This is a genomic window from Paenibacillus dokdonensis, from assembly GCF_004916975.1.
GTDB lineage: Bacteria > Bacillota > Bacilli > Paenibacillales > Paenibacillaceae > Paenibacillus_AQ > Paenibacillus_AQ dokdonensis.
This window is the reverse complement of sequence record NZ_STGQ01000002.1, coordinates 1-57,671: the sequence shown is the minus strand read 5'-3', so window position 1 is coordinate 57,671 and position 57,671 is coordinate 1. Positions and strand designations below refer to the sequence as shown.

At 49.1% G+C, this 57,671-nt stretch carries 42 protein-coding genes, 1 rRNA gene and 1 riboswitch (1 of these 44 running past the window's edge); of the genes, 37 read left to right on the top strand and 6 right to left on the bottom strand.

What is annotated here, in order from left to right; translation table 11 throughout:
- The 12 genes from E6W40_RS18425 to E6W40_RS18375 all read left to right on the top strand — a co-directional run.
- Positions 1-99 carry the final stretch of a class I mannose-6-phosphate isomerase gene (locus tag E6W40_RS18425; RefSeq protein ID WP_136607107.1) on the top strand. 1,701 nt of this gene lie to the left of the window's left edge, so 99 of the gene's 1,800 nt are visible here — the last part of the coding sequence; the start codon falls outside the window, past its left edge; its stop codon occupies positions 97-99.
- Entirely contained in the window at positions 92-1,012 is a 921-nt protein-coding gene (locus E6W40_RS18420) for an ROK family protein (RefSeq protein WP_136607106.1), read from the top strand. The genes E6W40_RS18425 and E6W40_RS18420 overlap by 8 nt, the downstream gene beginning before the upstream one ends.
- A gap of 45 nt (positions 1,013-1,057) precedes the next feature.
- A complete protein-coding gene (locus E6W40_RS18415) occupies positions 1,058-3,502 on the top strand; it encodes a glycoside hydrolase family 38 N-terminal domain-containing protein (protein WP_136607105.1) in 2,445 nt (814 codons plus the stop codon).
- 209 nt (positions 3,503-3,711) lie between these two features.
- On the top strand, positions 3,712-4,350 hold the full coding sequence (locus E6W40_RS18410) for a YhbD family protein (RefSeq protein WP_136607104.1): 639 nt from the start codon (positions 3,712-3,714) through the stop codon (positions 4,348-4,350).
- A gap of 3 nt (positions 4,351-4,353) precedes the next feature.
- Positions 4,354-5,073: a bactofilin gene (locus tag E6W40_RS18405; protein ID WP_136607103.1), complete on the top strand. Its 720-nt coding sequence runs from the start codon at positions 4,354-4,356 to the stop codon at positions 5,071-5,073.
- Positions 5,074-5,107: 34 nt separating this feature from the next.
- A complete protein-coding gene (locus tag E6W40_RS18400; protein ID WP_136607102.1) occupies positions 5,108-5,851 on the top strand; it encodes a cytoplasmic protein in 744 nt (247 codons plus the stop codon).
- 24 nt (positions 5,852-5,875) lie between these two features.
- Positions 5,876-7,402 carry an MDR family MFS transporter gene (locus tag E6W40_RS18395; protein WP_136607101.1) on the top strand — a complete coding sequence of 509 codons (1,527 nt, stop codon included), beginning with the start codon at positions 5,876-5,878 and terminating at the stop codon, positions 7,400-7,402.
- A 99-nt stretch (positions 7,403-7,501) separates the two neighbouring features.
- Positions 7,502-7,657: a hypothetical protein gene (locus E6W40_RS29555; RefSeq protein ID WP_168928977.1), complete on the top strand. Its 156-nt coding sequence runs from the start codon at positions 7,502-7,504 to the stop codon at positions 7,655-7,657.
- A gap of 31 nt (positions 7,658-7,688) precedes the next feature.
- On the top strand, positions 7,689-8,411 hold the full coding sequence (locus tag E6W40_RS18390) for a 4'-phosphopantetheinyl transferase family protein (RefSeq protein ID WP_168928976.1): 723 nt from the start codon (positions 7,689-7,691) through the stop codon (positions 8,409-8,411).
- 187 nt (positions 8,412-8,598) lie between these two features.
- Positions 8,599-8,686: riboswitch (cyclic di-GMP riboswitch) on the top strand.
- Between the two features lie 101 nt (positions 8,687-8,787).
- On the top strand, positions 8,788-15,657 hold the full coding sequence (locus E6W40_RS18385; protein WP_136607099.1) for a non-ribosomal peptide synthetase: 6,870 nt from the start codon (positions 8,788-8,790) through the stop codon (positions 15,655-15,657).
- 107 nt (positions 15,658-15,764) lie between these two features.
- Positions 15,765-16,109: a hypothetical protein gene (locus E6W40_RS18380; RefSeq protein WP_136607098.1), complete on the top strand. Its 345-nt coding sequence runs from the start codon at positions 15,765-15,767 to the stop codon at positions 16,107-16,109.
- A gap of 64 nt (positions 16,110-16,173) precedes the next feature.
- Positions 16,174-17,451: a methyl-accepting chemotaxis protein gene (locus E6W40_RS18375; protein ID WP_136607097.1), complete on the top strand. Its 1,278-nt coding sequence runs from the start codon at positions 16,174-16,176 to the stop codon at positions 17,449-17,451.
- 139 nt (positions 17,452-17,590) lie between these two features.
- Here the strand turns inward: E6W40_RS18375 and E6W40_RS18370 are convergent, their stop codons facing one another.
- Entirely contained in the window at positions 17,591-19,027 is a 1,437-nt protein-coding gene (locus E6W40_RS18370; protein ID WP_136607096.1) for a VanW family protein, read from the bottom strand.
- A 210-nt stretch (positions 19,028-19,237) separates the two neighbouring features.
- Here E6W40_RS18370 and ftsE point away from each other — a divergent pair, with 210 nt between their 5' ends.
- From ftsE to E6W40_RS18345, 5 genes are all read left to right on the top strand, one after another.
- Positions 19,238-19,924 (top strand): cell division ATP-binding protein FtsE, encoded by a 687-nt coding sequence (ftsE, locus tag E6W40_RS18365; protein WP_136607095.1) that lies wholly within the window; start codon positions 19,238-19,240, stop codon positions 19,922-19,924.
- Positions 19,914-20,828 carry a permease-like cell division protein FtsX gene (gene ftsX, locus E6W40_RS18360; RefSeq protein WP_136607094.1) on the top strand — a complete coding sequence of 305 codons (915 nt, stop codon included), beginning with the start codon at positions 19,914-19,916 and terminating at the stop codon, positions 20,826-20,828. Before ftsE ends, ftsX begins: the two co-directional genes overlap by 11 nt.
- A 78-nt stretch (positions 20,829-20,906) precedes the next feature.
- Positions 20,907-22,187, top strand: coding sequence for a murein hydrolase activator EnvC family protein (locus tag E6W40_RS18355; protein ID WP_246073098.1), 1,281 nt, complete (start codon positions 20,907-20,909; stop codon positions 22,185-22,187).
- A gap of 133 nt (positions 22,188-22,320) precedes the next feature.
- Positions 22,321-23,739, top strand: coding sequence for a S41 family peptidase (locus E6W40_RS18350; protein ID WP_136608134.1), 1,419 nt, complete (start codon positions 22,321-22,323; stop codon positions 23,737-23,739).
- Positions 23,740-23,857: 118 nt separating this feature from the next.
- Positions 23,858-25,153 (top strand): PDZ domain-containing protein, encoded by a 1,296-nt coding sequence (locus E6W40_RS18345; protein WP_374706204.1) that lies wholly within the window; start codon positions 23,858-23,860, stop codon positions 25,151-25,153.
- Positions 25,154-25,298: 145 nt separating this feature from the next.
- Here the strand turns inward: E6W40_RS18345 and E6W40_RS18340 are convergent, their stop codons facing one another.
- Both E6W40_RS18340 and E6W40_RS18335 read right to left on the bottom strand, forming a co-directional pair.
- Positions 25,299-26,111: a flagellar motor protein MotB gene (locus E6W40_RS18340; protein ID WP_136607091.1), complete on the bottom strand. Its 813-nt coding sequence runs from the start codon at positions 26,109-26,111 to the stop codon at positions 25,299-25,301.
- Positions 26,095-26,889, bottom strand: coding sequence for a flagellar motor protein (locus tag E6W40_RS18335; protein ID WP_136607090.1), 795 nt, complete (start codon positions 26,887-26,889; stop codon positions 26,095-26,097). Before E6W40_RS18335 ends, E6W40_RS18340 begins: the two co-directional genes overlap by 17 nt.
- A 174-nt stretch (positions 26,890-27,063) precedes the next feature.
- On the opposite strand from E6W40_RS18335, the gene uvrB reads away from it, so the two are divergent.
- The 5 genes from uvrB to E6W40_RS18310 all read left to right on the top strand — a co-directional run bounded on the left by uvrB (position 27,064) and on the right by E6W40_RS18310 (position 35,876).
- Entirely contained in the window at positions 27,064-29,055 is a 1,992-nt protein-coding gene (gene uvrB, locus E6W40_RS18330) for an excinuclease ABC subunit UvrB (protein WP_136607089.1), read from the top strand.
- A 122-nt stretch (positions 29,056-29,177) separates the two neighbouring features.
- A complete protein-coding gene (gene uvrA, locus E6W40_RS18325; protein ID WP_136607088.1) occupies positions 29,178-32,039 on the top strand; it encodes an excinuclease ABC subunit UvrA in 2,862 nt (953 codons plus the stop codon).
- Positions 32,040-32,288: 249 nt separating this feature from the next.
- Positions 32,289-32,498 carry a hypothetical protein gene (locus tag E6W40_RS18320; RefSeq protein WP_136607087.1) on the top strand — a complete coding sequence of 70 codons (210 nt, stop codon included), beginning with the start codon at positions 32,289-32,291 and terminating at the stop codon, positions 32,496-32,498.
- A 280-nt stretch (positions 32,499-32,778) separates the two neighbouring features.
- Positions 32,779-33,915 carry a S1C family serine protease gene (locus E6W40_RS18315; protein ID WP_136607086.1) on the top strand — a complete coding sequence of 379 codons (1,137 nt, stop codon included), beginning with the start codon at positions 32,779-32,781 and terminating at the stop codon, positions 33,913-33,915.
- Complete coding sequence (locus E6W40_RS18310) at positions 33,915-35,876, top strand: copper amine oxidase N-terminal domain-containing protein (RefSeq protein ID WP_246073097.1); 1,962 nt, start codon at positions 33,915-33,917, stop codon at positions 35,874-35,876. Before E6W40_RS18315 ends, E6W40_RS18310 begins: the two co-directional genes overlap by 1 nt.
- 66 nt (positions 35,877-35,942) lie before the next feature.
- Here E6W40_RS18310 and E6W40_RS18305 read toward each other — a convergent pair whose 3' ends face one another.
- Both E6W40_RS18305 and E6W40_RS18300 read right to left on the bottom strand, forming a co-directional pair.
- Entirely contained in the window at positions 35,943-37,124 is a 1,182-nt protein-coding gene (locus E6W40_RS18305) for an MFS transporter (RefSeq protein WP_136607085.1), read from the bottom strand.
- A 70-nt stretch (positions 37,125-37,194) separates the two neighbouring features.
- Positions 37,195-37,473 (bottom strand): ArsR/SmtB family transcription factor, encoded by a 279-nt coding sequence (locus E6W40_RS18300; RefSeq protein WP_136607084.1) that lies wholly within the window; start codon positions 37,471-37,473, stop codon positions 37,195-37,197.
- Between the two features lie 268 nt (positions 37,474-37,741).
- On the opposite strand from E6W40_RS18300, the gene E6W40_RS18295 reads away from it, so the two are divergent.
- The 14 genes from E6W40_RS18295 to E6W40_RS18230 all read left to right on the top strand — a co-directional run bounded on the left by E6W40_RS18295 (position 37,742) and on the right by E6W40_RS18230 (position 55,859).
- Entirely contained in the window at positions 37,742-40,255 is a 2,514-nt protein-coding gene (locus tag E6W40_RS18295) for a U32 family peptidase (RefSeq protein WP_136607083.1), read from the top strand.
- A gap of 252 nt (positions 40,256-40,507) precedes the next feature.
- Positions 40,508-41,428: a UTP--glucose-1-phosphate uridylyltransferase GalU gene (gene galU, locus E6W40_RS18290; protein WP_136607082.1), complete on the top strand. Its 921-nt coding sequence runs from the start codon at positions 40,508-40,510 to the stop codon at positions 41,426-41,428.
- A 216-nt stretch (positions 41,429-41,644) separates the two neighbouring features.
- On the top strand, positions 41,645-42,388 hold the full coding sequence (locus tag E6W40_RS18285) for a sugar phosphate nucleotidyltransferase (RefSeq protein WP_136607081.1): 744 nt from the start codon (positions 41,645-41,647) through the stop codon (positions 42,386-42,388).
- Positions 42,389-42,418: 30 nt separating this feature from the next.
- Positions 42,419-42,967, top strand: coding sequence for a dTDP-4-dehydrorhamnose 3,5-epimerase (gene rfbC, locus E6W40_RS18280; RefSeq protein WP_211147068.1), 549 nt, complete (start codon positions 42,419-42,421; stop codon positions 42,965-42,967).
- Between the two features lie 15 nt (positions 42,968-42,982).
- A complete protein-coding gene (gene rfbB, locus E6W40_RS18275) occupies positions 42,983-44,002 on the top strand; it encodes a dTDP-glucose 4,6-dehydratase (RefSeq protein WP_136607079.1) in 1,020 nt (339 codons plus the stop codon).
- The gene (gene rfbD, locus E6W40_RS18270) at positions 44,002-44,874 is read left to right on the top strand and encodes a dTDP-4-dehydrorhamnose reductase (RefSeq protein ID WP_136607078.1); all 873 of its coding nucleotides are present in this window, start codon (positions 44,002-44,004) and stop codon (positions 44,872-44,874) included. The genes rfbB and rfbD overlap by 1 nt, the downstream gene beginning before the upstream one ends.
- A gap of 177 nt (positions 44,875-45,051) precedes the next feature.
- Entirely contained in the window at positions 45,052-45,924 is an 873-nt protein-coding gene (locus E6W40_RS18265) for a phosphatidylinositol-specific phospholipase C/glycerophosphodiester phosphodiesterase family protein (protein ID WP_136607077.1), read from the top strand.
- Positions 45,925-46,108: 184 nt separating this feature from the next.
- Positions 46,109-46,786 carry a heptaprenylglyceryl phosphate synthase gene (gene pcrB / locus E6W40_RS18260; protein ID WP_425464954.1) on the top strand — a complete coding sequence of 226 codons (678 nt, stop codon included), beginning with the start codon at positions 46,109-46,111 and terminating at the stop codon, positions 46,784-46,786.
- 44 nt (positions 46,787-46,830) lie between these two features.
- Complete coding sequence (gene pcrA, locus E6W40_RS18255) at positions 46,831-49,161, top strand: DNA helicase PcrA (RefSeq protein WP_136607075.1); 2,331 nt, start codon at positions 46,831-46,833, stop codon at positions 49,159-49,161.
- A gap of 75 nt (positions 49,162-49,236) precedes the next feature.
- A complete protein-coding gene (gene ligA / locus E6W40_RS18250; protein WP_136607074.1) occupies positions 49,237-51,255 on the top strand; it encodes an NAD-dependent DNA ligase LigA in 2,019 nt (672 codons plus the stop codon).
- A gap of 149 nt (positions 51,256-51,404) precedes the next feature.
- The gene (locus tag E6W40_RS18245) at positions 51,405-52,112 is read left to right on the top strand and encodes a response regulator transcription factor (RefSeq protein WP_136607073.1); all 708 of its coding nucleotides are present in this window, start codon (positions 51,405-51,407) and stop codon (positions 52,110-52,112) included.
- A gap of 20 nt (positions 52,113-52,132) precedes the next feature.
- Positions 52,133-53,245, top strand: coding sequence for a sensor histidine kinase (locus E6W40_RS18240; RefSeq protein WP_136607072.1), 1,113 nt, complete (start codon positions 52,133-52,135; stop codon positions 53,243-53,245).
- A gap of 125 nt (positions 53,246-53,370) precedes the next feature.
- Positions 53,371-53,991 carry a hypothetical protein gene (locus tag E6W40_RS18235; RefSeq protein ID WP_136607071.1) on the top strand — a complete coding sequence of 207 codons (621 nt, stop codon included), beginning with the start codon at positions 53,371-53,373 and terminating at the stop codon, positions 53,989-53,991.
- The gene (locus tag E6W40_RS18230) at positions 53,988-55,859 is read left to right on the top strand and encodes a transglycosylase domain-containing protein (RefSeq protein WP_136607070.1); all 1,872 of its coding nucleotides are present in this window, start codon (positions 53,988-53,990) and stop codon (positions 55,857-55,859) included. Before E6W40_RS18235 ends, E6W40_RS18230 begins: the two co-directional genes overlap by 4 nt.
- Before the next feature lie 35 nt (positions 55,860-55,894).
- Here the strand turns inward: E6W40_RS18230 and E6W40_RS18225 are convergent, their stop codons facing one another.
- On the bottom strand, positions 55,895-57,142 hold the full coding sequence (locus E6W40_RS18225; protein ID WP_136607069.1) for a molybdopterin-dependent oxidoreductase: 1,248 nt from the start codon (positions 57,140-57,142) through the stop codon (positions 55,895-55,897).
- A 438-nt stretch (positions 57,143-57,580) separates the two neighbouring features.
- On the opposite strand from E6W40_RS18225, the gene E6W40_RS18220 reads away from it, so the two are divergent.
- A 16S ribosomal RNA gene (locus tag E6W40_RS18220) occupies positions 57,581-57,671 on the top strand; the annotation flags it as partial.

The window sequence follows — 57,671 nt, the reverse complement described above, 5'->3', positions numbered from 1 at the left end:
GCGTACGCCATTGTGAATCTTGGGAGTATGCCATGCAAACTGATTAAAGCAGGCGTTTCGAAAAAATGGAACATCAGCTTGGTTGACATACATGCGTGATAGCGTATTGGCCTTTGACGTCGGAGGCACTTATGTTAAAGCAGGCATTTTCGAAAGCAGCGGGAGCCTCCTTGAACCTGTTGCCATCTACCCCGCCCGTTCGGGGGAAGAGAAGGAAGCGCTGCTGCGGCATTTTACCGATCTCATCGCGGTTCAGGGAAATCGGGTTCCGGCCGGATACGCGATCCGGGGTGTCGGGTTAGGATTCCCGGGCCCTTTCGATTATGAAAGAGGGATTTGCCGGACACGCGGCTTGAACAAGTTTGAAGCATTGTACGGCGTCAACCTCAAAGAAGAATTGACCGCCAGGATTGCGGGCATTCCAGAGCTGCGGGCAAGATGGAGATCTCTTCCGGAAGTTGCCATCGAGAATGATGCAGCATTGTTTGCTCTCGGCGAATGTGCCTTTGGTGTCGGGCGGGGTTATGAGAAAACGATTTGTCTGACGATTGGCACGGGCTTCGGCTCAGCCTTCGTTAGCAGCGGGCAGCTGGTCAAACAGGGCAAGGGGGTTCCTGAAGGTGGATGGCTGTACCGTTTGCCCTACCGGGAGGGGATGATGGACGACTATATCTCACGCAGAGGAATCGTTCGTCTTGCCAGGGAGATGGGAATTGAGAATGTAGCTGCAGGTGAAGAGGATGTGAAGCATTTGGCGGATCGGGCACGCTCCGGCGAATCGCAGGTGGTACAGCTGTTCCGTAAATTTGGCGAAAGGCTGGCGGAGGTGCTGCTTCCTTTAATCCGATCCTATCAACCTGGTGCCGTTGTCATCGGGGGGCAGATTGCTCAAAGCGCCGATCTATTCGTTTCGGATTCGATGGATAACATTCCGGTCCGCATCTCATCGGATATATCGGTGAGTGCGCTTCGGGGAGCATGTCAGCTTTTTACAGGAGATCAGGGCTTCTAACAATTGTGGCCGCATTTTTATAAAATGATGCTGGGGGATGTATTTATGAATGAACTTAGCCGTAAATGGCGTATCTTTGTGATTCACCATTCGCATACGGATATTGGTTATACGGAAAGACAGGAGCGAATTGAACAATACCACATTGACTTTATTCGCCAAGCCGTCATGATTTCCAAGGACATGCGGTCCGGAAAACGGGATGAATGGAAAGGGTTCAAATGGACCTGTGAGACATTCTGGGCAGTTGAGCAGTTTCTTCGCGTAGCTACTGATGATGAGAAAAGTGACTTTGCGGAAGCGGTTCGGCAAGGTGACATTGAATTATCGGGCACGTATCTCAACATGACGGAGCTCGCCGATGAAGACCTGCTCCGCTCCATTCATGCCAAGGCATCCGCCTATGGACGTTCTATCGGCTGCCCCGTGGACTCTGCCATGACAGCCGACATTAACGGCTACAGCTGGGGTTATGCGAAGAGCTTGCTGGATGCGGGGATTCAGCATTTGTTCTCCTGCATCCACACGCATCACGGCATGTTTGCTCTGGGGCGCAAGCAGACTCCATTCTGGTGGGAAACGCCGGACGGAGAGAAACTGCTCGTATGGAACGGGGAGCACTACATGTTTGGCAATGAGCTGGGCCTATGTCCGGATGGCGTCGGCAGCTACATGATCCGGGATGAGTTCATTACGCCGGCAATTGTAAACAACCGCGAAGAGATCATGGCGACGCGCATTGAGCGTTATTTGCGTAAGCTGGAAGAAGAGGGATATCCGTACGACTTCGTTCCGGTGATGATCTCGGGTCTGGCAACGGATAACGGTTCGCCGAATGGGGATATTGCACAGGCGATTCAGACGTGGAACCGGGAGCATGGGGACATGGTTCAGATCGAAATGTCCACGTTAAGCCGGTTTTTCAGCCACTTGAAGCAGCAGAACATAGACATCCCGGTGCATCGCGGCGATTGGCCGGATTGGTGGTCGGATGGAGTAACCTCTACGCCGATGCATACACAGATCTTCAAGGATGCCCAGCGTACGCTGCGGAAGGTCAAACGGCTGGATCCGCAGCAGCAGATCATCAGCCCGCAGGAGCTGTCGGACATCGAGCAGCAGCTTGTGATGTATGCGGAGCATACATGGGGATTCCATGCCTCGATCCATACTCCTTGGGACTGGAACGTGCAAATGCTTGAAGTACGCAAGCTGGCTTATGCAGCCAACGCAAGCCGGTTGGCGCACAGTGCTTTGGACAAAGTAAGAAACGAACAAGGCGGATCACTGCTGCGTCCCGGACGGGCTTTCCGCTACCGCGTGGTTAATGCGGAGCTGCATGCATCCAGGCAATTCGCCATGCTCGAATGGGATGGCTTCGAGAATGAACGGTTCAAGGACGGGCTGGAGGTTATCGACGAGGACAGCGGACAGGCGGTTCCGCATCAAGCAGGTAATCAGAGCGTTACGATTGAAGCGGAGCTGAAGCCCGGGGAGCAGAAGCAGTATATTCTTCGGCCTGTGCAAGCAGCGAAGGCAAACACGACGAGTAATCTCAAGCTGGTCGGGGCAGATACGGTTTATGATATAGAGGATATATATCCATCCGGAAGCAAGAAGGACGCGGTTTCGATTTCGGAGCATACTGCCGAAACACCTTATGTGAAGATTCACTGGAGCGAAGAGGGGATCGTATCCTGGGTCAACAAAGAAACCGGAGAAGAACTCATTCGCAAGGATTGGAAGCATGGCGCGTTTACGCCTGTATATGAACGCACCCCAGCGGTTGATTCGGTTAATCCGAGCAGCCAGTATGCAGTGCGCAGCGGAATGGGCCGCAACAGAAAAGGGGTTAACGTACAGCGCTCTTCAGGACGGCTGGTGAAAGCCAAGGCTGTCTCAAACGGTCCATTGTTCGGGGTTGTGGAACTCCAATTCGAATCGCGTGGAATGAGCTATTATTCTGTGTTCCTCAAGCTTTATGCAACATGCAGCAGAGTTGATGCAGCCGTCCGGTTTCACAAAGACAGTGTCTGGGAACCCGAAAATGTGTATATTTCCCTGCCGTTTACGTCTGGTTCATCTGATGACGAAACATTGTGGCTGGATAAGGCCGGAGCTCCGGTCAGGCCGTGGATTGATCAACTGCCGGGAACGCTGCTCGACTATTCCTGTATTCAAGAAGGGTTGGCCTATGTAGGAACAAACGGTTCCCTCATGGTAGCTACGCCGGATACGCCGCTTATTCATTTAGGATCCTTGGAATACGGAAAACGACTGCTCCATACCCAACAAGACGAAGAGACGGAACGCCATGTATATGTCTGGGCCATGAGCAACTACTGGGAAACGAATTTTAAAGCGACGCTAGGCGGATTCTACGAATTCCGTTACGTCGTTCAATGGAGCGAGGGCATTCGTACAGCGCAGCAAGCAATCGGACAATGTCAGGCGATGAGCTCCGGGTTCACGGTTTGGCGCATTAGCTGACGCATCATTTCATTCGTAAAAAGCATACCTATGCTGATTTTGCTGGAATACCACGAAAAACCACCCTTCATGTTGAGCGGTGGTTTTTGGGTATTCTTTACGACCTCCCCCCGATGGATAACAATTCCATAAAATAGAAAAATAAGTGGGTGTTTCTTATTTACAACGTAACAATGTTATGTTACATTAGTTTTCGAGGAGGCGGTGTCATGAACGAAGAGGATCTCATTTCGAAGAAAGAATTGCTGGAGCTGACAGGTATCTCCTACGGACAGCTGTACCGCTGGAAACGCAAGAATCTCATTCCTGAAGAGTGGTTTGTCCGTAAGTCTTCCTTTACAGGACAGGAAACCTTTTTTCCAAAGGATAAAATATTGCAGCGTATTGAACGAATCAAGAACATGAAGGATGGGTTGTCCCTGGATGAGCTGGCGGATGTGTTTTCACCAAGCTCGAATATACAATCTTTGTCACCTGAAAATCTTGTCGAACGAAACATTGTTACGGTTTTGGCGATGGGGTTGTTTGAAGAGGAATGTGGAAGCCAGGAGACGTTATCCTTTAATGACATCCTGACGGTCTATGTACTGCAGAAACTGCTGCAAAGCGGTGAAATGACCCGGGAAGAAGGCAAAATGCTGATCACCGTCATGCGGGAACATTATGGCACATTGGCGGCAAAACCCTGCGAGCTGGTGTTAATCCGTAAAATGGGAGTTCCCCTGTTACTTCTGGCTGAATCGGCGGAGCAGATTTATTTTGACAAGGATGTAAAATGGATTCTACGGCTGCCCCTGGCCGCTTCAATGGAAGAATTAAAACTAAAGATCAATGAAACGGAGGCATGACAAATGGATACGAGATCAGATCTGCAAATGTCCGGCATTGGACGTTCGCAAGGTGGCAGCTATTCGCATGTTAGGCTTGATGGGATGTCAAAAATCAATGGGGATACGGACTGTATTTCGCTCGACAGCAACGGGACCATGACGATCGATGGCGCGCTTCAAAGCGAGTCTGTATCGATCAATGGAACGGCGAAGGTGGAAGGCGGGCTGAACACAAACCGGATGACCCTTGACGGGGTGTTGACGGTTAAGGAGCATGCGGTTTGTAATGAACTGCTGACCGTTAACGGCCGCTTATCCATTGGCAGAGGGCTGGACGGAGAAAAGGTTGAGATATTCGGCAGCTTGAAGACGAGAAAGGATGTGCAGTGCGAGGTGTTGTCCGTTCATGGCGGATTCAGTATCGACGGACTGCTGAATGCCGGTCTGATCGACATCAAGCTGAACATGCCATGCAGAGTGCAGGAAATAGGGGGAGAGAACATTACCGTCAGACGGCTGAAAAAATTCAGCGTCATCGAGCAGTTCGTACCCGTCCTCTCCGCCAAGCTGCAGGCACATACCATTGAAGGCGATGAAATCAATTTGGAGTATACGGAAGCGGAAATTGTCCGGGGCAATGATATAAGGATCGGCAGGGGTTGTAAAATCGGACGCGTGGAGTACAAAAATCAACTTCTTCGGGATGACGATGCAAGCATCGGAGCCGTTCATCAAATATAGTTTCATCAGTGTCTAAAAAGGAGGAAAGAAGCATATGGTGACAAACGGGTACTCAAAAGGAAGCCGCGGCGACATGAAAGTAACGGGTAGCGGCAGTTCAAACGGCGGTTCTTTCAATAATATCAGGATCATGGGCGATGCAGTAATCAACGGCGATACGGATTGCGAAATGTTCAAATGTATGGGCAGCTCGAAGGTGAATGGATCGCTCATTGCCGGTAGTTCCTCCAGCAACGGAGCGCTGAGTGTTTCAGAAAAAATGAATGGCGGAAGTGTAAAGGTGCAAGGAGAATTGAAGATAGGAAAGGATCTTTCCTCTGGGCTAATATCTATTAGCGGAGAGTTGGCTGTCGGCGGGCGGATGTCGGCAGAGAAAGCCAAAATCAATGGTGAACTGCGGGTTAATGCTGATTGCCAAATGGAAGAATTACTGGTCAGGGGAACGCTCGAAGTCAATGGCATGCTGAACGCGGAGCAGGTGGATATAAAGCTGTACGGACCGAGCCGTTTGCGCGAGCTGGTTGGGAGCCGCATCATGGTGAAGAAGAGTATGAGTCTACCGCTGATCGGCAAATTAGTGCCAGGCGCAGAAGGCTCGCTAACAGCGGAGGTCATCGAAGGAGATACCATCGAGCTGGAACATACCAACGCAGCCGTTGTCCGCGGCAGAAACGTGACGATTGGCAGCGGATGCCGGATCGGCCTTGTTGAATATAAGGATGAATTCAAGCAGGACAGCGGATCATCGGTTTCGCAATCGGAGAAAATTAGGCCTTAAAGATAAGGAGGATTGGAGAGGACCATGGCTGTAAAAAAGAATAGATTGGGATTCATTGTTGCAGGGCTTCTGCTGGGCATTCTGATCGCGGCCATCGACAACACGATTGTGGCGACGGCAATGGGGACGATTATCGGAGATTTGGGAGGACTCGACCAGTTTGTGTGGGTGACCTCCGCTTATATGGTTGCCGAAATGGCGGGAATGCCGATTTTTGGAAAGCTGTCCGATATGTATGGGAGAAAGAAGTTTTTTATATTTGGCGTGGTCATGTTCCTGATCGGTTCCATGCTCTGCGGTACGGCACACAGCATCACCGAGCTTAGCATCTATCGTGCTATTCAGGGTATCGGAGGCGGCGCACTGATTCCGATCACCTTCACGATCATTTTTGACATATTTCCACCGGAGCTCCGGGGCAAGATGTCAGGTATGTTCGGAGCGGTATTTGGTGTAGCGAACCTGTTCGGCCCGCTGATGGGTGCCTATATTACTGATTATTGGCATTGGCGCTGGATATTCTACATTAATGTGCCGCTTGGTATTATCGCATTTCTGCTCGTTGTATTGTTTTACCGAGAATCCCATGAGCATTCCCGTCAGAAAATCGACATTTGGGGTGCGTCCACATTAGTGGGTGCCGTAGTCAGCCTGATGTTCGCGCTGGAGCTCGGCGGCAGTAAATACGCTTGGGATTCCGTCGTTATTCTCGGATTGTTTGCGGCCTTTGCGCTGCTGTTCATCATCTTCCTGCTTGTCGAGCGCAAGGCGGCGGAGCCGATTATATCCTATGAAATGTTCCGTAAAAGATTATTCGCCGCCAGCAGCGCAGCCGCCCTGTTCTATGGTGCAGCGTTCATCACGGCAGCGGTATACATTCCGATATTCGTGCAGGGCGTTATGGGTGGTAGTGCAACTAACTCCGGACTAATACTACTTCCGCTTACGCTTAGTTCGGTTGTAGCTTCACAGGTGGGCGGCATGCTCTCCTCCAAAATGACGTTCCGCAGGATCATGATCTTCTCTGCCACGGTATTTCTGCTGGGCATGTTTCTGCTGACCACAATCACGCCTGAGACTTCAAGGCTTGTCCTTTCCTTTTACATGATGATTACCGGTTTTGGCATCGGGTTCTCCTTCTCCGTACTGAGTATGTCAGCCATTCAGGGCATGGAGCTGCGACAGCGCGGATCCGCGAACTCGACGATTTCCTTCCTGCGTTCGTTAGGGATGACCGTGGGAATTACGATCTTCGGAATCATTCAGCGCAATGACTTCAAAGGCCAATTGACGGAAAAGCTGGGCGGAGCAGGTCAAAGTATGCCTGCCAATGCGGATCCGCAGCAGCTGTTGTCACCAGAGACAAGGGCGCTCATCCCGCCGCAGGTGATGGAAAAGATTAGCGCGGCGCTGTCAATTTCGGTGGATCACGCTTTTTTCTGGGCGCTTATTCCGGTGTTCTTTGCTCTCGTGTCGGTATCCATGATGGGAACTGGCCGCATGCAGTTCTCCAAAGGTCCTTCGGCTGCACAGACGAAAAGCCAAGCGTAACGGGGAGCAAGAAATCTTATATTCGAAGAGCATATACGCATCAGAAGACATTTTTTAGGGTAATGCTGAATAAGTAGCGAATCAGGGAGGCTGATATTCATGAAAGTGATCATTACCCAAGAAGAAGCAGTGGAAAAAGGAATCTGGTCTGATGTGATGAAAATGTTCGGCGTGGATGGTGAGGATGAAGTTTGGCCAAGCGAGGAGTATATTTTAACAGAGGAACAGGCCCGCCGGCTCCAATTGATTCCTTAATCATGACCGCTATCATTTAATGACCAAGAGGGTGACTTCAATAGCAACGATTTATACTGTGAATTTGCAACATGGACATGATGAGCAGACATTCAGACAGGTGCTTGAGTATTTACCGTACGATGTCAGGAATAAAGTCGCCAAGTACAGGCTGGAACAAGATGCAAGACGTGAGATGGCTTCGGCTGTTCTAAAGCGGATTATTGCTTGTGAAATAAACGGAATTGAGCTGCGTGAAGCGGATTTTCTCAGGGATGGTTTCGGTAAACCATCCCTGAAGGGATTTCCGGACTTTCACTTTAACGTATCACATGCAATGGATTGGGTGGTTTGTGCTGTCAGCGCAGAGGGACCGATCGGTGTGGATATAGAGAAGGTGGGGGAGGCAGAACCAGAAGTTGCTCAGCTTTGCTTTTCACCGAAAGAGCTTGCCGAATGGAATGAGCAGCCGGGACATCTAAGGAATGAATTCTTCTATGAACTGTGGACGTTGAAAGAAAGCTACGTCAAGGCGATCGGAAAGGGGCTCTCCCTTGATTTTTCCTCTTTTGAAAAGGTAAAAACAGGGGATGAGAATTACATATCACACCAAGGAGTTATCGACCCAGAGTTGTATGTAAGATCCATATCGTTCGCCATCGATTATAAACTAGCTGCCTGCCTGTCCATTGAAGATAGATACATAGATTTCCAAAAATATACCTTGGCTGAGATTATAAGCCGTTTTATGGAATTAATAGACAGAGAGATGTAAAAATTCACGCAATGTTCATAGTCCTGATATCCCGTGATGGCTCTCAATATTTAGGGATATAGACACTTTTATTTCTGCTACATGGTATAAACATACCTGTACTTTAAGCGTGATTATGGTATATATTAGTAATAGATTTGGATAAGTATGACAATGTCGCTGGATACTATAACCACTGCACTATGAAAACTTAAAGTAGTAAACCTCCTCGAAAGAGAGGGACACAAAGCTAAAGGGGCTAAAAGCGATTATCGCAATGCCAGCCAGCTGCCGGATGATGTATTCGTTATTGAACTAACTCTACTCTCGGCAAGTAGGGTTTTTTTGTTTTTTCAGCCTTTTTAGCAACTATGAACATGCAAAGGAAAGATGAAGAATGTCGGTGTTAACAACGGAAAAGTCTAATTTAGGGGAATGGAAATCGTATATCGAACAACTGGAAGAACGCACGATACTGCGCAGTCATTCCGGTAAAACGCCCTTCCCGCTGCAAAAATTTGTTTATACATGGTCGCAGGAATTTCAGCGGAGGATTCAAAAGGGATGCGAATCGGCGCGGATTGCTCCGGACACGCTGCTCAGTGCTGCCTGGAGCATACTGCTCATTAAATATTTAAGAAGAGAAGAAATTGCCTTTGCTATGATCGATTCCTCTGAAGAGGCGTATCCGTTGATCATGACGGCGAAGGGGGAGACAACACTCAAGCTGCTGCTGCAGCAAACAGCCTCCGCCGTAGCTGGACACAAGCTCAAATCTGTGAATTTGCAAGAGATTTCTGATATATGCGGACTTGAAGGGTCATTACCTATATGCAATACGGCAATCTGGACAGGCAATGAATTTGCGCGTGAAGAACTGCAGGGCAAGTTCGATGTATCCGTTTCGTATCACGGGAAAGACGGAAGCGGGCTTGAAGTTTTGTATGCGAATGATATCTTTTCGAGCGATTTTATCCGCCGCATGTGTATGCATTTGCAAAAAATCATGACGGAATGCCTGACCGTTCCGGGGGCCATGATCAGTGAGATCAGCCTGCTCTCTCGGGAAGAGGAGGATTTGCTGTCGGCTTGGAACCTTACGGAAGAACCTTTTGATCTGGACCGCACGATTCACGGGATGTTTGAGGAACAGGCGGAAAAGACGCCAAATCATACTGCGGTCGTATATAAAGAGGAATCTTTGACTTTCCGCGAACTGAATGACAAGGCAGATAGGCTCGCCCGTGTATTGGCTCGTAAAGGTGCCGGCCCGGAACGTATCGTCGGCATCATCGCAACCCCTTCGATTGAGATGATCGTGGGTACTTTAGCGATATTGAAGACGGGTGCTGCTTATTTACCGATCGATCCGGCTTATCCGGCGGATCGTATTCTTTACATGCTCGAAGACAGCGGCACGAAGCTGCTTGTAACGGAGCCTAACGTAAAACTTGATGGGAAGATCCGTTTTAAAGGAGAAACCATTTGTGCAGCCCAGGCTTTGGCCTCCGGGAATCATAACGAAGCACAAGAGGAAGGAGAGCAATTCGGTAATCCGCATGCTCTTGAAGCTCCAAAAGCGAATGATCTGGCCTATATTATATATACTTCAGGATCGACCGGACGGCCGAAAGGCGTGATGGTCGAGCATCGTACGCTCGTCAATCTATGTGCCTGGCACATCAAAGAATTCAAAGTGACTGACCAAGACCGGTCCACGAAATACGCGGGCTTCGGTTTTGACGCATCGGTGTGGGAAATGTTCCCGTACCTTGTTTCTGGCGCATCCATATATGTAATTCCAGAAGAGATCCGGCTTGATTCCGGGCAATTACATGCGTATTTCATTCAGAACGACATTACAATAAGCTTTTTGCCAACGCAATTTTGTGAGCACTTCATGACGTTGGATAATCCGTCACTGCGAATCCTTCTTACAGGCGGGGACAAGCTGAAGACGTTCAGCAAGCAAAATTACGAGCTGTATAATTGCTACGGTCCCACGGAGAACACCGTTGTCACGACCGCCTACAGAGTCACGAAGCTGGAGGAGAACATCCCCATCGGATATCCGATTGATAACTCCCAGGTACACATTGTAGATGCTTACAGCCTTCCGCAGCCTATCGGCATTGCCGGAGAATTATGTATTGCCGGTCAGGGGCTCGCACGCGGTTACTTGAATCAACCGGAGTTAACCAATGAGAAGTTTATTGTCACTGCGTTAGCTGGTGGTGGACGGATGTACCGGACGGGCGACTTGGCGAGATGGACAGAGGATGGTGTCATCGAGTTCCTCGGACGGATCGATCATCAGGTGAAGATCCGCGGGTTCCGGATCGAAATCGGTGAGATTGAACACCGGCTGCTGCAGCATCCCCATGTCTCTGAAGTCATTGTCGTTGATCTTGACGACGCCTCAGGTGCGAAATACTTATGTGCCTATGTGGTTGCAGACGAACCGTTTTCCTATGATGAAATGAGTGCGTTTTTGTCGGAGAACTTACCGGATTACATGGTGCCGGCTAAGCTGATGGAGCTGATGGAGCTTCCGCTGACTGCCAACGGCAAAGTGGATCGGCGGGCATTGCCTGCTCCTGCGGCAGCTTCGTATGATGAGCAGAATTACGAGGCTCCGGTAGGCGTTTGTGAAGAGGGAGTCGCATCACTGTGGGAAGAAGTGCTTGGATTGAATCGTATCGATGCTTGTGAATCGTTTTTTATGGCAGGCGGAGACTCACTGAAGATTGTCATTTTGCAAACCAAGCTGCAGCGGCGTTTTGGCGTTTCCGTTCCGGTTACCGTTTTGTTCGGACGCGCAACCGTTCGCGAGCAAGCCGAGTGGATTGAACAAGCCGCACAGAATCAGCCATCCGAAGGCCAACTGGCTGTAACAGCCGAGCTTCAGCCGGCAGATACCGCTAAAATGGTGAGAAGACCTGTCCAGGAACATTATCCGGTTGCTTCAGCCCAGCGGAGACTATATTTTATCGAACAAATGGATCAGATCGGTACGGCTTACAATGCACCATTTGCCTTCCGTATTGAAGGCTCAGTGGACGTGCCGCGTCTTGAACAGGCGTTTCGTTCAATGATCGAAAGACATGATGTGTTCCGCATGTCATTCCACTGGGAGAACGACGAGATCATGCAGCGGATCCACAGTCAGGTTACGTTTGAGCTGAACGTGATTGCGGCACCGGAGGAAGGATTGCGTGAGCTGCTCCACTCGCTTATCCTGCCTTTCGACCTCACGAAAGCACCGCTGCTCAGAGCATGTCTCATTCGGTGTGGATCTGGGAATAGCTCCGTACTGCTGGTTGATTTCCATCATATTGCTGTAGACGGGGTATCGGCTAATGTCTTTTTCAATGAGCTGTCGAGGCTGTATCGCGGGGATACTTTGGAGGAGCTGCCGATCGGTTTTGCTGATTTTGCCGTTTGGCAGTCGGAAACTGCGGAAAGCAGCAGCGAAGAGCAAAGGGCCTACTGGGAGAAAACTTTATCAGGTGAGCTACCGATATTGCAGCTTCCGACGGATCTGGAACGTCCCGCCAAGCAAAGCTTTCAAGGCGAGACGGTGACCTTGCGGCTTGACGCAGGCGCTGCCGAGCAGCTGAAAACATTTGCTGTTACTACGGCGACAACGCCGTTTATGGTGTTATTCGCTGGTTACCACGCGCTGCTATCCCGCTACACGAATCAAGAGGATGTCATTACAGGCGTTCCGCTTGCGGGTAGGATGCACGAAGAAGTGCAGTCCATTATCGGTATGTTCGTCAATACCATGCCTGTACGCTGCTATCCGGAGAAACGCAAACCGTTTGCTCAACTGCTGCAGGAAGTGAAGGCTGCATTGCTGGATACGTTCGAGCATCAGGATTACGAATTGGAGGAGCTTGTCCGTTCCCTGAATATCCCGCGTGATCCAAGTCGTAACCTGCTGTTTGATACTTTGTTTGTCATGCAAAATACAGGCAAGCTCGAGCTTCAGCTTGAGGGGACAGACGCTTCGTATTATCCATATATCCATCCGATCTCCAAGTACGATCTGATGGTAGACGTAACAGAGGAAGAGGACGGTATCCGTATTGATTTGCAATATTGTACGGATCTGTTCGAGCGCCAGACGATTGAAGCGTTTGGCAGCCGGATTCTACGCATGCTCTCTGATGCGATGATTCATCCGGGCAAGATGCTGTGTGAACTTGAAATGCTGAGCGCCGAAGAAGATGACTTCGTCGTCAATACACTGAATGCTACTGCCTCGGCTTATGCGGACCAGATGACGATTCACGGTCTGTTCGAGGAACAGGTTCGACTTACGCCAGACAAGGCTGCGCTCGTCTTTGGCGACCTTGCAATGGACTACCGCGAATTAAATGAACGGGCGAACCAGCTTGCATACACACTCCGATCAAAAGGGGTAAAGCCGGATCAGGTTGTCGGACTGATGGTTGACCGCTCGTTTGAGATGATCATCGGGCTATTGGCCATTTTGAAGGCAGGTGGTGCTTATGTTCCAATCGACCCTGAGTATCCGCAGGACCGCATTGTCTACATGCTGGAAAACAGCCATACCACGCTGCTGCTGACGCAGACCCATCTTGCGGGCAACGTCGTATTTGCAGGTGAAACGCTGCTTATCGATAAGGAAGAGGCCTACAGCAGCTTCACGGATAACCTGTCTCATGTGAACGGACCTGCTGACCTGCTGTATGTTATTTATACATCGGGTACAACGGGCAAACCGAAGGGAGTCATGATCGAGCACCGGAATATCGTGAACCTGCTCCATTATGAATACAGTGAGACGAACGTTGATTATAGCGGTAATGTGCTTCAATTCACCACAATCAGCTTCGATGTCTGCTCACAGGAGATATGGTCGACACTCGCTGCCGGCGGCACACTGCATATGATTCCAAGTGATTTGCGGATGAACGTTGGAGATCTGTTGACCCATATCGAACGTATGGACATTCAAATTTTGTTCATGCCGGTCTCGTTCCTGAAATTCATTTTGAATGAAAAAGAATATGCTGACCGTTTTCCATCATCCGTAAAGCATGTGATTACGGCTGGGGAACAGCTGATCGTTCCAGAAAAATTCCGCGCGCATCTTACGCGGTACGGTGTGTATTTGCATAACCATTACGGGCCGTCGGAAACGCATGTCGTAACGACGCACACGATTGATCCATCCGGATTTATTCCGGAGCTGCCGCCAATCGGGAAGCCAATCGCCAACACCCAGATTTATATCGTGAACGATGATCTGCAGCCGCAGCCGGTTGGTGTAGCCGGAGAACTGTATATTGCCGGGCATAACGTTGGCCGGGGATATTACAACAACGAAGAGATGACGCAGGAACGTTACGTGCGAAGCCCGTTCATCCAAGGCGACCGTATGTACAAAACGGGCGATTTGGCAAGATGGACGAAGGAAGGAACGATCGAGTTCTTGGGTCGGCTGGATCATCAGGTCAAGATTCGCGGCTTCCGTATTGAGCTGGGTGAGGTTGAGAATTGCCTGCTGAATCAGCCGGCTGTGTCGGAAGCCATCGTCGTTGCCAAAGAGGACGGCAAAGGCGGGCACTACTTATGCGCTTATTTCACAGCAGGCGACGAGCTGGGAATCGGGGAGCTGAGAGAGCATATAGGCAAGCAATTGCCGGATTATATGATTCCCTCTTATTTCATGCAGCTTCCGGAGATGCCGCTGACGCCTAACGGGAAAATAGACCGCAAAGCTCTTCCGGAGCCGGATGCATCACGAGCGCGGAGCAAAGATTATGTGGCTCCGCGAACCGATATAGAACAAGCGGTTGCTGATGTTTGGCAGGCTGTACTGCAGGTGGACAAAATCGGCGTTCAGGACAATTTCTTTGAACTTGGCGGACACTCGTTGAAAGCGACCATCGTCGTGGCAAGGCTGCAGAAGCAATTCGAAATTGGCATGAACGATATTTTCGAATACCAGACCGTTGCGGCACTGGCGAACAAAATCAAACCGAAAACCAATCATCTGCACACCCGGCTGGAACAGGTCAAGCAGCTGTATGCTGGTTTGAAAAGCATCGATTTTTCTAAGGAAGAAGCAAGCTATGTGAGCCGGAACCAGTCCTATGGCTCCTTGGATGTCATAGCTATGAACGGCTACCAGAATGTGCTTCTCACGGGAGCTACGGGCTATCTGGGTGCTCATTTGCTCTACGAAGCGATAAGCAGCAAGGATTGGAGCGTACATGTGATCGTCCGCGCCGGATCAGATCATGAAGCGGAAGAGCGTTTGAGACAAAAATACGCTTATTACTTCGGTCCGGACTGGTTTGAGAGATATGAAGACCGTATCCACGTGTATGCAGGCGACATTACCAAGGATCGCCTGGGTCTCACAGATCATCGGTATCAGGAATTGCTGCAGCGCATAGATGCTGTATTTCATGCGGCAGCGAATGTGAAGCACTACGGAAGCTATGCTGATTTCGAGCTGCAGAACGTGAAGGCGACAGCGAACCTGCTTGATTTTGCCGCAGAAGGCAAGTCGAAGCATATGCATCATATGTCTACGCTAGGTGTGGCGACAGGAGTCGTGGAAGGGGAGCGGCATGTCTGCTTTACGGAATATGATCTCGATCTGGGACAGCAGTTTGAGAATTATTATGCCAAGACCAAGTTTGAGGCGGAGCGTCTCGTATTGGCTGCGCGGGACAAGGGAGTCATCACCAACATATACCGCCTTGGCAATATCGTTTTCCACTCCCAAACGGGCCGGTTCCAGGAAAATATTGCGGATAATGCGTTCTATACTACGTTGAAGTCATTCCTTGAGCTCGGGACCGTGCCGGGCGAGGACAATGACATTGATTTTACCTATGTCGACCAAACGAGCAAAGCGATCCTGCTGCTTGCCGATTGCGTGGCTTGCCATAATGAAGTGTTCCATATAGCCAATCCGCATGAAGCCAATGTCGGTGCTGTGCTGCAGGACAACCCATTAGATATATCCGTTGAATTGCTATCATTCGACAAATTTGTCGATTATCTTCATGAGCATTATGACGACGAGAATTTCAAGCATGTGATCGAACAGATCATGCTGCATTACGGATGGATGGAAGAAACAATTTTCACTACGTATTTCAAGGTTTTTTCTTCCAAAACAACGCTTCTATTGTCACGGCTTGGTTTTGATTGGTCTCCGCTAAACCAAGAGATGATAGAGCAAATGTTTGAACATTGTAAAGAAGAAGGATTTATGTAATTCGACATATTTCTACATAATTCGGTAAATAATTCTTTACAAATCTTTCTTTTTTGCTTATCCTTTTGCTAAACCAATATATTCTAATTACAGATAGGGGAAATAACATGTACACAATTACTTATGATGCCGCACTTAACCGACTTACTGTTAAAGTACAGGAAATTAACAAGGACAATGTGAATGATTACATCACTGACTTCACGAAGTCGCTTGAGAGCGTAAAACCTGGTTTTACCGGAATGACAGATTTGAGCGAAGGAAAATTGTTCACGATGGATGTGGCTGAGAAATTGAGTCATCTTGGACAGCTTTCCGTTGATAAGGGTCTTACGAAATGGGCTTATTATACAGGTTCAGCCGTATCTAAACTGCAAATGAAGCGGATGTTTGGCGACGTCGTTGATTCCTTTGAAAAATTGGACGAAGCAGAAGCATTTCTACAAAACTAATAATTTATTATGCACCCGGTGTCTAAGGACATCGGGTGCAACCAGATAGGTGGAGAGATACACCATGAAAGTCAACCATCCCAACATACATATGCAGTATAGAAAGATGGGCCTGCAAGGAGCAGGGTTGTTCTCAGGAGCTGTAGTTATTATCAATCTCGTTTGCTTTTTACTAGGGGTTCCTGCATTAATCGGATTGATCATTAGTCTGGTGCTGATTGTGCCGATCAGCTATGGGGTTGCGATGTGGCTGCTGCGGTCGGCCGGGAATCAATCGAAGACGAATCAGACAGCAGATGTAGAAACAAGTGTGGAAGATTTGCATATTTATAATAGTGGCAGCAATATAGAAGGCATTCAGAATAAGGATCTTTCGGATCAGGTGAATGCCCACATTTCGAAAATCGCAGACACCATCGAGCAGGTCAAGTCAAACGCAGAAATGGGTTTCTACGTCTCTGATATGATTAAGGAAGCGACACTGGGCGTATCTGCAGATTCCAATGAGCAGACCGATATGATTCGTACAAGCTCCAATACCGTAAGCGATGTCGTAGGTGCAATCCGTCATATCTCGGGAAGTGCCGATGAAGCTGCTGAAGCGGCGAATGAATCTTCGGTAAAAGCAACCAAAGGTCAGGATTCAATCTTGACTGCCATTGAACGAATGGATGAGGCGAATACAACGGTCCATTCCTTGGTCGACACCATGAGCCGGCTGGATAAAAGTTCCCGGGAAGTTGTCTCGTTCGTCTCCATGATTAGAGAAATTGCCGAACAGACACATTTGCTGGCACTGAATGCAGCTATTGAAGCGGCGCGTTTTGGGGATGAGGGCCGGGGATTCTCGGTTATTGCCAGCGAGGTACGCAACCTGGCTGAACAATCATCGCAATCGGCCAAGCAAGTTACGCAGGTCGTTTCCGTGATATTAAAAGAAACCTCACAAGCGGTTAACTCCACGAAAGTAGTGGCAGGTCAAGTGGATGATGGTCTTAGGGTCGTTAATGAAGCTGGAGAATCGTTCGAATTCATTAAGCTTTCCATCGGCGAGGTGGCAGGTCAAATGCAGGAGGTGTCCTCGTCGGTTGAGGAAATCGCCGCGGGTGCCGAGCAATTGGTCGTTGCTATGCAAAAAACGGAGCAGATTGCCGTTAAAACAACAACAGAAATGAACAACGTAACGCAAGCGGTAGAAGAGCATCATGCCATTATGCAGCAGATTTCAAGTGCTACCGAATCTCTGAATGATTTTTCAGATGAACTTGGGCTTGTCATTAACCAGTACCGCGAATTGCTGCATGATACTCAAGAGACCGAGACCCAAGAACAAACTCACTAGAAAGCTACCCGATGGAACGAAACGAATAAGGCGACCTCCTTTCCGCTAAGAAGCGAAGGAATGGTCGCCTTATTCGTTGTTAAACGCCAGGTTGATATACCGATTCAATGGCAGCATGGGGATAAACTGGTATTCCGGCTCAGAAATTAGGTCCGCTCACACCGTCCTCGACGATTTGGTCTTTGCTGCCGGAGGAATCATTACCGCTTCCAGATTCTACAGAATGAACGGCGATCAACCGATTCTGAGCACGGTAGGTGTCGCTGGAAATCCGTTTGCGTTCGACAATTTTACCGTTAACCTTTTTAATCTGATACGTTTCCACAATATATCCTGGTTTGCCTTCCTGCAGTACTTCCTGTGCGCCAACCTGAATATCCTTGTTCTCGACGAGCTTCTCTGTTACGGGTAGGGTCTCGACGGTGCGTGATTCCAGCGAATACTCAGTATTTTTAGGGAAGGTGCCGAAAAATTTCACGGTCAATGTATTGCCTTCTACAAAGGCACGGATAATGAGCGATTTGCCGGTTGTATTTTTAAAGCGGAAATTGATGGAGCCTTCGGCAAAGGTAGCATCCTGGCCTTTTGGCAGATAGCTGACAGGGAGAGAGTGGTTGCGCCGTTCCACAATTTGAAGGCCGGTCCGCAGTGCCGCGTTATATACGGTGCTCGATACCTGACAGATCCCTCCACCGATGCCGGGAACCAGCTTCCCGTTCAGAATAACGGGGGCTTCGCGGAAACCGTATTTCTCCTCGGCTTTGGCAATCACCTTGCTGTAATCGAAAATATCGTCCGGCTTCAATATCATCCCATCGATGGCCATTGCGGCAGAACTTACATTATATATACGACCCGCTGCGCTTGAGCCGAGGCCGGTGTTGAATTCTATAATTTTACGGTCGATGCCCTCTTCCTTCAGGCTGCTTATCGTAACCTCTGGTTTCATTGTATATAAAGGAAGCTTTATTTTCAGGGGCGATGCGGACTCATCCGGATTGAAGAAACTTTTGGGGATGAGGTCGGTCATGGTTTGGATAAAAGTTTCCCAATCGATGCGGAGAACAGATATCTCGGGCGTATATGCAACTTCGTCTGCTTTGGTGATCCGGCGCGCGGCATCTACAGGCTTGCCGAAATTCTTTTCTTCCCAAGCGGGACCAAATCTTTGCTTGATCAAGGCTGTATTCCAGTGCGGGGTTATGTTCCATTCCTGCTGGAAATGTCTCCGTGCATTCATCCGCTCGGACCAGCTTTCATCATACAAGCGTGCAACCGCGCTGCGGAAGGCATCAGCTTCAAACGTGATTCCGGCATTTTTCAACGTGATCGTAACGTCAGGCACATCCTTGGCTTCCACGGACAGTGTGAGCGGCTGCTGCTGAAGACCATTCAGCTTGGCATCAAGCTCCTTTAAGACATCATCTTTCTTCTTACCGCCCACATCCCAGCCACCCACCTGAACATGATCGGGAATGGTATTCTGGCTGATATAAAGATGGATCCATCCGGCGGTGACGGAACCGATCAGCATGATACTGGCAGTGATGATCAGAATAAAATGAAATTTTTTCATGGCTCCCACCTTTTTTGGCTTCTTATTAAACGCGGTTGAGTCTATTTTTCATATATATGTAAAACATTTGGAAAAATTTCGGGTACTCAAAAGGTAACAAATTTGTTACAATAAAAAACATCGTGATGATTTCTAAAGTTTTTTAAAGGAATTAGCTGGAACGTGTCGAAATTATAATGGCTAATTATGTAATTAGGAAGTGATAATGAAGTGATTGAAATGCAGGATGTGTGGAAGACATACCCCAATGGAACCCATGCGCTTCAAGGGGTGTCCGTCAAGATTGACCGTAATGAATTTGTATATGTCGTCGGCCCGTCCGGCGCAGGTAAATCGACTTTTATGAAGCTCATTTATAGAGAAGAAGTACCAACGAAAGGGCAAATCTCCGTAAACGGGTTTAATATAGGCAAGCTGAAGCAGCGTAAGATTCCTTACGTCAGACGCAATATCGGCGTTATATTTCAGGATTTTCGTCTTTTGCCCAGGCTTACGGCTTTTGAAAATGTAGCTTTTGCCATGGAAGTTATTGAAGCCCCGAAACGGCAGATGAAAAAACGGGTGATGGAAGTGCTGGACCTGGTGGGACTCAAGTCCAAAGCAAATCGTCAGCCTGCCCAGCTCTCCGGCGGGGAGCAGCAGCGTATCGCCATTGCCCGTGCCATCGTAAACAACCCCTCCGTTATTATTGCGGACGAGCCTACCGGCAACCTTGACCCTGAAACCTCATGGGGCATCATGCAGCTGCTGGATGAAATCAATTTCCGCGGAACAACCATTGTTATGGCCACCCACAACAAGGATATCGTGAACACGATGCGCAAACGCGTCATCGCGATTGAACAAGGCAACATTGTGCGCGACCAGCTGAGAGGAGAATACGGTTATGACTTTTAACACCTTCTTGCGACATTTGCGGGAAGGAGCGAAGAACGTATTCCGCAACGGTTGGATGTCTGTCGCATCCGTAGTATCCATTATCGTATCTCTATTCATTTTGGGCGTATTTATTCTGCTTGTACTGAATGTGAATGCTGTCGCCGACAAGGCGGACAAGCAGGTGCAGATCCGGGCTTACCTGAATTTGAACGTGGACCAGAAGCTGCGCGAGGCTGTACAGAAAGAGATCGCGGCGATGCCTGAGGTCAGCAAGATCGATTTTATTTCCAAGGAACAAGGATTGGATGATTTCCGTAAGAGCATGGGTGAAGAAGGCAAGGATCTTCTCGAAGGCTTTGACAAGGACAACAATCCGCTGCCGGATGCGTTCAAGATCGAAGTGTACGAACCAACCACCGTTCCTTTCGTATCCAAGAAAATCGAAGCGCTCAACACCAGCCATACCGAGCAGCAGCCGATTATGAAGGTGAAGTACGGCAAAGGAACGATTGAGACGCTCTTCAAGGTGACGCGTGCGGTGCGCAACATCGGCTTTATTTTCGTGGCCGGTATGGCATTGATGTCGATGTTCCTTATTTCCAATACGATCCGGGTAACCATCCTGGCACGGCGCCGGGAGATCGGCATTATGAAGCTGGTGGGTGCGACGAACGCCTTTATCCGCTGGCCGTTCTTTGTTGAAGGTACGCTGATCGGATTGATCGGCTCAGTGATTACAGTACTGATTCTGTTTTTTGGTTACGACCGCCTGGCCGCATCTGTCGGCTCGGATATTTCACTGCAAATGTCACTGCTGCCTGTGAACGAGATGTGGCAGTGGGGCGGACTTCTAATGATTCTCGGTATACTCATCGGTATGTGGGGAACGACCCTATCTATTCGCAAATTTTTGAAGGTATAGATCAATCACGGAGCAAGTTGTAACCATGTCGGGATGACTCCATACGGAAAATTATTTGAAAAGGATGGGGAGCGCAAGTTGAAAAAAAAGATAGCTTCTGTACTTGCCGTTATCTTATTGGCGGCCACTGTTTTTCAGCCCACTGAAGGGTATGCCAAAAAGAGAACCGTTGACCAGATCGAACATGAGCTGAATCTCCTGCAGCAGCAAGCGAAGTCTGCCAAAGTGCAGAAAGAAAAGGCGGATTCACAAAAGCAGGAAGCGCAGCATTATAAAAATAAAACAACGCAAAATTTACAATATGTGCTCGATCAGATCAACCAAGTCAGCAATAAGATGACAAGTATTTCGGTTCAGATCGACGATACACAGGATAAGCTCCATACGACAGCGACCGAGCTGGATGCAACGGAGGACCGGATTCAGTCCCGGGAAAAAATGCTGGAGTCACGTGTTCGACTGATGTATACCGATGGCAGCGTTTCTTACCTGGAAGTGCTGATGTCTTCCACAAGCTTCTCGGATTTCCTGGAACGGGCGGATTCGCTCAAGAATTTTGTGGATCAGGACAAGGATCTGCTTGAACAACATAAGAAGGACAAGGCGCTGGTACTGGAACAGAAGAAAGAACTTGAGGGTCAGTATGCCAAGGCAAAGGATCTGTACGCCGAGATGGAGAGCCAAAAATCCATTTTGGACGAGAACGAGAAGCAAAAGCAGATCCTGATTGCCAAGTACGATCAGCAGATTGAGGAAAATGATGACATCAGCGAAGAGCAGAATGAAATGCTCGTGAAACTGGTGAGCAAGCGTTCCGCGCTGCAGCAGGAGAAAAACAAGCTGAAAGCGGAAGCAGCGGCAAAACGCGCGGCTGCAGCTAAGGCTGCGGCGGCGAAGAAGGCGGCGGCAGCGAAGAAGAGCGGCAAAACGTCGATCGCAAGCTCCGGAGGGTTTAGCGGAAATGGCGGTCCATTGTATATGCCGGTAAGCGGAGCCCGCATTTCCTCTGGGTTCGGGCGAAGAGTTCATCCGGTTACGGGTGAAGTCGGAAAAATGCATACAGGCGTCGACTTGGCCGTTCCGCAGGGAACACCAATCCACGCCGCAGATGAAGGAACGGTGACCTTGGCTGAATGGTGGAGCGGCTACGGCAACTGTGTTATTATCGATCATGGAGGCGGTATGTGGACGCTTTATGGCCATATCCGCACCGGCGGAATCAAGGTTAAGGTTGGCGATCATGTCAGCCGCGGCCAGGTGATTGCGGAATCCGGAGCGACAGGACAGGTTACAGGTCCCCATCTGCATTTCGAAGTACGTGAGAACGGTACCGCTGTGAATCCGATGCCTTATTTGTAGGCGTATAAATATTCCGTACAAGCCGGACATATACTAGAATGGTTGGAATTGGTCCTGTAAGGCTTGGACGGAGACTAAAAGGCGGTGATCACACTTGAAAAAACGTACAGTCGTATTGTTGGTCCTTCTGGCCATGCTAGGCGGAAGCGTACTGACACTGGCATTGACAGGTTCAAGCTTTGCCACTCAGGCTACGGGGCAAGGAGTGCTTGCGAGCATAACCGGCGGTCTGAAGCAGGATGAAGCTAAAAAAATCGGTACAGCTCTGGATCTCATCCAGTCGAATTATTATCAGGATGTGGACCGCAGCAAACTGGTGGACGGTGCGATTAACGGGATGATGCAATCCCTTGATGATCCTTATTCCTCCTATATGGGCAAAAAAACAGCGGAAGAGTTCGAGGAAACCATTGAAGGCTCCTTCAGCGGTATTGGCGCTGAGGTATCCTCCGAGGACGGCAACGTTGTAGTGGTTTCTCCGATTAAAGGCTCACCGGCTGAGAAAGCCGGCATACGTGCGAAGGATGTTATCCTTACCGTCAACGGTGAATCGCTCCATGGTCTGGAATTGAATGATGCTGTATCGAAAATTCGCGGTCCCAAAGGCAGTGAAGCCAAGCTGACGATCAAGCGCAGCGGTTCGACTGCTCCGATCGAATACTCCATTGTCAGAGGGGACGTAGATGTAGAGACCGTTAAGGCTCATATGGAACCGGGCAAAATTGGAGTCATTGAAATTACCCAGTTTTCCCTGAATACGGGTGAACGCTTCAAGCAGGAGCTGTCCAAGCTGGAAGGCGAAGGCATGCAAGGCCTTGTGATCGATGTCCGGAATAATCCGGGTGGCGTTCTGTCGGTTGTTATCGATATTGCAGAACAGTTTGTGCCTAAAGGCAAGCTGATCGTGCAGGTCGAAGACAAGAACAAGAAACGTGATCAGAACTTGTCCAAGGGAAGCGGTAAGTCCTATCCGGTAACCTTGCTGATGAATAAAGGCAGCGCCAGCGCTTCGGAGATTTTGGCAGGGGCACTTCAGCAGTCCGCAGGGGCGAAGCTGATGGGTGAAAATTCCTTCGGCAAAGGCACCGTGCAAACAAGCTTTAGCAAGCAGCTGGGCGACGGCAGCTTGTTGAAGATCACCATTGCGAAATGGCTGACACCTAACGGCAGCTGGATTCACAAGAAGGGCATTAAGCCGGATATTGCGGTAGCACAGCCAGATTACTTCTCGGTGGCACCGATTAACAAAGAGACAACCTTGAAGTACAACATGAACAATACGGATATCAAGAGTGCACAAATTATGCTCGATGCTCTCGGCTTCAAGCCGGGACGCAAAGACGGATTCTTTGACCAGAAGACGGAGACATCGGTTAAGTCATTCCAGAAAGCGCAAAAGCTGAGCGAAAGCGGTAGTGTTGACGCGAAGACAGCGGAAGCTCTGGAAACGGAACTGATCAAGCATATACGTGATCCGAAAACCGATAACCAGCTGAAGGCAGGGATTGCCGAGGTTCAGAAGGAAATCGCAGCCGGTGCGTCGAATCATTAAAGAAGGCTCTTGAGCCTTCTTTTTTTCTTTGTTTCATCCATCGTTTGGCTTCGATCGATAACTAAAGTAACGTTTCATCAGGGAAGGGGAGTGACATGACTTGGAAGTCGCTTTGGAAATGCTTTGGCATTGGACGGATGCATTGGTACAGCTCCTGCTGCAGCCGTTTTACTATATCTCCATATTGTTTATGATGCTGGTGTACCGAAGGCAGGTGCTGCTGGAACGCAGGCTTTTCCATGTGCGGCTGCACAGCTGGGTGCTGCAGACCTTGAGGACCTTCATCGGAGGCCTGCTTGCGGGGATAAGCGTATCCGTCGTCATTGCTTTTCTTGGTATTTCACTTTCACAGCAGGCTGTGTGGTGCATTTGGATCGTTGCAATCATTCTGCTGCTCTTCCGCGTACGTTATTTATGTTTTGCATATTCAATAGGTATTCTTGGCGTCATTCAGTTTGTTCTGGGCTTCTTTCCAGACTGGAAGCCGGAAGCATTGGCGGGGACGGCAGCAGACACCATTAGGGGATTGGATATCCCGGCACTGCTGGCTCTTGTAGCCGTTTTGCATTTGGCTGAAGCACTTCTCGTGAAGCTGCAGGGCGCCGGATTCGCCAATCCCGTCTTTATGGAGAGCAAGCGGGGAAAGCTGGTCGGAGGCTATCAAATGCAGGCTTTTTGGCCAATTCCGCTCTTTCTGTTGATCCCAGCTCAAACAACGGGTGCGCTGCTGCCTTGGACTCCGCTGCTTGGTGGAGATGGCTGGAGCAGCGGCTTCAGCATGGCGGCACTGCCGGTTGTGATCGGCTTTAGTGAAATGACCCAGAGCATGCTGCCGCAGGTTAAGGCTAACAAAACCTTCAAGCGGCTCCTCGTGTACAGCATCGTACTGCTGGCACTCAGCCTGCTGGCAGCCTGGTGGAAGCCGCTGATCATTGCTGCGGCCCTTGTCAGCATCCTGGTGCATGAGGGGCTGCTGTGGTACAGCCGCCAGGAAGAGCAGCAAAGCGGAGCGCTGTTTGTTCACCCGCAGCTGGGTCTGAAGGTGCTGGCTGTCATTCCTGGCAGTCCGGCTGAAAGCCTGGGGATCCTTGCGGGGGAGTCGATCGTGAAGATTAACGGTATTTCCATCCGCAGCAAGGAGCAGATGCATGCCGCTTTGCGGAAAAATTCAGCCTTTTGCAAGCTGGAGGTCCGCAATCTGCAGGGGGAAAGCAAATTCCTGCAGCGTGCGATCTACGCCGGAGAACATCATCAGCTCGGGGCGATTCTCGCGCCGGATCCGGATGCCGGAGTCGCACTGGTGATGAAGCCGGTCAGTATCTTTCAACTGATCGCTATGAAGGTACAGTCGAAAAATAAAACGAACGAGGCACAGCTCACTAAAGCCAAGGATGGCAATGCTGCTGAGATGTAGCCTGAATTGCAAAAGAAGCTTGGATCCATACCGGATCCAAGCTTCTTTTCGTGAATAAGAAAAGGCGGGAACCCTGGGGTTGACCGCCTTTTTAATATATCAGGAATGATTATCAATTGATGATTTCAGCTACTTCATAACTTATCTATTCTTTGAGCTGACGCAGCACGATGATTTCTACGCGCCGGTTTTTCTGCCGCCCTGCTTCGGTTGCATTATCTGCAGCCGGACGGGTGTCAGCATAACCTGCGTACTGGAATTCCTCAGCATCCAAATGCCTTTGATCCAGGAAATAACGCAGAACCGAGAGCGCTCGTGCACCTGACAGCTCCCAATTGTCTTTATACTTGGAGGCATATACAATGGGAAGGTTGTCCGTATGCCCTTCAATGCTGATGATGGTATGCAGCTCTTTGAACAGACTGGCGAGCTTGTCCATTACCGGAACGGAACCGGTCTTTAGATCTGCTTTGCCGACGTCAAATAAAAATTTGTCACTGAGCGTGATTGAGATGCCCTGTGGCTGGTCGGCGACGAAGATTTGATCCTCCAGCTTGTTGTCCTTCACGTAATTCGAGATGACCTTCATCAGGTTCTGAAGCTCCTGCTCCTGCTTGCGGAAGGCAAGCTCCCGATCCGTCATCTGATTCACGTCTTTGCTTGGCTGCTGCTGCGGTTTCGCGGCAATATCCGGATTTTTGTGATTGTACTTGTCCGCTGTGCCGGTAATGCCGGATCCTTGATCGAGAATAGAGTCGCCGCTTTTAAAGGTGAGCTGGAGAGACTGGGTAATCTCCTTGTACTTTTGAGTATCCAGCCGGCTCATGGCAAACATCATCACGAAGAAAATAAGAAGCAGGGTGATGAGATCTGCATAGGTGATCAGCCACCGGTCCTGTCCATTGTCGCCGTCTTTTCCTCGCTTGCGTCGCCCAAGGCGGTTAGTCCGCTGTCTCATCGAATCCCTCCTTCACCGCAGGGACATGATAGCGTTCCGCGGGCGTGAAGGATATAAGCTTTTTGCGCACCAGATTGGGGTGCTCACCGTTTTGGACGGCAAGAATGCCCTCAAGCAGAAGCTCCATGTTCTGAATTTCATCGGCGCTGCGTGACTTAATTTTAGACGCAATGGGTAAAAAGATAATATTGGCGCTGGCAACACCATATAGCGTGGCTGTAAAAGCAACGGCTATGGAAGGTCCCAGATCCGTTGGCTCAGACAGGCTGCCAAGGACATGAATCAGTCCCATGACAGTACCGATGATGCCCATGGTAGGAGCATAGCCGCCGGCAGATTCAAATATTTTCGCATAGCCTTCATGCTTCTGTTCAACGGCGTCGATCTCCAGCTCCATGATCTGTCTCAGGAGAGTATCATCCGTTCCGTCGACAACCATTTGAATGCCTTCGCGCAAAAAAGAGTTTGGATGATCCTGTACCAGCCGTTCCAGGGATAATACCCCGCTGCGGCGAGCCGATGTTGCCATGTTAACCATTTCTTCAATCAGCTGCTCGGTATTATCCGGCTGCCGGGTGAAGGCAAAGCGCAGTGCTTTGGGAATTGTTTTGAGCCGTGTCAGCGGAAAGCTGACCACGACAGCGGCGAACGTGCCACCAAATACGATGAGCGCCGCCGCTCCTTGCATAAGTCCGTTAATTCGACCTCCTTCCCATAAAAAGCCTCCTACCAGCGCAGCTAGGCCGGCCAGTATGCCGATGATGGTTGTTATTTCCATGTTGTTGATATCACTCCTATCCACGAGTTTGGGTTTGCATAGAGCAAACGATCAGAGTATAATAGACGGGAACAAATATTCCTATTCCAACAAGGATTTCCTATTCATATTATCGGGAAATCTCGACATATAGTTTAGAATATCTATTTTAGATGATAAGGGTGATGTTGGGCAATGAGTGATATTGTCGTCAGTACCGATCCGTTTGAGCTTTTATCGGAATATACACCTCAAGGTGACCAGCCCAAAGCGATTACGGAGCTGGTAGAGGGACTTGAGCAGGGGAAGCGTCACCAGACTTTGCTGGGGGCAACAGGCACGGGGAAGACGTTTACGATCGCGCAGACCATTGCCAAAGTAAACCGTCCGACGCTGGTCATTGCCCATAACAAGACGCTGGCAGCCCAACTTGCGAGTGAATTCAAGGAATTTTTCCCGAACAATTCAGTGGACTATTTTGTCAGCTACTATGATTATTATCAACCTGAGGCATATATCCCTTCATCTGATACTTATATCGAGAAGGATTCAAGCATAAACGAGGAAATCGATAAGCTGCGCCACTCCGCGACCAGCTCGCTGTTTGAACGGCGCGATGTGATCATCGTCGCCAGTGTTTCCTGTATCTATGGTCTCGGTTCTCCAATTGAGTATTCCAGTTTGCTGTTGTCCCTGCGTGTTGGCATGGAGAAGCCGCGGAATCAGATATTGTCGCGGCTCGTGGACATTCAGTATCAGCGCAATGACATTAACTTTGTGCGGGGGACATTCCGCGTTCGCGGTGATGTCATTGAGATATTCCCTGCGTCCAAAGGCGAACAGGCCGTTCGTGTGGAGCTTTTCGGGGATGAAATTGAGCGTATTACCGAAATTGATGTGCTTACCGGCGAGCTTGTCGGTGAACGCGATCATATCGCCATCTTCCCGGCTTCTCACTTCGTAACGAAAGAAGAGACGATGCGGGTTGCGCTGGTGAATATCGAGAGAGAATTGGAAGAGCGTCTTGAATATTTGCGCTCGGAAGGGAAGCTGCTGGAGGCACAGCGTCTGGAACAGCGTACCCGTTATGATATAGAGATGATGAAAGAGGTCGGATTTTGCTCCGGGATCGAGAACTATTCCGGTCCGCTCACATTCCGTGAACCGGGAGCGACGCCATATACGCTGATGGATTATTTCCCTGACGACATGCTGATCGTGGTGGATGAATCCCACGTCACGCTGCCTCAGATCCGCGCGATGTATAATGGTGACCGGGCGCGTAAGACGGTGCTGGTGGATCACGGCTTCCGTCTGCCTTCAGCACTCGATAACCGGCCGCTTAAATTTGAAGAGTTTGAAGACAAGGTCAATCAGATCATCTATGTATCTGCAACACCGGGTCCCTATGAGATGGAGCATTGCGATACGATGGTTGAGCAGATCATTCGTCCGACAGGACTCCTTGATCCGGTGATCGAGGTACGTCCAACCGAAGGGCAAATCGATGATCTGATCGGTGAAATCCGGGAACGGATTGACCGGGACGAGCGGGTGCTGGTAACGACACTTACGAAGAAGATGTCAGAGGACTTGACAGATTATCTGAAGGAGATCGGCATCAAGGTCCGGTACCTTCATTCGGATATCAAAACGCTGGAGCGGATGGCGATTCTGCGTGATCTTCGTTTGGGCGTATTCCACGTGCTAATCGGGATCAATCTGCTGAGAGAAGGCCTGGATCTGCCGGAGGTATCTCTGGTTGCCATTCTGGATGCGGATAAGGAAGGCTTCCTTCGTTCGGAACGATCCCTGATCCAGACGATCGGGCGGGCTGCGCGGAACTCCGAGGGCTATGTGCTCATGTACGGAGACAAGATTACCGATTCCATGGATAAAGCGATCAAGGAAACGGCCCGACGCCGCGCTTTGCAGATCGCGAATAATGAAAAGCATGGCATTACACCGCAAACGATCCGTAAAAAGGTACGTGATGTTATCGAGGCGACCAAGGTTGCAGAATCGAAGGCTGATTATCTGACAGGGGCCGCTGGCAAAATGTCGAAGAAGGATCGTCAATCGGTGATTCAGCGTCTGGAAGCAGAGATGAAGGATGCAGCGAAGAACCTGCAGTTCGAACGCGCCGCGGAGCTCCGCGATGCGTTGCTCGAGCTGAAGGCGGAATAAAGATAGATACAATAAGGGAACGGCCCGCATTTTCAGGTCGTTCTCTTTGTGGATATTATAAACTAACCATGCCATAAAGCTCGGAGATATCGGCTTTATGAACTGAAGGAGATGAACGAGCAGTGGCGAGTGAAAACATCGTAATTAAAGGGGCAAGGGCTCATAATCTGAAAAATATCGATATTACCATTCCGCGGGACAAGTTTGTCGTGCTGACAGGACTCAGTGGATCCGGTAAATCTTCATTGGCTTTTGATACGATCTATGCCGAAGGCCAGCGCCGTTATGTGGAGTCCTTATCCGCTTATGCGCGTCAATTCTTAGGACAGATGGAGAAGCCGGATGTCGATTCGATCGATGGCTTGTCTCCGGCGATTTCGATCGACCAGAAGACAACCAGCCGTAATCCGCGTTCAACGGTGGGAACCGTCACCGAGATCTATGACTATCTTAGATTATTGTTTGCGCGGATTGGACATCCCCATTGCCCGGAGCATGGCATTGAAATTACCTCCCAGACCGTTGAGCAGATGGTGGACCGGATTATGTCTTATCCGGAGAAGACAAGACTGCAGCTGCTTGCGCCACTGATTTCGGGGCGTAAGGGTGAACATAAAACATTATTTGCCGATGTAGCCAAACAGGGCTTCGTGCGGGTGCGTGTGGACGGCGAGCTTCGCGATCTTTCCGAAAGTATCGAGCTGGAGAAGAACAAGAAGCATACGATTGAAGTTGTTGTAGACCGGATTGTTATTAAAGAAGGCGTAGAGTCGCGCTTGGCCGATTCCATTGAAACGGCGCTCAAACTTTCCGGAGGACAGCTGTTGGTGGATATTATGGGCCAGGAGGAGCTGCGCTTCAGCTCGAATTTTGCCTGCCCAATTTGCGGTTTCAGTATGGAAGAGCTGTCTCCGCGGATGTTCTCGTTCAACAGCCCGTTTGGTGCCTGTCCGGAATGTGACGGACTTGGCGTTAAAATGATCGTCGATCCGGATCTGCTCATTCCTGATACGGACAAGTCCATTGAAGAAGGAGCCTTCCTGGCATGGACCGGGAGTACTTCCAACTATTATCCGCAGTTCTTGAGCTCCGTATGCGAGCATTACCATATTCCGCAGGATGTTCCGGTCAGCCAGCTGAAGAAAGAGGATATGGACAAGCTGCTGTACGGAACAGGCAACCAGAAAGTGCGCTTCCGCTACGAGAATGATTTTGGCCAGAAGAAAGAGGCATACGTTGTATTTGAAGGTGTGATACCGAATCTGGAGCGCCGTTACCGCGATACGGCTTCCGAAGGGATCCGCGAATTTATCGAAAACTTTATGAGCGCCAAACCTTGCGAGGTATGCAAAGGGCATCGCCTGAAGAAAGAAGTGCTGGCGGTTACCGTCAACGACAGCAACATTGCCGATGTGACAAGCTTGTCGATTGGGGACGCCATGAAGAAGTTCGATTCACTCGAGCTCAGCGAGAAGGAACGTGCTATCGCGCACTTGATCTTGAAGGAGATCAACAGCAGATTGGGCTTCCTGGTGAATGTCGGACTGGAATACCTGACATTGAGCCGAGCGGCAGGGACGCTTTCCGGCGGTGAAGCCCAGCGGATTCGTCTTGCTACCCAGATCGGTTCCAGTCTGATGGGTGTATTGTACATTTTGGATGAGCCGAGTATCGGCCTGCATCAGCGTGACAATGACCGGCTGATTTCCACGCTGGAGCATATGCGTAATCTTGGGAATACGCTCATAGTCGTTGAGCATGACGAAGATACCATGATGGCAGCTGATTATATCATTGATATTGGACCGGGAGCAGGAATTCATGGCGGCCGGGTAATCGCACAGGGGACGCCGAAGCAAATTATGGAGGATCCGAACTCTCTGACCGGGCAGTACTTGAGCGGACGCAAGTTTATCCCGGTCAATACTAAGCGGAGAAAGCCGGATGACCGCTGGCTCGAAATACGCGGCGCGAAGGAAAACAATCTTAAAAACCTGAATGTGAAAATTCCGATAGGCGTATTTACGGCTGTTACAGGCGTGTCAGGTTCCGGTAAATCCACGCTGGTCAATGAGATTCTATATAAGACACTGGCGAGGGAATTAAATAAGGCCTATAAGGTCAGACCGGGAGCGCATAAGGAGATCCGAGGGCTTGAGAACCTGGAAAAGGTCATCGATATCGACCAATCTCCAATCGGCCGCACTCCGCGTTCCAATCCTGCAACCTACACAGGCGTGTTTGATGATATCCGCGACATATACGCACAAACGAATGAAGCCAAGATTCGCGGCTACAAAAAAGGCCGCTTCAGTTTTAACGTTAAGGGCGGACGATGTGAGGCTTGCCGCGGAGACGGCATCATCAAGATCGAAATGCACTTCCTGCCGGATGTTTATGTACCCTGTGAAATTTGCAAGGGCAAGCGCTATAACCGGGAAACCCTGGAAGTAAAATACAAAGGCATGAATATCTCCGATGTGCTGGAGATGACGGTGGAGGATGCGACGGAATTTTTCAAAAACATTCCGAAGATTCACCGCAAGCTGCAAACATTGCTGGATGTAGGCTTGGGCTACGTTACCATGGGCCAGCCGGCCACCACACTCTCCGGCGGCGAAGCTCAGCGTGTGAAGCTGGCGTCCGAGCTGTACCGCCGCAGCACCGGAAAAACGCTGTATATTCTCGATGAGCCAACGACAGGTCTTCACGTGGACGATATCGACCGCCTGTTAACGGTGCTGCACCGCTTGGTCGAATCAGGAGAATCCGTGCTTGTTATTGAACATAATCTGGATGTGATCAAGACAGCTGACTACCTGATTGATCTGGGACCGGAAGGCGGGAGCGGAGGCGGAACGATCATCGCAACCGGTACGCCGGAGCAGATCGTGAAGGTAGAAGAATCATATACAGGCAAGTATCTGAAACCGGTACTAGAGCGGGATACAGCCCGTACTGAAGCGCTGCAGGTCAGCAGCTGATAGAAGCTGAATTGAAAAAGCCCCTCCATGGAGGGGCTTTTTCAAATGATAATAAATGTTAGATTCTTAAACATATTTATGTTGTTTTGGGTAAATACTATATGAAAAGATACAAAAATAGCATCCAAAAATAGGCAATTTTATGACAATTTCAATTTTTTCTATGGGAAGTCTTGCATCTATCCCCGTGGAAGGATAACATGTAGAGAGATATGTAAAATTGAGCGAAGACATAGAGGAGGTCCAATCATGTTGCTTGCAGAAGCTGCTGCATCGGCTGCATCTAAATTCAATACCTTTGATATTTTTATGATCTTGTTTACGCTGCTTATTCTCATCGGGACGATTCGCCTCGTCACTCAACCCGTTAAGAACAAGTTTGCAATCGGATTCAGCGTGGTTTGCCTTCTGGTATTCCTTGCTTCTGATTTCGCAATGGTTCAGAACTGGATGAGCTAGGAAGACGCAGTTAAACTGATGATACGACGAATGAAGACACCTTACGCCTTTCGGCGCCGCAAGGGGTCTTTTTTTATTGCCTATTTGAATTCAAACGGAAGATCCAGCATGGCCTGTTCCCGCAGTTCGTAAAGTTCGTCGAAAGATGCTTTTGTAAGCTCGAAAAGATAGGGCTTCAGAGCAATTGTGCAGTTACCCGGAAGTGTGTTACAGTGGGCTAAGATTCAGGGTGCGTAACCCAGTATTGTGTATAAATAGAAAAATAAGGCTAGGTGAACATATGAAGCCTATGGGGAAAAAGAGGGTCATTTTACTGTTTTGCAGTCTTATGCTGCTTAGCGGGGCTGCTGAAGCCGGTGCGCAAAGTGCGGTAAAAACACAAACGGCTGCCAAGTCAAAGGTGAACACGACAGCTGCAGCGAAAAGCCAAAAGAATACGGTCAGCACCAAAGTGCAGGTTCCCGTGGATCCGGTACCGCAGATCGTTAAGAATGTCTCACCGTCGGTTGTCGGCATTATCGGCCGTTCAACGGACCCCGCGGATAAAACAGCCGCAAACCGCAACAATCTGACGCATGGAACGGGTGTCATTATTAAGTCAAATGGCTGGATTGTAACGAATGCGCATGTCGTCAAAGGACTGCAAAGTACAGTTGTTGTAACAGCGGACGGCAAAACATATAAAATTACGGATACATATGTAGATGAAACGAGTGACCTTGCAGTGGTCAAAATCAATGCATCGAACCTGGTACCCGCTGTATTTGCCAAGTCGGCGCAAAGTGCACAGGTCGGGGAAAAGGTCGTAGCCATCGGTACGCCAATTTCCTTTTCATTTCGCAATTCTGCAACAGTGGGTGTGGTCAGCGGTTTGAACCGGGCGATCAATGCTTCTTACCGTTTGATTCAAAGTGATACAGCCATCAACCCAGGCAACAGCGGAGGCCCGCTGGTGAACATGAAGGGTGAAGTGTTGGGCATTAATAGTATGAAGTTCGCTGCCGTAGGGGTAGAAAACATGGGTTTCTCCATTCCTGCAGAGACGGTGCAATATATCATCAATCAGCTTTTTAAATACGGAGAAGTGATGCGGCCCAGCCTTGGATTCAATATGGAGGAAAGCTGGTCCGCTATTGTAGGTCTGCCAACGGATGATCCTTTAACCATAACCAAAGTCATCTCTGATGAAGCGAGAAAGGCCGGGATTCATGAAAATGACGTCCTGTACAGCATTGATGGCAAACGCGTAACCTCTGTCGTGGATATCAACGAGATGTTCAAATCTTACATGCCAGGGCAAACCGTCAAGCTGTTGATGCAGAGTGATGGGGACATCGTGGTTCGTAAGCTTGTGCTTTCACAAGATAGCGGTGCGAACGATGATCTGCCTTCAGACGATTCCGGAGATGAATTTTAATGGGGAAGAAGGGACATGCACGGATGAAGAGAACTGCGATTCTCAAAATGGGCTCTGCGCTTCTGGCGTGCAGCGTAATATTCTCCGCGGCTGTACCCGCTTGGGCGGATAGTGCGGCAGCGGACAAGCTGATATTCAAAGTGAAAACAGGCAGTACATCGGCTTTCATGAACGGTAAGGAAGAGAAGATCGTCAAGCCTTACAGCGATCACGGAGTCGTGATGGTACCGCTTGGTCTCTTCAAGCGAACCTTTGGCAGTGAAGTACGGCTCGAGAACAGCAATGTGGTCAAAGTGATGTATGGAGCACATACGATTTCCATGACGATTGGCAGTCCTATCGCTTGGGTGGATGGACGCAAAGTGAAGCTTGACGCGGCTCCGGCCATGGTTTCCGGCACATTGATGGTGCCACTAAGGCTGGTTGCTGAAGGGATTGGAGCCAGCATAGCTCCAGAAAGCACAGGCTCACTTATCGTGAGTCTCACCCCGACTGAAGACGCTGTGGATAATGAAGATGTAGGAATTGATGCGGATCTTGGCAAAACCAAAATCGGAAACAGCTTCTACCAATGGACGATGAATTACCCGAGCGGATTGATTCTTGGCAGCGGAGAGCAGGATGAGAGTATTGTCTCGTTCAGCGATTCGGAGGATACCTACTATTTTGAGGTGCATGCCAAGGATCAGGATGTGAAGCTGGGAGCAGACGAGCTTCTGGAACAGCTGGTAGAGGACGCCAAGGATGCCGGAGAAATTGTGGTAGACCGGGAGAGCTTCCCGCAAGCCAAGGTGCCCTATGCCCGCATAATCGCTAAAGATGGTGACGGAACGTTCTGGGAAAGCCGGATGTACTACAGCAATGACCGCGTGTATGAAGTGTATTTTGCTGATCTGAAGGCTGCGAACTATAAAGATCTCAAGAAATACGCCGGACTCCTGAATTCCTTCACTCCCGGTTACAACGCTGCTGATAAAACGGTTAAGGACTTGTCCACCGTCAAAAACGGCATGTGGCGCGAATATAACGATGACTACGGTGTTTCGCTTGACGTGCCAGCCGGCTGGAGTGTGGACAACACGAATATGTATTACGAAAGCAAGGATGGAAGCTATCTGAAGCTGAATGTGTCCTCCTCTCCAAAAGGCTCGAGTCTGGAGCAGTGGAGCGAGGATCTGAAGACATGGCTGAAGGAATCTTTCGTGCAGGATGCATATCAGATTGTGAATACATATCCTATGGAAATTTCCGGTGAAAAGGGACTTGTGAATGAGGTCAGATACAATTATGGTGACGGCTGGGTAACAGAATATGAGGTCATGGTACTGCATAACGGGTATCGCTACTATACCGAATATTCCGTACCTGAGGATCAAAAGGGTGATTTGAGCAAATTCAAGGATTTGATGAATTCCATTGATATTGACTTCGAGGTTGTCTCCGACACCTTCGGCAAGATGGAAGAGGACGCGTTCCTGATCAGCAAGTCCAAGACAACGACCAAGACATCCAAGGCATTTCAATATCAAATCAATATCCCGCAATACTGGACGGCGAATCAGGATAAATTCGAAAAATCACCTATTGAGTATCAGTTTGTAGGTGGACGATTCCGCATAACGGCTGAAAAATCCACTTCACTGGACACCGCGGTCAGCCAGCTGAAATCGTATTATGCCGAGGCAGCAAAATATCAAAAGGATCTCAAGCTGGAAAAGACGGAAAACATTACATTTGCAGGCGAGCCTGCCGTGTCGATTACACTGCATCAAGTGAAGGATGGCATACCATACAGCGCCCGCCAGATTTTGCTGCAAAAGAATGATATCGTCTATACGATCAGCACATCATTGAATGATGCGAATGCAACGGCTTCGCAAAAGGATGCACTCGAGCAAACCCTGAAATCTTTTACATGGACGCCGTCAAAGAGTGACTTAATTAAACAGCCGCAATCATAAAAATAAATCATCAAAAAGCAGCTCGCTAATCCGGGCTGCTTTTTGATATTCGATTATATAATTTATTTAATGGATTGGATCTGCCTTTTGAATCGCCGGCTGTCGCGAGGTCATACCCGATAACACAAACGTGGCAATTACGGCGATAATAACGCCAGCAGCACCAAACCAGGTGATCGAAGCCAGAGACACATGCCCGATGACAAGCCCCCCAACCGCCGCTCCGACAGCCATGGCAAGCTGCATGGTGGACTGGTTAAGGCTCAGCATAACGCCTGAGGATTCGGGAGCAAGAGAAATCAAGTTATACTGCTGGGTCGGGCCGGAGGACCAGGCGGCGAAAGACCAGAGAATCAGAATAGCAAATACGGCAACCACGGAATGGCCTGCAAACGACAGCAGAATCAGGGAAATGATATGGAGCAGCATGCCGGTGGCAAGTGTGAACATCACTCCCCGTTTGTCTGCGCTGTAACCTCCAACCTTTGAGCCAATCAAACTGGCAATACCGAAAACAAGCAGAGCGGCACTCAACAAAGAATCATTTAAATGCGTCACTTCAAGCAAAAAAGGCGAGATGTAAGTATACGCAAGGGAATATCCTCCCAGCCAGAAAAATGTAATTCCTAACGCAATTGCGACTTGCGGTCTTTTTAATAAAGCGAACTGCTTCATCAATGGAATGGGCTCGTCACCCTTAATGCGGGGAATGGACAAGGCAATGACAACCATAGCCAAAACTCCGACAAGAGCGATGGCCAGGAATACCGCTTTCCAGCCCAGTGCTGTGGATATCATTCTGCCGAGCGGGACGCCGATAATGAGCGAGGCGGTAAAGCCCATCGTTACAGAGGCGATAGCTCCGGCTTGTTTGCCGGGTGGAGCGATTTTGGCGGCAATGCTGAGCGCAGTAACGACAACCATGCCAGCTCCTAGAGCCATGATGATTCTGGCCGCGATAAAGAGCTCAAACCCAGGCAATACGAATGAGAGCAGATTCGCCGCAATAAAGAGCCCAAGCGAATAGAGCAGCAGCTTGCGCCGGTCCATTTTGGCGGTTGCTGCCATCAGGATGGGGGTCCCGATTGCATAGGCAAGAGAAAAGACCGTGATCAGCTGGCCGGCAGCGGCTACACTGGTACCCAGAGTCACAGCAATCCGGTCCAGAATTCCGGAAATAATATATTCGGATGTTCCTACCAAAAAACTAATCAGTGCAAGGACATATACTTTCCACGTGCTTCCCATGTTTCCACTCTCCCAGTATGTTTGTTAACAACTATATTTTTAAAAATATCGAAATATAAATTAAAAAAAATTAATCAAGCAGGTATGGAGCGTACTTAGCAGCGACTTCCTTGTCTAAACTATAGTATATGAAGGTTCCTTCTTTGCGGAAGGTCAACAGTCCGGATTCTGCCATTTGCTTCAGGTGGTGGGACAAAGTCGAGATTGCAACGGTTTGCAGCTTGTCACCTAAGACGGAGCAGCATCGATCGCTTTCTTCTTTCAAGAGCAGAGCGATTTTGAGACGGGTAGGTTCACCCAGCGCTTTATATATTTTCACGGCCTGCTGCTGATCATTATGTGCTTTCACTCGGTTCGAACCTCCTGAATATTTTATATTTCGATATTTGTAGAAATAATGTATCACAAGGATATGGATTCGTAAACCCTTATTTGCTTCATCATCTAGTCTGCACCGAATGAGATGTTAGACCTTTCCTTTAGTTCAATTTATATTAGGTAGAAGGATCGCTGGATGTCTGGTAAACTAGTTAAGTTACAGCGGGGATTATAGATTCCTGCGTTTCAACGATAGAGATTCAAGTACAGCCGGCCGCGGCCGGTTTGGGAGGATATAGATGAACACGAAAGATTTACGTAGGGAAGATGTGGAGCTGCTGGCGCCTGCTGGTGATTGGGACTGCATGCGGGCAGCGGTAGCGAACGGAGCGGATGCCATCTTTTTCGGTGTGGAAAAGTTTAATGCCCGCGCACGTGCCAACAATTTTCTGATGGCCGAGCTCCCGGAGATTATGTCATTTTTGCACAGCTATGGAGTAAAGGGCTTTTTGACGTTTAACATTTTGGTGTTTGAAAACGAACTGGAGGATGCCAAGGAACTGATTGATGCTTGCGTTGACGCAGGCGTCGATGCTGTCATCGTTCAGGATTTGGGATTGGTCAAGCTGATCCGTGAGATTTCGCCGGACTTTCCGATTCATGGATCGACACAAATGACGATTACTTCGCCGGAAGCGGTGGAGTTTACGAAGCCTTGGGGCATGGAACGCGTCGTTTTGGGACGCGAAAACAACCTGAAGCAAATTCAAAAAATCGGCGAGCAGGCCAAGCTGCCGATGGAAGTATTCGTCCATGGAGCGCTTTGTGTATCCTACTCGGGTCAGTGCCTGACCTCGGAGATGTGGGGCGGACGCTCGGCAAACCGCGGCGAATGCGCGCAGGCCTGCCGCCTGCCGTATGACCTGATGGTGGACGGCGAGCAAAAGCCGATGGGAGACGTCGCTTATTTACTTTCCCCTAAGGATTTGGCAGCCATCGATCTGATGCCGGAACTCATTGAAGCGGGCGTCACTTCATTTAAAATTGAAGGCCGTTTGAAGACCCCGGAATATGTAGCAAACGTAGTGAGCAAATACCGCAAGGCGATTGACCGTTATTTTGAAGGGGATCAGACGAAGCCAAGCGAGGAAGAAATGCGTGAGCTGCAGCAGAGCTTTTCACGCGGATTTACGCATGGATTCCTGGATGGCACGAATAATAAAAAGCTGGTGGACGGAACATTTCCGAAAAGCCGCGGTGTCTATGTCGGCCGTGTAGAACAAATTTTGCGTGATGGCGTGGTCTGCAAGATTGAAGCTCCGCTTAAGCGTGGCGACGGTATCGTATTTGATGCGGGAGATCCGACCAAGAAAGAAGAAGGCGGACGTATCTATGATCTTCGCCGTAAAGGCGTGAAGCTCGAAGGTGAAGCAGGCGAAGGCTGGATCGTTGATATCGTTCCTGGCCGCAGCGATGTGGATCTTCAGAAGCTTCATGTAGGAGACCGTATCTGGAAGACGAATGATCCGGCGCTGGACAAACGCCTGCGTCAAACCTTTGAAACGGAGAAGCCTTACCGGGTCTTCCCCGTGCATGTGAAGGCATTCGGCCATGCCGGCGGCCTGCTGACCACGGTTTGGACCGATGTGCAGAAGGGCACGACGGTCCAGGTGGACTCGGAGCTGGAGCTGGAAATCGCCAAGAAACGGCCGATGGACTATGCTCTCCTGGAGGAGCAGTTCGGCCGTTTGGGCGGCACCCTGTTCCAGCTGGAGCAGCTTGACGTCGACCTGCAGGGCGACGTCATTGTGCCTATGCGCGAGCTGAACAGCATCCGCCGCCGTGCGGTGGAGCTGCTTGAAGGCGAGCGTCCGAAGGCGCCCGTATATGTGAAACGGGCGGCAACGGTCTACAGCGATGCCGCGCATAGCGCATCGCCAGTGCCACGCGGTGAGGCGAAGCTCACCGCGCTGTGCCGCAGCCTCCCGCAGGTGGAGGCTGCGCTGGAAGCCGGCGTTGAATTCATATACGCCGACTTCGAGTTCATCAAGCAGTTCAAGGAAGCGGTGGAAACCGTTCGTGCCGCCGGCAAACGAATTGCGCTAGTAACCCCGCGCATTCATATGCCGATCGAGAACGGTATCCATAAGAATATCCTGCGCCTCCAGCCGGATGCCGTGCTGGTGCGCAACACCGGTGCGCTGTATTTCTACCTGCGCGAACGGATGGCGAATCCGGATGCGAAGCATCCGCAGCTGATCGGCGACTTCTCGCTGAACATCGCCAACCATAAAGCAGTGGATTTGTTCCTGGAAGCCGGTTGTGACACAGTCACACCGTCTTATGACCTGAACATCCAGCAGATGGTTGATCTGCTCGGACGCTCGGATACCTCGCGGATGGAAATCGTCATTCATCAGCATATGCCGATGTTCCATACCGAGCATTGCGTGTATTGCACCTTCCTCAGCGAAGGTACGGACTACACCAACTGCGGACGCCCATGCGAAGAGCACCGGGTATCCCTGCAGGACCGGATCGGCATGTCCCACCCGGTTCGGGTGGACGAAGGCTGCCGCAATACGGTCTACAATGCCATCGAGCAGTCCGGTGCCGAGTACCTGGCCAACTTCATGGAGCTTGGCGTATCCAATTACCGCGTTGAGTTTCTCGAAGAAACACCGGATCAGGTGCATGAGGTCATCGATCTCTACAAACGTGCGCTGCGCGGCGAAATCAGCGGCACACAGGTATGGAAGACGCTGAAAGCAACCAACCAGCTCGGAGTAACACGCGGGCAGCTGGTCAAATAGATTTTTAAAGATATATAAAAGAGCCTCTCCTCTGGTCACAAATTGTGATCCGGGGAGGGGCTTTCATATTTATGATAGGTCTTTGGCGGAGTAGAACAGCATGGAGAGCACGTTGGGAATTCACTACAAATGCGCTGCTCTGTGGTCCAAGATTGGCAGCCTCTTTTCTTATTAAGCCAAATTCATGCTAAATCCGATATAATAGGGTAAGAAGATTATAGATTACAAAGTACTTGCGCCGAGGAGCCTTCTATGAAAATTCGTAAAGCCATTATACCAGCAGCAGGTTTAGGCACACGTTTTCTTCCAGCGACGAAAGCAATGCCTAAAGAAATGCTGCCTATTGTCGATAAGCCTACCATCCAATATATTATTGAAGAAGCCGTTGCTTCTGGCATTGAAGACATTATTATCGTCACAGGTAAGGGCAAAAGGGCCATTGAGGATCATTTTGATTACTCCTTAGAGCTGGAACGTAATTTAATCGAAAAAGGGAAATGGGAGCTTCTCCATGAAGTTCGTAAATCCACTGAGATGGCGAATATTCATTATATACGTCAGAAGGAGCCGAAGGGGCTCGGTCATGCAATCTGGTGTGCACGCAAGTTTATCGGGGATGAACCGTTCGCCGTGCTTCTAGGCGATGACATCGTTGAAGCAGGCGTCCCCTGCCTAAAGCAAATGATCGAAGTATATGAACAATATAGTTCATCCATAGTAGGTGTGCAGCCTGTCCCCCTTGAGGAAGTCTCGCGCTATGGTATTGTGGATGCAGAAAAGATTAGTGAACGAGTATATCAAGCGGCTAAACTTATTGAGAAGCCAAAGCCTTCTGAAGCACCGTCTAATTTAGCTATTATGGGCCGTTATATCCTGAAACCTCATATTTTTGATCTTCTAGAGGAGCAGTCTGCTGGAGTGAACGGCGAGATTCAATTAACGGACGCTCTATCTCATTTAAGTGATAGTGCGTCGATTCTTGCGTATCATTTTGATGGATTGCGGCATGATGTTGGCGAGAAGCTGGGCTTTATCCAGACAACAATTCATTATGCTCTTCAGCATGAGGAGTTAAAGGACGAACTGCTGAAGTATATGAGAGAAGTTATGGAGATGGAACAGAAGGATCGTCGTAAAAACAACCTTAAACCCATTAGCATGCAAAATGAATAAAATGATGGGCTTTAAGTTTTTAATGGATCCCAAACAATTTTATTTGTTATAATATGTATGTCGATACATTTTGTATCGTTGGGAGGGGCTGATACGACGAATTACCTTTAAGTAACTTGTTCAGGAAGTGCATCCAATGTGTTATCCAAGCTTTGTACAACATGGTGTATATTTTGAGGTCAGTTTAACATAAACATCAGATTTTAGGGGGCATTTATGAAAGCAATCATTTTAGCCGGAGGTACGGGTTCACGCTTGTATCCCTTAACCAAAGTGACGAATAAACATCTTCTTCCTGTAGGTAAGTATCCTATGATTTTTCATTCTGTATCGAAATTGAAGCAGGCCGGCCTAACAGATATTCTGGTTGTCACAGGGAAGGAGCATATGGGAGATGTCGTGAGTCTGCTTGGAAGCGGCCAGGACATGGGGGTTTATTTTACATACAAGGTTCAGGATGAAGCAGGAGGTATTGCTCAGGCTTTGGGCTTGTCCGAACAGTTTGTGGGTGGAGATCAGATGGTGGTTATTTTAGGAGACAATGTCTTCGAGGATGATATTACGCCATTCGTTGAAAAATTCCGTTCACAAAAAAACGGTGCCAAAATTTTGATCCAGGAGGTCCAGGATCCTTGCCGTTTCGGGGTGCCTGAGCTTCAAGATGAACGTATTCTTTCTATTGAGGAAAAACCGGAGCAGCCCAAAAGCCAATACGCAGTCACGGGAATTTACATGTTTGACAGTCAAGTATTTGATATTATCCGGACATTAGAGCCATCCGCACGGGGCGAACTGGAAATCACGGACGTAAATAATTCATATATTAAACGTAATGAGTTAACTTTTGATGTTTTGCGCGGCTGGTGGACGGACGCGGGTACTCATGCCTCGTGGTCCCGGGCGAATGAATTAGCGCAGGAAATCATGTTTAGCGAGGAATTTGGCAAATTCAAATTGTAACGAAACGATGGAAGGAGGAGCCGGAAAATGTTGAAAGTCACGTCTTTACCTTTAAAAGGCGCTTGCCTGCTCGAACCGGCTGTCCATGGAGATAACCGGGGTTTCTTCATGGAAAGTTACAATGAGGCTGATCTGAAGCAGCAGGGAATAGCACTCCAATTCATACAGGACAATCAATCCTTATCTGCGGAACCCGGCGTAATTCGCGGTTTGCATTACCAGCTTAATCCGAAGGCGCAGACCAAGGTCGTGCGTGTGGTCAGAGGAGTCATCTATGATGTCATTGTTGATGTCCGCAGAAGCTCACCTACGTTTGGCCAATGGGTCGGAGTCATTTTAAGCGAATATAATCATCGTCAGCTTCTGGTTCCAAAAGGATTTGCTCACGGGCTGTGCACGCTTGTGCCAAACACCCAAGTGTTGTACAAAGTGGACGAATATTATTCCCCCGAGAATGATCGCGGCATATTATGGAACGACCCTGCGCTGGGAATCGATTGGCCCGCTTCCAATCCGATTCTTTCGGATAAAGATCAGCGTCACCCGCTTCTGAAGGATGCGGAACTGAATTTCGATTAGGAGGCCGATTCTGTCATGAGACTACTTGTTACCGGCGGTGCCGGTTTTATCGGCAGTAATTTTATTTTATATATGCTTCAGCGGCACCCGAAATATAAGATCATCAATGTGGACTCGCTTACGTATGCGGGTAATCTGGAGAATCTGAAGTCTGCTTCGGGCAATCCGAATTACTCCTTTTGCAAAACAGATATTACGGATGCGCAAGGCATCGACCTGTTATTTCAGCAAGGCATTGACGTGGTGGTGAATTTCGCTGCTGAATCCCATGTCGACCGGAGTATTTTGGAACCGGATATATTTGTGAAAACGAATGTGCTCGGTACACAGGTGCTGCTGGATGCAGCCAAAAAATATGGCGTGACCAAATACGTTCAAGTATCTACGGATGAGGTATACGGCTCTTTGGGTGATGCGGGACTTTTTACAGAGGAAACACCGCTCGCCCCCAACAGTCCGTACTCGGCGAGTAAAGCTGGGGGAGACTTAATGGTTCGTGCCTATTACGAAACCTTCGGTTTGCCGGTAAATATCACGCGCTGTTCGAATAACTATGGACCTTACCAGTTTCCTGAAAAATTAATACCGCTTATCATCTCCCGCGCCTTAAACGATGAACCCCTGCCTATCTATGGCGATGGATTGAATATCCGGGATTGGCTTTATGTCGAGGATCATTGCAGCGCGATCGACCTTGTTATCCATAACGGCCGCATCGGGGAAGTGTACAACATTGGGGGCAATAACGAGCGCACCAATATCCATATCGTAAAGACGATATTGCAGGAGCTCGGCAAGCCGGAATCTCTCATTACGTATGTGCAGGACCGTCCCGGACATGATCGCCGCTACGGAATTGACCCTGCCCAAATAACTCAGGAGCTGGGCTGGAAGCCAAAGCATCATTTTGAGACAGGAATTAAGGAAACCATCCAGTGGTATCTCCAACACAAGGATTGGTGGACCCGTATTCAGTCTGGAGAATATAAAGCCTATTATGCCAAGCAATACGGTGAACGGTTAGGGGATGCCTAATGAAGGTTTTAGTGACTGGGGCGAACGGACAATTAGGGAAGGACATGGTCCTTCTATTGCTTCAGAAAGGGCATGAGGTTCAAGCCTGCGGGCGTACCGAGCTTGATATCACCAGCCAGGAGCAATGCATGCGGTTGATGGCAGCCTTTCATCCGGATGTTGTCATTCATTGTGCCGCCTTTACAGCTGTGGACGCTGCCGAAGACGATATCGACAAGGCCTACCAAGTCAATGCGGACGGAACAAGGAATATTGCGGTTGCTGCTGAGAAGGCGGGAGCCAAGCTGGTATATATCAGTACGGATTATGTTTTCGATGGTCAATCCATGCTTCCCTATAGAGAGTATGACAACACAGATCCGCAGGGCGTGTACGGAAAATCCAAGAGAGCGGGCGAACTGCTGGCACAGTCCCTTTCTTCCCGTTACTTTATCGTCCGGACATCATGGGTATATGGTATTCACGGGAATAATTTTGTGAAGACGATGCTTCGCTTAGGTCAGGAAAAGCCGCTTGTCCAAGTGGTTCATGACCAAAAAGGATCCCCTACCTATACGATGGATTTGGCCGGATTTCTGCTGGAGCTGATCCAGACGGAGAAATACGGGATCTATCATGCATCGAACAGCGGGGAATGCACTTGGTTCGAGTTTGCTCAGGCTATTTTTGAGGAAGCTCAACAAGTTGGCCTTACGATTGCTGCTCAGCTCGAGCCATGCACAACAGCGCAATTTCCTCGGCCTGCCCCGCGTCCGGCTAATTCAGTCATGGATCATGTGTCGATCAGGACCAATGGTTTTCATGATCTGAGGCATTGGCGCGCAGGGCTCAAGGATTTCATTCACTTGCTTAATAAACCAGTCTCTGAATAACAATATTGAGAGGTCTCCTGATATATGGGAGATTTTTTTATTTTCATATGAAAGAGCTTCGCCATGCTTATCACCATATTTCTCCTCGTTTGACCACACGTGCGGCAGGGTAATTCTTTATTACAGGTGCATCTTAATACAATTTAAACCAAGACGCTGCAAAGGACGTGGACACTCATGCGAAGATGGATCGCCCTCATTCTGCTGGTGGGTGCTGCCGGGCTGCTATTCTGGGTTCCCCAAAGCAGTTCGGAGGAATCAAACGGCGATTTTACAGATTACAAGGTGATTTCCCATGCTATGGGAGGAATCAATGATCATGCATATACGAATTCTTACGAGGCATTTATCGCCAACTATGAAAAAGGAAACCGTGTGTTTGAGGTGGATTTGCTGCTGACCGAAGACGGCAAGCTCGTGGCCAGGCATGAATGGACACAGCATATGACCGAATTGCTGCAGCAGGAGGACAAGCTCCCGAAAGACCGTCAGGCGGTGCGGCTCAGTTATGAGGAGTTCAAGCAGAGCAAAATTCTTGGAGGTTATGATCCGCTGAGCTGGACAGACATTATGGATTTAATGGAGCGCTATCCTGATATATATATTGTGACAGACACGAAAGAGCAGGAAGCAGAAGATATGAAGCATGAACTTGCCATGCTGGTTAACTCGGCAAAAGCACGAAATCCGCAGCTTTTGGAGCGGGTGGTGCCGCAGATTTATAACCAGCCAATGCTGCAGATGGTGAAAGAAATTTATAATTTTCCATCTTTGATCTATACGCTGTACGCAACCAAGGATACGGATGATGAAGTTATCGATTTCGTCTCCAAAAATGCGATTGAAGCGGTAACAATACCCGAGCAGCGCGTGACACGCACATTTCTATCCAAGCTGAAAAAGGCTGGAGTTGTGACCTATGTAAACACGATCAACGAAACATACGATGTCAGCAAGCTGAAACGGATGGGCGTGAATGGCTTCTATTCGGACTTTTTAACGGAAAAAGAGGTCGAATCGACGAGTTGGCTGTATGCCTTTGGGAAATAAGATGGCATAGATAAGAAATAATATGAAAGATATGCTTCGTGAGTGAAGCATATCTTTTTGTGTGGAAGCTGGAAATTCCATAAAATTGTTCGTATTCCATACGAACAAGAAATTGACACTACTCCTGCGCTGACATAGACTAGATTTATGAAGAAAAGTCGTGGAGGAATGACGTTTGAAGCAGATGATTAAACCCTGGAGACATATCTTTAAGCTGGACCCGGACCGGGAAATAGATGATAACGCACTGGAAGCGGTATGCATGTCCGGGACCGATGCGATCATGGTAGGCGGCTCCAGCGGGGTGACGTACGACAATACGGTAGATTTGATGTCGCGGATCCGCCGTTATGAGCTTCCATGTGTGCTGGAGGTTTCCAATCTTGAAATGATTGTACCCGGTTTTGATTTGTATATGATTCCGATGGTAATGAATACCGCGGATACCATGTGGATTACGGGGCAGCATCAACGGGCCGTAGAGGAATACGGCTATATGATTCCATGGGATCTGCTTATTCCTGAAGGCTACATCATTCTCAATCCTGACTCTACTGTGGCCCGTGTGACTGGAGCCCAAACGGATCTTGATGCGGCGGGTGCTGCTGCTTATGGCCAAGTCGCGGACAAGCTGATGTCACTTCCGGTGGTTTACGCCGAGTACAGCGGCTGCTTCGGGGATATGGACACGGTCAAAAAAATTCATCAATCTCTTCATACCGCCAAGCTGTTCTATGGGGGCGGCATACATGATCTGGAAACCGCGGCCAAAGCGGCGGCTGTCTGCGACACCATCGTGGTCGGAAACGCGGTATATGATAATCTGCAACAGGCGCTGCTCACCGTCAAGGCTGTGAAGTAAGCGCGGAATAAGCGCAAATAACATTCAGGAAGGAGCATGCCCGCATGCAACCGATTGATATACAACAAGCTATTAAAAAATTGAACCCTCCGCAGCAGCAGGCCGTCGAAGCAACGGAAGGCCCGCTGCTGATTCTCGCCGGAGCGGGGAGCGGCAAGACCAGGGTGCTGACGCATCGTATTGCCTACTTGATCGCCACCCGCAAAGCTCCGCCATGGGGTGTTTTGGCGATAACCTTTACCAATAAAGCAGCACGTGAGATGCAGGAACGTGTAACCAAGCTCGTCGGCAATGAAGGCCGGGACATTTGGGTATCGACTTTCCACTCCATGTGCGTACGTATTCTCCGTAAGGACATTGACCGGATCGGCTTTAACTCCAACTTTACGATTTTGGACTCGACGGACCAATTGTCTCTCGTTCGGAACTGCATGAAGGATTTGAACCTGGATACCAAAAAGTTTGAACCTAAAGCCGTTCTTTCTCTCATTAGCACGGCGAAGAATGAACTGATCACTCCAGCACAATATGAACAAAAGGCCGGGGACTATATTGAGAGCATCGCTGCCAAGGTATACACCATGTACCAGCGCCGGATGAAAAGCAATAACTCCCTGGACTTTGATGACCTGATCATGTCCACGATTCAGCTGTTTAAGGAAGTACCAGAGGTTCTCGATTTTTATCAGAAAAAATTTCAATACATTCATGTCGATGAATACCAGGATACCAACCGTGCCCAGTATATGCTCTGCCGGATGCTCGCCGACGGACATCACCGGATTTGCGTGGTGGGTGACAGCGACCAGTCCATCTATCGCTGGCGCGGAGCCGACATCAGCAACATCCTTAATTTTGAGGAGGACTATCCTGAAGCCCGGACCATTTTACTCGAGCAGAACTACCGGTCGACCTCCACGATTCTGAACGCGGCGAACGAAGTGATCAAGCAGAACGGCGGACGCAAGCCGAAGAAGCTGTGGACTGACCAAGGCGATGGCGACAAGATTAAAGTTTACCGGGCTGATTCCGAGCATGATGAGGGGTATTTCGTAACCTCTGAAATTAGTAAAAACGTCAAACTGAATAAGTCTTATCAGGACCATGCCATCCTGTACCGTACGAACGCCCAGTCCCGGGTTATTGAGGAAATTCTGATCAAATCGGATATTCCGTACCAGATTGTTGGCGGCATCAAGTTCTATGATCGCAAAGAGATCAAGGATATCCTCGGCTACCTGCGCCTCATTTCCAACCCGGATGATGATCTCAGCTTGGCTCGTGTGATCAATGTGCCGAAAAGAGGCATTGGCGATACGACCGTAGCGAAATTAGGTGCAGCGGCCGCCGAGCGGGGAACATCTATTTTCCAAGCACTAGCGGTCGTTGATGATCTGGGTTTTGCCGGACGGACGCGAAATGCGCTGGTGGAATTTTATGATATGATCGCAGCACTGAATCAAATGGTAGAATATCTCTCCGTTACAGAGCTGACCGAAAAGATTCTGGAAATGAGCCAATACCGGATTGAGATGCAGCGGGAAAATACGATTGAATCGCGTTCACGCCTGGAAAACATCGATGAGTTCCTGTCGGTTACGATGGAATTCGAGAAAAATAACGATGATAAGTCACTCGTTTCCTTCCTGACGGACCTTGCCCTGATTGCCGACATTGATTCGGTGAACGATGAGGAAGAGGATAAGTCGGATGCCGTTATTCTCATGACCATGCACAGCGCCAAGGGTCTGGAGTTTCCGGTTGTCTTTATCGTAGGCATGGAAGAGGGGGTATTCCCTCACAGCCGCGCCTTTTCGGATAATGAGGAGCTGGAGGAGGAACGCCGACTGGCTTATGTAGGGATTACGCGGGCTGAACAGCAGCTGTTCCTTTCCTGTGCACAGATGCGTACCTTATTTGGCCGTACGACAGCGAACCCGCCTTCACGCTTCCTGGATGAAATTCCTGAAGAATTGAAGGAAGAGACTGGCGTAGCCCGTGACCGTTACCGCCGCGGCGGTAATATTGGCGGCTCCTATGGCAGCCGTGGATTAGGCAGCGGAAGCGGAAGTAATTTTGGACGCAATGCCGAGAACTCATCCCTGAGTGGATCGACAGCTACAGCATCCGGATCGCAATCCAAGGTAACCGTGACGACCTCGGTACCGCATCAAGCGGCTGCCGTAGGCAGCACGGCAGATCTGACTGCACTTAAAGCTGGCGACAAAGTGTCTCATGGTAAATGGGGTACAGGAACGGTTGTGTCTGTTAAAGGCAGCGGCAATGATACGGAGCTGCAGATTGCTTTTCCGGCACCTGTCGGAGTCAAACGGCTGCTCGCAGGGTTTGCACCGATCACCAAAGTGGAATGCTAGAGTCATAGAGTGCTTTTCTTGCCGCTTTTCTAATATATATTAAAAAATTAATTGCGACGGAGGGATGATCCCCGCATGGATCCGATGTTTACCATGGAGCAGCTCGTCGCCGAGCTGAATAAGTATAGCTATCATTATTACACGCTGGATAAGCCGCTGATCAGTGATAAAGAGTACGATGTTTTGTATGACCAGCTGGTAGCCTTGGAGAAGGAGGGCGGCATTATTCTGCCGGATTCTCCTACCCAGCGCGTAGGCGGCGAGCTGCTTAAAGGATTTGTGCAGCACCGGCACCTGGCGCCTCTATGGAGTCTGGACAAAGCGCAAAATATTGAACAGCTTGGAAGCTGGAACGCTCGTGCTACCAAGCTGGTGGCGGATTATAACAGTAAAAACCCGGATAAGCCGCTGCCTGAGCTGAGCTATGCGGTGGAGCTGAAATTTGACGGGCTGACACTGAACCTGACATATACCGGCGGCAGACTGGTACAGGCAGCAACCCGCGGCAATGGAGTCGTTGGGGAAGGTATTTTGGCACAAGTAAAAACGATCAAATCCGTACCGCTCAGCATCCCGTATACCGAGGGTACAATCGAGGTGCAGGGCGAAGGGATTATGAATTTGTCCGTCCTGGAAAGCTATAACCAAACCGCAGCCGAGCCGCTGAAAAATGCCCGCAATGCGGCAGCGGGGGCGCTGCGCAACCTGAATCCGAAGACGACCTCTGAGCGCCGTCTCAGTGCCTTCTTCTACAATGTGGGTTATGCAGAAGGCATCCGCTTTGACAGTCATAAGGAAATGATGGATTTCCTGCGAGACAATCATTTTAAAGTGAATCCGTTCATTACCTATTTCGAGAAATTTGATGATGTTATGGAACAACTCCAGGATATTCAGGAACGCCGCTCGAGCCTGGATTATCTCATTGACGGTGCCGTTATTAAAATCGTGGATATGCGTACCCGGGAAGCCCTGGGCTATACGGACAAATTCCCACGCTGGGCCGTTGCGTACAAGTTTGAGGCGGAGGAAACAACAACCGTGCTCGAATCCGTGTCCTGGGAAGTGGGACGTACAGGCAAAATCACACCGGTTGCGCGTGTCGAGGCTGTCGAGCTTGCTGGCGTGACGGTGCAGAACTGCACTCTGAATAATATCGGGGATATCGAACGGAAAAACCTGAAGCATGCCCTCGGTACCCGCGTCTTTATTCGCCGTTCTAACGATGTCATCCCGGAAATACTGGGCAAGGTAACCGAGGATAGCGACGGTGAAGAAATTGTTTATCCGGAGCAATGTCCTGCCTGCGGGTTTCCTCTGGAGCAGCGCGGCGCCCATTTGTTCTGTAACAACAGTCTGGACTGCAAGCCTCAGATTATTGGACGGATTACCCATTTCGCGTCAAGAGATGCCATGGACATAGAGACATTTAGCGTTATGACAGCCGAGCAGCTGTACAACGAGCTGAGCGTTCGTGAGCCTGCAGATCTCTATACTCTCGCGTTTGAGGATCTGATCAAGCTGGACCGTTTTGGTGAGAAAAAAGCTAATAATCTGCTTGCTTCCCTGGAAAAAAGTAAAAGCAGAGACCTTGCTTCATTCCTTTTTGCCTTGGGGATTCCGAATACAGGCAAATCGACGACCAAAATGTTGGCCGAGCATTTTCGTGATTTGCATGCTGTGATGAGTGCAACCGTCGAAGAGCTGATAGCTCTTCCGGATGTGGGTGGTATTGTCGCAGACAGCATCGTAGGCTTTTTCGCAGATCCGTTTATCATGACGGGAATCGAGAAAATGCTCTCTCTGGGCGTGGAAGCTAAAGCTCCGGAAGCGCCGAGAGTGGTGAATACCGATTCATTCTTTAGCGGTAAAACGGTCGTTCTGACGGGCACGCTGCATCAGCTCACCCGTGATGAGGCTGCCGATAAGCTGGAGGCACTTGGGGCGAAAGTCACCGGCAGTGTATCTGCGAAGACAGATCTGGTCATTGCGGGCGAGAAGGCGGGCAGCAAGCTGGCCAAGGCCCAGCAGCTGGGGATTCAGGTCATCGAGGATGAGGATGAATTTGTCCGTCTTTTGAATACAGAAGCATAGTTCCAAACCATAACAAGCAGAAGTCCTGGTTCATTGAACAATGAACCCAGGACTTTTTTTATGACAATAATAGGGTGATAGAATGGGGAGTTCTGCTAATATGAAGAAAATGATGTTTCATTTAATAGATTTGAAAGGAAACCTTCCCTGTGAAAAAAGAAACGATATTGCTCGTGGATGACGAGAAGGAAATTGTGGAGCTGCTCGATATTTATTTTAGAAATGAAGGATACCGGCTGCTAAAGGCTTATGACGGGGCAGAAGCTCTGAACTGGCTGGAAAATGAAGAAGTCGACCTCATTATTCTGGATGTCATGATGCCGAGGATGGATGGAATCGCCGCCTGTATGAAAATTCGCGAAGAACGTCATGTGCCGATCATCATGCTGTCTGCAAAAAACACGGACATGGACAAAATCAACGGACTCAGCATCGGTGCCGATGATTATGTCGGCAAACCCTTTAATCCGCTGGAGCTGGTGGCCAGGGCCAAATCGCAGCTGCGCCGCTATCATAGATTCAACAAAGATACTCCTGTTCAAGCAGAAGAGCATAAATTGGTATTCGAAGACCTGGTCATAGATACAGGCAAACATGAGGTTCACGTTGATCGGCAAAAAGTAAAACTGACTCCCCGGGAGTTTGCGATTCTTGAACTGCTGGCAAGGCATCAAGGACAGGTGCTCAGCATGGAGCAAATTTACAACAATGTTTGGAATGAGCCTTTTCTGGATGGAGGGAACACGGTCATGGTTCATGTACGTAAAATACGTGAAAAAATCGAAATGAATCCGAAACGCCCGCGTTATGTGCAAACGGTTTGGGGAGTTGGTTATAAACTGGACGGACCGTCCTGAAAGCTGGAGGGAGCTTAACCATGAACGCTAAATACATAAGCACGATCCGCTGGAAGTTTATCTGGGCATTTATATTGAGCATCTTATCGGGAGCAGGACTGCTGACTGCCGGATATCAGCTTGTAAAATCTTCAATTTATTCGAATCCGGAGCCGGAGCCCTCTCCCTACACGCTGATGCTCAAATGGATTATTAATCATATTGGCTCGGCACCGCTGCTGTTTACTGCTGGCGTTGTCAGTTTTCTTATTTTCTTTTTTATATTCACCCGAAAAATCATCTCCTATCTTGAAGAGATTACATCGGGGATTCAGCAAATCACCAAGCTGGGAGAGTCACACCGGATCGAGGTTAGGACATCGGATGAGCTGGGCGTGTTGGCGGAGAACATTAACGTGATGTCCGATCGGCTGGAGCATTCCCTTTTGGAAGAGAGATCAGCCGTTCAAGCGAAGAACGAGCTGATTACTGGGGTATCCCATGATTTGCGCACCCCTCTGACATCCATACTGGGCTTCCTGGAGTACATTGAGCAGGACCGCTGCCGGGACGAGATAGAAATGCGCTATTATGCCGATATTGCCTATCAAAAAACGCTTGTGCTGCGCAAACTCATAGACGATTTGTTCGAGTACACACGAGTGTACAATGGAGGACTTCCGCTTGTGCTGGAGCGGCTTGATCTAAAAGCTTTCATTCGGCAGCTGGTAGAGGAGGCAGTTCCGGAATTGAACCTGGCAGGTATGACTTATAAGATCCATGACAATACGGATCATTCCCTGTGGATTCAGGCTGCGCCTTATGAATTGGTAAGAGCCTATGAGAATCTGATAGCCAATGCAATCCGTTATGGTCAAGCAGGTAAAAGACTGGAGATCAGCTTTGACCGTGAAGGGGATGAAGCAGTGGTACGGATCAGCAATTTTGGCGAAATGATTGCAGAAAGCGACCTTCCGCATATTTTTGAACGCTTTTACCGGGCGGAGCGCTCCCGCTCGCACCATACAGGCGGCTCAGGGCTGGGACTCGCGATTGCTAAAGGAATCATCGACCGTCACCATGGCCTTATTTCGGCCAAAAGCGATAGGTATCGCACTGATTTTATTACCCGGATCCCGATATCCAAGGTATAGCTGAATCTTGTTTTCGAGTGATATTAAGAGAATGTTAAGAACTTTCGGGGTGTTTCTTAAGATTTGGCCGATATCCTTTTGTGCATAGGGTGATAACTGCCCGTTCGCAAGGAGGGATTAAGGTTTTGAAAGAGTTGCTAACCGTACGCAGCAGCTATCTATACATCGTTGTAGGAAGCGCGCTACTCAGCGGTATTTCACTATTTATTGTATATAGAGCCTTCGTTTTTCTGTACTCCCATAGTGCGCCGGATTCGTTGCTGGTCCGGTTATCGCATTGGCTGATGAATCATATCGGTAAAACGCCAATAGCCGTCCTCATTTTTTTAACGGTGTTCACCGGGATGTTTATGCTGCGCTCGCAAAAAACAGCTAATGATATCAAGTCGCTGCTGAACGCAGCGGAAGAACTGGCAGACAAAGGTTCCTTTGAGGAATTGGAGGTTATGTCAGGCGGGGAGTTAAGGAAACTTGCGGATCATCTCCATAGAATCAATCGAACAGATGTATTCCCATCGAATGACCTGCAGACTTTCAATATGAAAAAAGAAGAATCCAGCGCTCTACTGGGAAATGAAGAAGTCATGGCTCTGATCTTAAGAATGAAATCTTTATTGCGAATTTTAGAAGATGGCGAGGCAGGCGGGGATAATCCGGAGAGCGTAGGGCTGCTGAGGGTGGAGGCAGTCAAGCGGGAGGCGCTTGGAATGGAACGGTTCCTGGAGAGCCTGATCACTTCGTCATGAGCGGTCTGCAGGCTGTGGTTAAACGCAAGCTCCTGAGAAGCCTTTATTTTGCATTTGACCTGGCAGTGATGGGTGCTGTGCTGGTATTGGCCGGACTGTTTTATGTTCATGAATATGGAGAAACCGTAGTGAACCGCCATTCGGAAAAACTGATTCTGCAGGAATCAAGTATCGTTGCTGCCGCGGATGGAACGGTGCTTCGGAGGATCCCGCTGCCCGAATCGGGTTACAGAATGAAGGCAGAGCTTGAAGAGATGCCGGCATTACTGGTCAATACCTTCTTGGCAGTGGAAGACCGCCGCTTTTATAGTCATCAGGGACTGGATTATAAGGGAATCGCTCGTGCTTCTTTTAATAACATTCTTCAGATGCAGGTGTCGGAAGGAGGGAGCAGTATCACCCAGCAGCTGGCCCGAAATCTTTTCCTGAACCGGGATAAAAATATGCTTCGTAAGCTGAATGAGGCATCTATTGCTTTGGCTTTGGAGAAGCGGCTGTCCAAACATGATATTTTGCAATTATATCTTAACCAGATTTATATGGGGGAAGGACAATACGGAGTAAAAGCGGCAGCTGAGCACTATTTTGGGGTCACTCAACTAAAAGAGCTTGATATCATGCAAATTGCCGCATTGGCTGCCATCCCCAAAGGACCTTCCATTTATAATCCGGCAGACAATAGCGGGCTTTCTGTGAAGAGACGGGAGCTTGTGCTTAGTTTGATGTGGAAGCAGGGTTTGATTACTCATGAAGAAATGAAGTCAGCTGTTAAAGAGAAGTATCAACCTCCTTCCATTGTTAGAGAAAGGCTGGTAGGCGCTTCTTATATAGATGCCGCATTGACAGAGGCTTCCCAGCGGACCGGCAAATCAAAGAAAGACCTGCAAACAGGTGGTTATACGATAGTGACGGGAATGAATACGGCAGCACAGAGAGCACTGGAGGAGGCGTTTTTGAATCCCGATTTATTTCCGCCGGACGGGAAAGATCAGCAGGTGGAGGCAGCCATGGCAATGTTGGATCACCGGACCGGCGATGTTGTGGCGTTGACCGGAGGCCGAAATCCAAGTACGGGGAACCTAAACAGGGCGGTGGTTGATGCTCGGCAGCCGGGATCCGCCTTCAAGCCTATTATTGATTACGGGCCGGCATTAGAAAGCGGTCTCTATACACCAGATAGTGTCCTTCCGGATCGTAAGACTGCTTATGGCAGTTATAAGCCTGAAAACTTGAATGGTGTGTACCGGGGCCAAACATCCATGAAAATAGCTCTCCAACAGTCGATCAATGCACCGGCCGTGTGGCTGCTGAAGCAGGTGGGAATCTCTAAGGCCCGCGGGTTTGCCGCGAAGCTCGGTATAGATCTACCCAAAGAAGATAATAACCTGTCCATTGCGCTAGGGGGATTGCATACGGGGGTATCTCCATTAAAAATGGCGCAAGCATACAGTGTATTTGCCAGCGGCGGTGTCTTTCGTGAGGCGCATACAGTGCGTCAAGTCATAGACCCCAAGGGGTATGTTCTGTATACGTATAATGCCGGACAGCGGGAAGCTATATCAGCCCTGACCGCAGAGAGAATGACCGGGATGCTGCGAAGTGTAGTCGATGAGGGCACCGGCAAAAAGGCAAGGTTGAACCGGCCGGTCGCGGGCAAAACGGGTACCACCCAACTGGATTTGCCCGGGATTAGCAGTAAGGCTAACCGGGATCTCTGGTTTGTCGGTTATACACCAGAGTGGACAGCCGCGGTGTGGATGGGCTTTGACCGCACAGACAAGGATAACTTCATGACCGCTGGCAGCGGGATGGCCGCCGCCTTGTTTTCCACAGTCATGAGTAAAGCGATGGAAGGCCAGATGAAGTGAAGAACACGAATGGAGATGAGATAGGGGGTTAGCGGTTAGCTCTGCTTTGTGCCTGAAAGCCACGCATCTTTATCGTATCCGCGTTCTTCCCAATAGCCGACATGATCCTCGGCAATGAGTTCAATACGGTTCAGCCATTTCACAGACTTGTAGGTATACATCTGCGGGACGACGAGTCGTACAGGTCCGCCAAGATCACTCGGAATTGGCTTTCCATCCAGCATGACAGCGATCATAATATCCTTCATTTGAGCCTGTTCCATCGTTAAGGAATCGGTGTATACGCCATCTCCTGAGTAGAACTTGACCGTTTGGGCTGAGGATTGAAAGCCCGCCTGCTCGAGGAGATGCTTAAGCGGTATACCTTCCCAGGTGTTATTGTAGACAGACCATCCGGTAACGCAGTGAAAGTCACTGACCTGCACAGTACGAGGGAGCTTCACAAATTCTTCCCAGTTCCACTGCATCGCCTGATTCACCAAGCCGTCCACAGTAAAGGACCAGTTTGAATTATCGAACGAAGGAATTGGAGTTACCGTGTAAATGCGAAAATTACCTTTGGAACCCCCACCTATCGGGGGAAGAGAATCTACAGCAGGCTGGGGGGCAGGAATAAGATGGTTGTTATCTTTTTGAACCAGATTCTCGACATTGGCGCCGGAGCTTAGACTCGAAGCCATCCATTTAATAAAAGACGGACCCAGTGTAACAGCAAAACCGAGACCAATTGCAGAACGGATAAATGCTCTGCGGGTATATAACGGCTCTGTCGCTTGAGGAGATACTTCCGTTTTTGGTTGGATGCTGGTGCGGACAGAACGGCGGTGAGGTTCCTTTAACCAGCGGGTACGGGTGATCGAATGATAGATCATATAAGGAAGACCGATCCAGGTAAATACATCATGAATGATTAATGCAGGATTGGACCATGCCGGACCGAAGGCGCGGAACTGCCAGAGAACGACACCGGAAAGAAACCAGCCGGCCAACATAAATAGAACAATGAATACATTCCATTTTTGTGCGGGACGTTCTTTCAGCAGACCCCAGTGTTTGCCGGCAAGCAGTAGGTAATACAGAACAGGAAGCAGCAGTGCAAGACCAACACCGATATGAAGCCATTTCAGCCATACTCGGCCTGCTCCTAAAATCTCTCTCCAGGCTCCCCAGGGGAGAATCAATCCGCTGAAAGCAAGAAAGGCGATCATCCAGGCGTTCCAGCGGTGCACGGCAGCAAGCTTTTTGCCAATACCCTTTCGAATCTTATTCAGCCAACTGTTCATGTTTAGCCTCCTGTAATTTGTGATTTAAAAAGGTACCGTTTTAGATGGGGCGTGTGTAAGTTGAATATACCTCAGGAGCTGCTTGAAAAATTATGTTTATGTTGTAACTCTATGAAGAAAATTTTAACATATTTAAAATTTAAAAAAACAGTTGCATTATGTAGGACATCCATGATATATTATTTCTTGCCGCTAAACACGGCAGGCTTTCAAAACAAACAATGCTAAGTAAATAAGTGTTGACTTGCTTGAGAGAAAATGATATAATGAAATCCTGCTTCGTAAGAAATTTGTCGAATGAAGCAGAAAACAAGTTCTTTGAAAACTGAACAAATAGATGATGTTTTAAATGAGATTATAAGTAATGAAGTTTTTGATTAACATCGTTTAATTCAAAAATTCATTACATCTCGTCAGTTTCAAAATGAGCTACAGACTTTCTTGGAGAGTTTGATCCTGGCTCAGGACGAACGCTGGCGGCGTGCCTAATACATGCAAGTCGAGCGGACTCTTACACTTCCTTCGGGAA

Coding starts and splice junctions, on each gene's coding strand:
- E6W40_RS29555 (WP_168928977.1), top strand. CDS start 7,502: ATGAAAGTGATCATTACCCAAGAAGAAGCAGTGGAAAAAGGAATCTGG.
- pcrB (WP_425464954.1), top strand. CDS start 46,109: ATGATTAAACCCTGGAGACATATCTTTAAGCTGGACCCGGACCGGGAA.
- rfbB (WP_136607079.1), top strand. CDS start 42,983: ATGAGACTACTTGTTACCGGCGGTGCCGGTTTTATCGGCAGTAATTTT.
- pcrA (WP_136607075.1), top strand. CDS start 46,831: ATGCAACCGATTGATATACAACAAGCTATTAAAAAATTGAACCCTCCG.
- E6W40_RS18305 (WP_136607085.1), bottom strand. CDS start 37,124: ATGGGAAGCACGTGGAAAGTATATGTCCTTGCACTGATTAGTTTTTTG.
- E6W40_RS18420 (WP_136607106.1), top strand. CDS start 92: ATGCGTGATAGCGTATTGGCCTTTGACGTCGGAGGCACTTATGTTAAA.
- E6W40_RS18380 (WP_136607098.1), top strand. CDS start 15,765: ATGTACACAATTACTTATGATGCCGCACTTAACCGACTTACTGTTAAA.
- E6W40_RS18350 (WP_136608134.1), top strand. CDS start 22,321: ATGCTAGGCGGAAGCGTACTGACACTGGCATTGACAGGTTCAAGCTTT.
- E6W40_RS18395 (WP_136607101.1), top strand. CDS start 5,876: ATGGCTGTAAAAAAGAATAGATTGGGATTCATTGTTGCAGGGCTTCTG.
- E6W40_RS18370 (WP_136607096.1), bottom strand. CDS start 19,027: ATGAAAAAATTTCATTTTATTCTGATCATCACTGCCAGTATCATGCTG.
- E6W40_RS18295 (WP_136607083.1), top strand. CDS start 37,742: ATGAACACGAAAGATTTACGTAGGGAAGATGTGGAGCTGCTGGCGCCT.
- E6W40_RS18345 (WP_374706204.1), top strand. CDS start 23,858: ATGCTTTGGCATTGGACGGATGCATTGGTACAGCTCCTGCTGCAGCCG.
- rfbD (WP_136607078.1), top strand. CDS start 44,002: ATGAAGGTTTTAGTGACTGGGGCGAACGGACAATTAGGGAAGGACATG.
- ftsX (WP_136607094.1), top strand. CDS start 19,914: ATGACTTTTAACACCTTCTTGCGACATTTGCGGGAAGGAGCGAAGAAC.
- E6W40_RS18225 (WP_136607069.1), bottom strand. CDS start 57,142: ATGAACAGTTGGCTGAATAAGATTCGAAAGGGTATTGGCAAAAAGCTT.
- E6W40_RS18335 (WP_136607090.1), bottom strand. CDS start 26,889: ATGGAAATAACAACCATCATCGGCATACTGGCCGGCCTAGCTGCGCTG.
- E6W40_RS18320 (WP_136607087.1), top strand. CDS start 32,289: ATGTTGCTTGCAGAAGCTGCTGCATCGGCTGCATCTAAATTCAATACC.
- E6W40_RS18415 (WP_136607105.1), top strand. CDS start 1,058: ATGAATGAACTTAGCCGTAAATGGCGTATCTTTGTGATTCACCATTCG.
- E6W40_RS18240 (WP_136607072.1), top strand. CDS start 52,133: ATGAACGCTAAATACATAAGCACGATCCGCTGGAAGTTTATCTGGGCA.
- galU (WP_136607082.1), top strand. CDS start 40,508: ATGAAAATTCGTAAAGCCATTATACCAGCAGCAGGTTTAGGCACACGT.
- E6W40_RS18375 (WP_136607097.1), top strand. CDS start 16,174: ATGAAAGTCAACCATCCCAACATACATATGCAGTATAGAAAGATGGGC.
- E6W40_RS18315 (WP_136607086.1), top strand. CDS start 32,779: ATGAAGCCTATGGGGAAAAAGAGGGTCATTTTACTGTTTTGCAGTCTT.
- E6W40_RS18265 (WP_136607077.1), top strand. CDS start 45,052: ATGCGAAGATGGATCGCCCTCATTCTGCTGGTGGGTGCTGCCGGGCTG.
- E6W40_RS18400 (WP_136607102.1), top strand. CDS start 5,108: ATGGTGACAAACGGGTACTCAAAAGGAAGCCGCGGCGACATGAAAGTA.
- ligA (WP_136607074.1), top strand. CDS start 49,237: ATGGATCCGATGTTTACCATGGAGCAGCTCGTCGCCGAGCTGAATAAG.
- E6W40_RS18340 (WP_136607091.1), bottom strand. CDS start 26,111: ATGAGACAGCGGACTAACCGCCTTGGGCGACGCAAGCGAGGAAAAGAC.
- E6W40_RS18285 (WP_136607081.1), top strand. CDS start 41,645: ATGAAAGCAATCATTTTAGCCGGAGGTACGGGTTCACGCTTGTATCCC.
- E6W40_RS18310 (WP_246073097.1), top strand. CDS start 33,915: ATGGGGAAGAAGGGACATGCACGGATGAAGAGAACTGCGATTCTCAAA.
- E6W40_RS18405 (WP_136607103.1), top strand. CDS start 4,354: ATGGATACGAGATCAGATCTGCAAATGTCCGGCATTGGACGTTCGCAA.
- E6W40_RS18410 (WP_136607104.1), top strand. CDS start 3,712: ATGAACGAAGAGGATCTCATTTCGAAGAAAGAATTGCTGGAGCTGACA.
- E6W40_RS18385 (WP_136607099.1), top strand. CDS start 8,788: ATGTCGGTGTTAACAACGGAAAAGTCTAATTTAGGGGAATGGAAATCG.
- E6W40_RS18230 (WP_136607070.1), top strand. CDS start 53,988: ATGAGCGGTCTGCAGGCTGTGGTTAAACGCAAGCTCCTGAGAAGCCTT.
- uvrB (WP_136607089.1), top strand. CDS start 27,064: ATGAGTGATATTGTCGTCAGTACCGATCCGTTTGAGCTTTTATCGGAA.